We start from the raw sequence: 55,336 nt of genomic DNA on the forward strand, positions 1-55,336 counted from the left end.
GACGACCACAAGCCGCTTGCGTCGCAGTTCGGCAACCACCGCCTGCTCATAGCCGCCGCTCGCCTCGATCCCAACCCGCTTGACCTTGTGGCGTTGCAGCCATTCCAGCAGCTCCGTGTAGCCTTCCGGTGTGTTCTCGACCTGGATCCGCTCGGAACTGCCATCGAGCGCCACATCGAGCTTGTGTTTGCCGGTATCGATCCCGGCACAGATCATGATACGCTTGGCCATCTTCCTCGACCCTCCCTTGTGAATGCGAACCTGAAGTTCGTTCAACCATGCGGGTCCCGATGAAGTGCCGACCGCGATCTTGCTACGAAACGCAGCCCTCAAGGCTTCGGTGGGCATCGATCCGATCGATCGGCGGCCCAGCTCGGGCGGCCACCCGGGCTGGGCCATTCCTCACGGAACGAGGCCATTCTAATCCGGCGCGCTAATACAAGGGTGGGCAAAGGCGCACTTGCGCCGTGCCCACCATCCCTCCACGATCGCACCAGATGTGGTGGGCACGCTTCCGCTTTGCCCACCCTACCGACTACGCGCTGTTCCGGGTTGACCAAGGAATCTCAGATGCATCCCACCGATCTGCCTGCCCAACCCGGCGTCGTTCGTCCTGGCGCGATCGGTCACAGCCGCGCAATCGTCGGCCGCAATTTCGCGTTCATACCGCCTGAGGGCGTCTTGAAGAGCCGACTGCCGGCGTGGACGTCAACGACTGTCCGTTTTCTGGCGGCGCCGACGCTCGGGGCCGACTTTGCCCAGTTCATGCTGGAAATCGAGCCCTCGGGCGGCACGGCTCAGCCGATCTGCGTGGACCTTCAGCATTTCTTCTACGTCGTGACGGGAACCGTCGACATAAGCATTGGCACCGAAGCCCCGACCTCGCTTACAACCGGTGCCTTTGCCTATGTTCCGCCGGGCATGTCATTCGCGATGCGCTGCCATCCCACTGCTCCTGCCCGCGTGATCACGGTCAAAAAACGTTATGAAATGGCTGAGGGCATAGCGGCACCGACGGCCATCATCGGCCAACAACAATCGATGCCGATGACGAACCATACCGGACTGGAGGGGCGCGGCTTCAAGCACCTGCTGCCAATGGGCGACCTCCGGTTCGACTTCGAGATGAATCTGATGTTCTTCCAACCCGGCGTCTGTTTTCCAGCCGTCGAGACCCACATCATGGAGCACGGATTGCTCATGCTGGAGGGGCAAGGTTTGTATTATCTTGGCGATACCTGGCACGAAATCTGGATTGATGACTTCATCTGGATGGGATCGTTCTGCCCGCAGCAATTCTATCCGACAGGTTCGAGCCAGTCGGTCTATCTTTTGTACAAGAACGTCAATCGGGATGTTGTGCTCTGAGGAGTGGCGCGCATCGCCGTCGACCGAGATCGATTGCGCGCGCTAAATGCCACTCTTCGCTGTCGCGTTGGCCGGTAGAGCCGGACTGGCCAGGAGAAAACCGACAGAGTCGTGCAGGAGCTCGTAGGCACGGTCGACAATGTCGTCCAAGGATATCGTCTTGGCGAACATGCGCTGCGCTTCGGCCAGCAACTGATCGCGCGTCGGCATGCTCGACAGACGCAAGTCGGCACGGTGCTGCAACAGACTGAGCGCGTCCCGGACCGACAATTCGGTCTCATGGATCGACGTTCTGATCGCAAGCGCGATGTGTTCAGGATTAAAGCGAGCGGCGAGCTGCTCGGCCGCTTGCCTTATCGCGCGTGATCCCAACCGATGCTCGTTGCGCAGAACCTGCACGGGCGGCGACTTCAGATCCCAGACAATCCCGAGCCAGGACAAGGCAACCAGGGCATAATAAGTGAGATCAATCTCATACCAGCGGAAGCCCTGCCGGGCGCTGGCCTGGTAGGCGTGATGGTTGTTGTGCCACCCCTCACCCATCGTCAGCAGCGCGAGCAGCCAGTTGTTGCGGGAGTCATCACCGGTCACGTACCGCGTGCGTCCGTGAACATGTGCGAGCGAGTTGATGCAGAACGTGGCGTGATACAGCAGCACCGTGCTCCAGAGGAATCCGACCACGAGTCCTGACCACCCGGCAACAAGGAAGCACAGACCCGCGAGCACGACCGCCGGCAAGAGCTCCAGCCTGTGCAGCCACATCAGCTCGGGATACGAGGCCAGATCCGAGACCTTCACCAGGTCAGTCGCATCGTGCTGCCGATAAAAGATCCAGCTGACATGGCTATAGAGGAAGCCTTTGTGCCGGGGGGAATGCACATCCTGCGCAGTATCCGAGTGAAGATGATGATGGCGATGTTTGGCAGCCCACCAGAGAACGCTTTTCTGAGCGCTGCTCTGAGCAAGGAAGGCAAGGATGAATTGGAACACCCGGCCTGTCGCGTATGCCCGATGCGAGAAGTACCGATGATATCCGCCAGTGACCCCGAACATGCGCAACCAATACAGGGCGGCACAAATTGCAACGGCTTGCCACGAGACGCCTGTCCAGACCGCCGCGACGCATCCGGCGTGGATCAATACAAACGGCAGGACCTGCGGATACATGACGTCGTCGTGTTCCTGATCTGATTCCTGGTTTGAATCGATATTGATGGACACGCTCGCGACCTCTGCTGTCTCAATGGGCGGGCCAACCCGCAACCGGTGCAAAAAACCCGCGTCCGGTAAACCAGTCGCGGGTGGATGGATGTCGTTCGGCGGAACTCGACGAGCCGAACATGGCTGTTGTTCGGTCAATCTGCAAGTGGCCATATGTCGCTTCAACCCAAGTGCGGCGCACCGTTTCGCGCTACGCCGCCTCCGGAATACTACGGGCCTACGCCGCCTTCTTGCTGTGCGCGAGCTGTGCGAGCTGGCGCATGATCTCCGTGGTGCCGGCGAGCCGTTCTTCCGGCGTCTCCCAGTCCTGGAAAAACACCACCTTCATGTCGGGCCGCACCTTTGCGGCCTGGCCGTGGCTGCGGATGAAGGTCACCAGGCGGTCGGGATGGGCAAAGGAATTGTCGCGGAAGGTGATGACGGCGCCCTTCGGACCGGCGTCGATCTTCCCGACATTGGCTTGGCGGCAGAACGCCTTGATCGCGGCGACCTTGAACAGATAGCGCACCTCGTCCGGCAGCACGCCAAAACGGTCGCGCATCTCGGCGCCAAAGTTCTCGATCTCCTCCTCGCTGTCGAGATCGGCGAGGCGCCGGTAGAGCGACAGCCGCACCGAGAGGTCGCCGACATAGTCTTCCGGAATGAGCACGGGCATGCCGATCGTGATCGACGGTGACCAGCGGTCGGCGGCCGGCTCAGACACGCCGGCCTTGAGGTTGACGATCGCCTCCTCCAGCATCGATTGGTAGAGCTCGAATCCGACTTCGTTGATGTGGCCAGACTGCTGCTCGCCCAGAATATTACCGGCGCCACGGATATCGAGATCGTGTGAGGCGAGCTGGAAGCCAGCGCCGAGCGTCTCCAGCGATTGCAGCACGGTCAGCCGGCGCTCGGCCTGCGCGGTGATCTTCTGCTGCGCCGGCAGCGTAAACAACGCATAGGCGCGCAGCTTGGAGCGGCCGACGCGGCCGCGCAGCTGATAGAGCTGGGCCAGGCCGAACATGTCGGCGCGATGCACGATCAGCGTGTTGGCGTTGGGAATGTCGAGGCCGGACTCGACGATGGTGGTCGAGAGCAGGACGTCGAACTTGCCGTCGTAGAACGCGGTCATGATGTCCTCGATCACTGCCGGCGGCATCTGGCCGTGCGCGACCGCGACCTTCATCTCCGGCACGTTCTTGTCGAGGAAGTCCTTGACCTCGGCGAGGTCGTCGATGCGCGGCACCACGTAGAACGCCTGGCCGCCGCGATAGCGCTCGCGCAGGAGCGCCTCGCGGATCATCAGCGGATCATGCGGCGCGACGAAGGTGCGCACAGCGAGACGGTCGACCGGAGGCGAGGCAATGATCGAGAGCTCGCGGACGCCGGTGAGCGCCAGTTGCAGCGTACGCGGGATCGGCGTTGCCGACAGCGTCAGCACATGCACCTCGGAGCGAAGTGCCTTCAGCCGTTCCTTGTGGGTGACGCCAAAATGCTGCTCCTCGTCGACGATGACGAGGCCGAGGTCGCGGAACTTGATCGCCTTTCCGAGCAGCGCGTGGGTGCCGACGACAATATCGACCGAGCCGTCGGCGATGCCCTTCTTGACCAGGTTGAGCTCCTTGGCCGGAACCAGGCGCGAGGCCTGCGCCACGTTCACTGGAAAGCCCTTGAAGCGCTCGGTGAAGGTCCTGTGATGCTGGCGCGCCAAGAGCGTGGTCGGCACCACGACGGCGACCTGCTTGCCCTCGAGCGCCACGGCAAACGCCGCGCGCAACGCAACTTCCGTCTTGCCAAAACCGACGTCGCCGCAGATCAACCGGTCCATGGGACGGCCGAATTCGAGGTCCTTCAGCGTGGCTTCGATGGCCCCTAGCTGGTCCTCGGTCTCGTCATAGGGGAAGCGCGCGCAGAATTCATCGTAGAGGCCCGGCTGCACCGGCAGCTTCGGCGCCTCGTGCAAATGGCGCTCGGCGGCGATCTTGATCAGCTCACCCGCGATCTCGCGAATGCGGTTCTTGAGTTTCGCCTTACGGGTCTGCCAGCCTGAGCCGCCCAGACGGTCGAGCTCGACCGTGGTCTGGTCGGAGCCGTAGCGCGACAACAGCTCGATGTTCTCAACGGGGAGGAACAGTTTCGCCTCGGCAGCATAATGCAGCTCGAGACAGTCATGCGGCGCGCCGGCGACGTCGAGCGTCTGGAGGCCGATGAAGCGGCCGATGCCGTGATCGGCGTGGACGACGATGTCGCCGGCCGCCAGGCTCGTGATCTCCGAGATGAAATTGTCGAGCTTGCGGCTGGCCCGGCGCGGCCGCACCAGGCGGTCGCCAAGAATGTCCTGTTCGCTGATGACGGCGATCTCATCGGTCTCGAACCCGCTTTCGAGGCCTAGCACGGCGAGGATGGTCTCGTTGCGCGGGGTTGCCTGCACGGTCCGCCAGCTGTTGACACTGGTGGTGTGCGTCAGCTTGTGATCGCGCAGCATCGAGGTCATGCGGTCGCGCGAGCCCTCGGTCCAGAGCGCGATCACGACTTTCTTGCGCTGGGCCTGCAAGCCCATCACATGGCCGACGACGGACTCGAACACGTTGACGGTGGTGTCGTTACGCTCGGGCGCGAAGTCGCGGCCCTTGCGCGCGCCGGCATCGACGACGCTTGTGCCGTCCGCCGGCACGGAAAACTGCGTCAGCCGCGCCAGAGGCACATCGCCGAGGCGCTTGGCCCACTCGTCCTCGGTCAGATAAAGCCGGTCCGGCGGCAGCGGCTTGTAGATCGCACCGCCGCCCGGATGCTCCATCGCATCGCGACGGGCCTGGTAGTAGTCGACGATCTGCTTGAAGCGCTCGCGCACGGCGTCCTCGGCCTGCGGCTCGATCGCGACGGCTGCCCCTTGCAGATAATCGAACAGCGTGTCCATCCGGTCCTGGAACAGCGGCAGCCAGTGCTCCATGCCGGGATGACGGCGGCCTTCGCTGACGGCCTCGTAGAGCGCATCGTCGCGCTCGGGCGCACCGAACTCGGCGACATAGCCCATGCGGAAGCGGCGGATGGTGTCGGTGACGAGCTGGAATTCCGAGATCGGGACGAGATCGAGCGAGCGCATGTCGAGCATCGTGCGCTGGGTCTCGGCGTCGAAGGAGCGGATCGATTCCAGGCTGTCGCCGAAGAAATCGAAACGCACGGGCTGGTCGAGGCCGGCCGGGAAGAGATCGAGGATACCGCCGCGCACGGCATATTCGCCGGGCTCGCGCACGGTCGAGGAGCGATTGTAGCCGTTATGCTCGAGCCAGGCGATGATGCTGTCCATCGGCACGACATTGCCAGGCGCGACCGACAGCGCCTGCGCCGCAACGAGGTCGCGCGCGGGCACGCGCTGCACCAACGCATTCACCGTGGTCAGCACGATCAGCGGCTTGTCGCTGCCGGTAAGCGAAGCAAGCCGCGCCAGCGTCGCCAGGCGTTGCGCCAAAATGCCGCCATGGGGCGAGACGCGGTCATAAGGCTGGCAGTCCCAGGCCGGGAATGTCAGCACCGGCAAATCGGGCGCGAAGAATTGCAGCGCGCGTTCGAGCTGCTGCATCCGTGCCCCATCCCGGCAGACCACGGCAAGGCTGACGGCCGGCTTCTTCGGCCGCGCCGCGATGGCGCGTGCGAGATCGGAGATGACGAGACCCTCGGCGCCCTCGGCGACATTGGCGAGCGTCAGCGCGCGGCCGGGCGAGAGCAGCTCGGCCGGCGACTTCAAACCCGGTTTCATAGATTGCCGTCCGTAATCGGGAACGCCTTGATGCGAACAAACAGCGCGCCGGTGGCATCAGCTGGCAGCACCTTGTCGCCGATGATGGCGGCATAGAGATCGGGATCAGACTCTTCGAGCAGGCGTTCCAGCTCATCGAGCTCGGCGTCGGACAATTTGCCGATCTCGGCGTCGGCAAAGCGGCCGAGGATCAGATCCATCTCGCGCGTGCCGCGGTGCCAGCAGCGGAACAGAATCCGCTTGCGGCGGTCGTCCAGCCCGTCACTTGATCGTGTCGTTCCCGTCATGTCTCGATTCCAGTCAAACGCCAAAAGCCCGGACGTGCCGGGCCGGCGTGATATAGCCACTCGGACCGCCGGTGTCAGCTCTTTGTTGCGGCAATTCAGGCCCTCCATGACCGCACCTTCGCTCCGCGAGACGAAAAAAGACGTGGATGCCCGGCATAAAGCCGGGCATGACCAGCCGAAACGGTCCTAGATTCACCTGATGCGCCCCAGCCTGCTCAATCCGCTGTTTGCTCCCGTGACCAGCCTGCCCGGCGTCGGTCCGAAGCAGGACAAGCTGTTGCAGTACCTGCTCAGCCGCAATGAGACGCCGCGGCTGGTCGACCTGCTGCTGCATTTGCCGAGCCAGGTCATCGACCGCCGGGCGCGGCCGAAGATTCGCGACGCCGTGCAGGGAACCATGGTGACGCTGGAGGTCACCGTCGACCGCCACCGCCCGCCCCCGCCGCGCAACGCGCGCGCGCCGTATCTGGTCTATGCCAGCGACGACACCGGCGATGTCGTGCTGACGTTCTTTCGCGCCAAACCCGGCTATGTCGAAAAGCTGCTGCCGATGAGCGAGAAGCGCTACGTCTCCGGCACGCTCCAGATGTATGACGGCATCCCGCAGATCGTGCATCCCGACCGCGTGCTGGACGAGGAGGCGATCTCAAAGCTCTCCGGCATCGATCCCGTCTATCCGCTGACGGAAGGGCTGGCGATCGGCTCGCTCCGCCGCGCGGTCGCGCAGGCGCTGCAAAAGCTGCCGGCGCTGCCTGAATGGATCAGCCCGGACGTGCTGCGCCGCTGCAATTTTCCGCCGGTCGCCGAGGCGCTGCATCGCGTGCATCAGCCGGTCGAGCTCACCGACATCCTGCCCGAAAAGCAGTTCTGGTCGCGCCTCGCCTTCGACGAATTGCTCGCCGGGCAGCTCGCGCTCGCCTTGATCCGCGCGCAATTGCGTCGCCCGGCCGGCGTGCGCAACGCCGGCGATGGGCATTTGCGCAGCAAGATCATCGACGCCCTGCCCTACGCGCTGACGTCCTCCCAGCGCGACGCGGCCGCGGCGATCGCCAACGATCTGCAACAACCGGTGCGGATGCTGCGCCTGCTTCAGGGCGACGTCGGCTCCGGCAAGACGGTGGTGGCACTGCTCGCGGCAGCCGCCGTCACTGAAGTCGGCAAGCAGGCCGCGCTGATGGCGCCGACCGAGATTCTGGCGCGCCAGCACATCAAGACCATCACGCCGCTGGCCGAGCGCGCCGGTATGCAGGTCGCGATCCTCACCGGCCGCGAAAAAGGCAAGGAGCGGCGCGAGATCATCGAGCGGCTCGCCGCGGGCGATATTGATCTCCTGGTCGGCACCCACGCGCTGATCCAGGACGACGTGATCTTTAGCGATCTCGCGCTCGCCATCGTCGACGAGCAGCACCGATTTGGCGTGCGTGAAAGGCTCGCGCTGACCTCGAAGGGCGAAGCTGTCGACGTACTGGTGCTGAGCGCAACGCCAATTCCACGTACGCTGGTGCTGACCTATTTCGGCGACATGGACATCAGCGAATTGCGCGAAAAGCCGGCCGGTCGCCAGCCGATCGAAACCCGCACCATATCAATGAGCCGTCTCGGCGAGGTCACGGACAGCATCGGCCGTGCGCTCGAATCCGGCAAACTGGTCTACTGGATCTGCCCGCTGGTCGAGGAATCCGAGGCTGAAGGCACCGAACACCTCACCAATGCAACGAAACGTTTCGAGAGCCTGCAAAGGCGTTTCGGCGACCGTGTCGGCCTCGTCCACGGCCAGATGAAGGGCACTGAGAAAGATCGCGTGATGGGCCAGTTCGCTGCCCACGAGATCGGGCTCCTGGTCGCGACCACCGTGGTCGAGGTCGGCGTCGATGTGCCGGCGGCGACCATCATGGTGATCGAGAACGCCGAGCGGTTCGGCCTTGCGCAGCTGCACCAGTTGCGCGGCCGTATCGGACGCGGCTCAGAGGCTTCGACCTGCCTCCTCCTCTACAGCGAGCCGCTTGGCGAGATGTCGAAGGCCCGGCTGAAAGTAATCCGCGAGACCACCGACGGTTTCCGTATCGCCGAGGAGGATTTGAAGCTGCGCGGCGAAGGCGACGTGCTCGGCGTGCGCCAGAGCGGCCTGCCCGGCTACCGCATCGCGCGTTCGGAAGTCCACGGCCAGCTCATCACGCAGGCCCGTGACGAGGCGCTGCGCATCATGAAGGACGATCCGAAGCTGAAGGGCGAGCGCGGCGAAGCGCTGCGCTGCCTGCTGTATCTCTACGAGCGGGACGAGGCGATCCCGCTGATCGGAGCGGGTTAGCTCGCCGCTCTTCGACGCCCAACTTCGTAGGCCGCGACATGCGCGCGAGCCAGATCCAGCAACGGCGTGTCGATGCCGAGCGAACGGGCCCGATTGGCCATATCGCCGAGGATGTGCTCGGCCTCGGTCATCGAGCCGCGCTCGATATCACGTAGCATCGAGGCCTTGAGTGGCGAGTCCAGTGTGGTGAACAGCTTTCGATCGAACTCGACGAACGCGGCACGTGGCTCAAACCCTGACGCCGTCGCGACGGCGCAGCATTCCGCAAACAGTCGGAAAATAGACTGCTCGCCGTTAGGCACGGCCAGGATGTCGCCGACGCTCGCGCGCATCAGGCATGTGATGCCGGCGAGCGTACTGAGCTGAACGAACTTCTCCCACATGTCTTGCATGATCGCTTCGCTGGCGCGCACGTTGATGCCGGGGACCTTGAGCAGTTTCTCCAGCGCGAGCGCACGCTCGCTCAACGGCCCCTTGATCTCGCCGAACACAATCGTCTGATTGGCCATGAACTGAACCACACGACCATCCCCGTCGAGCCCGGCGCTGACGTTCGCCAATCCGCCGAGGACGCGCGCCGCGCCGAACCTCGCGGTCAGAGCGTCGACATGTTTCAACCCGTTGAGTATCGGCAGAACCATGGTGTTGGCGCCGACAGCGGGAGCGAACTGGCTCATCGCGTCGTCGAGTGAGTAGGCTTTCACGCCGACGAGCACGACGTCATACGGCTCCTTGAGATCGCTTGCCTGAATGATCTTTGGCTGCAAGGCAAAATCGCCATGCGGGCTCACGACTTGCAATCCGTTGCGCCGCAATTGCTCGGCCCGCTTCGCGCGAACCAGGAAAGTCACGTCGCCACCTGCCCGCACCACGCAAGCGCCGTAGTATCCTCCAAGCGCGCCCGCGCCGATCACCAACACTCTCATACGAACTCCCATTGCATACGGCGTTCATAGAGCCATCCCGCCTCGCGAACGGCAAGTTGAAATCCAAACTTTCACTGCGGCTGATTTCGTGAAACCCTCGCGCCATGCGCCGGATCATCGTCGTAGGCAGCCAGGGAAGCGGAAAGACCAACCTCTCCCGAAATCTCGGGCGAAAGCTTGAGCTGCCGGTGGTGCATCTCGACGTACTTTACTGGCAGCCGGGCTGGAAGGCGTCCGACACAGCAAGCTTTCGCGTGCGCGTCGCTGACGCCATCGCGGGCGACGAATGGATCGTCGACGGCAGCTTCTCGGGGCTGGCCTTCGATCTCACACTCGCGCGCGCAGAGACTTTGGTCGTCATCGACCGCCCGCGCTGGCTTTGCCAGTGGCGCATTCTCTGGCGCTCGGCCTTCGATCGCGACACGACGCGGCCCGACCTGCCGAAGGGATGTCCGGAGCAATTCGACTGGAAATTGATGCGGGAAGCCTGGCGCTATGACACCGAACGTGCGCCCGTGATCGAGACTGAACGCATCCAGTATGGCGCCCATGTCCCGGTCGTGCGCTTGAGAAGCGACCGGGATATCATGGATTTTCTGGGGGCTCTCACTCCAGGTCAGGGCCCGTCTTTGCCGGCTGTGGCGCAGCGTCGCGATCCATGACCGCGCGGCATCCTGGGCTGAGCTCCGATTTGTGCTGCACCATGCACGCGGTAATGCGGGAGATGTTCGGAATCTCGGAGCTGCAAAGACGGAAGGCATCGCTGGTACACATCTGCTGGGCTTCCGCAGTATAGGCATGGCCGCTGGTCGGCAAGGCAAAGGTGGAAGCGGCAATCGCGATGGCGAAACTGATCTGGCGAAATGAATGAGACATGATCAACCCCCTTGTTGATGAGAGGACGTTAGCCGGGGCCGATTTCCAGGAGTCTTCGCGGCCAGCGCGAATTGGCTTCGCCCGCTGCACGGAACGGCTTCGTGGACGCCGGACGCGCTTCGTCCCACGCGACGCACGAAGTCAGCTCACGGTTCGCGATCCCAAGGCGCAAGCTAAGGGGCAGCTAGCCTGACATATCCGGCGGCAAGGGCCGGATAGCTAGGCTTTCTTCGCGATTCTCGCAGCGAACGCCTTCAGCAGCGTGGCATCCGCGGCCTCGCCCTTGGCATCCCCCGCGAGATGCTCGAACCATTTCGCAAAACCCTCGTAGATCTGACTGGCCGGATGGTCCGGCCCGAGGAAGCCGGAGATCTCGCGCATCTCCGCGACCCAGCGATAGGCCTTCGGGATCATGTCGGGCAGCGCGACTTCGAGCCGCGCCAAAATCGCGGGCTGGCTCAGCGCGAGCTCGTCACGGAGCGCATCCGCAGCACCCGCATTCGTCGCCGCGACCACCATGGCCGAGCTGATTCCGGCAAGACCCTTCACAATGCCGGCGTAGGACATTTTGAGCGCCGACGCCGCGCCGACCGGGCCCGCGACGATCCGCACATCGAGCCCGAGATCTTTCAGCACGGCGACGTCCTTGGCGTGCTCGCCGGACATGTAGAACGCCGGGCTCTTGCCGCCGGGCTGCGGCGGGAAGCCGATAATGCCGGCATCGACAAAGGGTGCCTGCGCCGAGCCGATGATCTCCTCGATCCGGAGCACGGTATCGACATTGACGGCGTTGCAGTCGACCACGACCGGCTTCTTCTCGCGCCGGACGATCAGCGCCGCCAGCCGCTCAGCCAATGCGACCGCCTCGCCCGGTGGCACAATCGAGAGGATGATGTCGGCGTCCGCGATCGCGGCGTCCTCGGCGCCGACCATGCCGGCATCGGCTGCCCGCTTCAGCGTCGCCTCGCTCCGCCCCTTCAACGACGTCAGCACGCGCGCGCCGTTCTCGCTGAGGCGGCGGGCCACCGCGCTGCCCATGGCGCCGGGTGCGAGGATCGCAATGGTTTTGGACATCGGGCACTCCAGTTCGAATTCCGAGCGATGGGCTCAATTCAACTGGAACAATAGCAGAGGACGCGAGTCCTTGCGTGAACGCGGCCATCCCGCCGGGGAATGGCCCTACTCCACCTTCGCAGGCTCGGGCCGGAGCGTGGAGGCGTTGGCAATGCGCGCGGCGTTCGCCATGCCCGCGAGCGCGGCGGCCTTTTTCGGGTCGGGCGCCGAGCCCGGCTGCACCACGCCAGCCGACATGATCAGGGTCGCGGCATCTTCGGTGCTCATGTCGACTTCGATGATCTTGCTCTTGGGCACGTAGAAGAAGAAGCCGGTGGTCGGGTTCGGCGAGCACGGCAGAAACACCGAGACATGCTCCTCCTGTCCCGGCAGGCTGCGCGCGACGTCTTCGTTCGGCGACTGCGAGATCAGCACGATCGACCACATGCCCGGCGACGGAAACTCGACCAGGCCGACTTTCCGGAAGCTCGAGCCCTTGCCCGAGAACAGCGTCTCGAACACCTGCTTCAGGCCGCGGTAGATGGCGCGCACCGCCGGAATCCGGCCGACAAAAGTCTCGCCGAGATCGACCAGGGTGCGGCCGATCAGATTGGCGGTCAGGAAGCCCAGCAGCGTCAGGGCGAAAACCGCGACAATCAGTCCCCAGCCGGGAACGACGTACGGCATATAGGTTTCGGGCCGATACGCCAGCGGTATGAACGGCCGCACTACGCCGTCGACCCAGGTGACGAACCACCAGACCAGATAAAGGGTGATCGCAATCGGCCCCGTCACGATGAGGCCGGTGAGGAAATAGTTGCGGAAGCGGCCCATCAGGCCGGTATGCGGTTCCGGGGCGGGATCAGGCAGAGGCGCAGGCGCGTCGTCGCGGGCGGTCATTCGGGTTCCAGGTCGGTCACTGCATTCAAGCTAGGGGCTTGTAGCAGGTTTTGGAAGACCACCTAGCGTCCCGGCCCGATCCCGTCTGCCTATTCCACCGTCACCGATTTGGCGAGATTGCGCGGCTGGTCGACGTCGGTGCCCATCACCACCGCTGTATGGTAGGCGAGCAGTTGCACGGGGACGGCATAGACCATCGGCGTGAAGGCGGCCGCCATGTCGGGCATGACGATGGTGACGAGGGACTCCACCGTCGCCTCCTCCGCGCCTTTGGCGTCGGTCATCAGGATGATGTTGCCGCCGCGGGCGGCGACCTCCTGCATGTTGGACACGGTCTTCTCGAACACCCGGTCGTAGGGCGCGATAACGACGACCGGCATGGTCTCGTCGATCAGCGCGATCGGCCCGTGCTTGAGCTCGCCGGCGGCATAACCCTCGGCGTGGATGTAAGAGATTTCCTTCAGCTTCAGCGCGCCTTCGAGCGCCAGCGGATAGCTGGTGCCGCGGCCGAGATAGAGCACGTCGCGGGACTTGGCGATCCTGTGCGCTAGCTTTTCGATCTGGGGCTCGGTGGTGAGCGCATCCGCCATCAGGCGCGGGATCTCGACGAGGCCGTGAACCAGCTTGGTCTCGTCCTCCTCGGACAATTCGCCGCGGGCCCTGCCGGCCGCAATGGCGAGGTTTGCCAGTACCATGAGCTGGCAGGTGAAGGCCTTGGTCGAGGCGACGCCGATCTCGGGCCCGGCCAGCGTTTGCAGCACGGTCTCGCTCTCGCGCGCGATGGTCGAGGTCGGCACGTTGACGACGGCAACCGTGTGCACGCCCTCGGCCTTGGCATAGCGCAGTGCGGCCAGCGTGTCGGCGGTCTCGCCGGATTGCGAGATGAAGATGGCGAGATCGCCCTTGCGCAACGGCGCTTCGCGGTAGCGGAATTCGGAGGCGACATCGACCTCGACCGGCACGCGCGCAAAACGCTCGAACCAGTATTTCGCGACGATGCCGGCATAGCTCGCGGTGCCGCACGCCGTGATGTTGATGCGCTGGATATCCTTGAAGTCGAACGGCAGCTTGACCGGCAGCGAGACGCGCTCGGTCGCCATGTCGACGTAGCGCGCCAGCGTATGGCCGACCACTTCCGGCTGCTCGTGGATCTCCTTCGCCATGAAGTGACGGTAATTGGCCTTGTCGACCAGCGAGGTCGAGGCGGCATGCTTGATCTTGTCGCGCTGGACGCCGTGGCCGTCCTTGTCGAAGATGGTGGCGCTGTTGTGGGTCAGCACGACCCAGTCGCCGTCCTCGAGATAGCTGATCGTGTCGGTGAACGGGCCGAGCGCGATGGCGTCGGAGCCGAGATACATCTCGCCGTCACCATAGCCGATCGCGAGCGGCGGACCGTTGCGGGCGCCGATCATCAGATCGTCGTCGCCCGCGAAAATGAAGCCGAGCGCGAAGGCGCCGCGCAGCCGCGCCAGCGTCAGCTTCACCGCTTCCACCGGCTTGTTGCCGCGCGTCAGCAGATCGTCGACGAGGTGCAGCACGATCTCGGTGTCGGTCTGGGTGTGGAACACCGTGCCCTTCTTCTCGAGCTCTTCGCGCAACTCGCGGAAATTCTCGATGATGCCGTTGTGGACGACAGCGACGCGCTCGGTCGCATGCGGATGGGCATTGTTGACGGTCGGCTTGCCGTGGGTGGCCCAGCGGGTGTGACCGATGCCGGTGGTGCCTTTCAACGGCTCGGCTTCCAGCCGCTTCTCCAGATTCTTCAGCTTGCCCTCGGCGCGGCGGCGCTCGATGAGCCTGCCTTCGAGCGTGGCGACGCCCGCGGAGTCGTAGCCGCGATATTCAAGACGTTTGAGCGAATTCACCAATTGCTCTGCAACCGGCTCGCGCCCGAGAATGCCGACAATCCCGCACATGCGGATCAATATCCCCCAAATCGTCGAAAAATCGCCTAAACGACACGCTCGGTTCTTAGCGAAATTCCTAAGGAACCAGATACTCAATAATTATGACGGATTGCGACAGCATCGGATGATGGCACACCTTCACCTGCGTCGATGTGGCCGGCCTTTAACCGCGCACATTAACTCGTTGTCAACAAGTTTGGCCAACCATTCCCGCCCGGGAGATCAAGGCCATGAAAGCCACGTCCGACCGCAAAGGTCTGCCACCCAAATATCTGCTCGCCAGCGAGACCGCGGGCACGCACCTCGCGCATTGGCCGCCGCCCCACCGCGGCAAGGAAAGCAAGCCGGTCTTGGTCTTCACGAAGCTTGCCGAAGGCGAGCCAGCGAAGCGTGCAAGGCCGCGTGGCTGGCGCCTGACGCGCGCGATCTTCTCCGAATTCGCCGACGACGAGTAACGCCGCTCACTTCTCCGGCTTCTTTTCCGCTTTCTTGCCGCTGGTCTTCATCTCGCGGTAGCGCGCCGCGCCGCCTTCCCTGATGGTCTGCTCGCTACGCTCCAGCGCCATCGCATCATCGGGCACATCGCGCGTGATCACCGAGCCAGAGCCGATATAGGCGCCGTTGCCGATCTTCACCGGTGCGACCAGCGAGGAGTTGGTGCCGACGAAGGCGCCCTGCCCAATCACCGTCTTGTGCTTCTTGAAGCCGTCGTAGTTGCAGGTGATGGTGCCGGCGCCGATGTTGGAATTGGCGCCGATGTTGGCGTCACCGATGTAGGAGAGATGGTTGACCTTGACGCCGGCCTCCAGGATCGCGGCCTTGGTCTCCACGAAATTGCCGATGCGCGCGCCATCGCCGAGCGAGGTGCCGGGCCGCAGCCGCGCATAGGGGCCGATCGAGACGTTCTTGCCGAGGGTGGTCTGCACGATATGCGAGAAGGAATGGATCACCGTGCCGTCGCCGATCGCGACGCCCGGTCCGATCACCACGAACGGCTCGATGGTGACGTCCTTGCCGAACACGGTGTCGGCGGCGAGGAAGACGGTTTCAGGTGCGATCAGCGTGACGCCGGCTTCCATCGCCGCCTTGCGCAGCCGCGCCTGCATCACGGCTTCGGCTTCTGCAAGCTGCGCCTTGGTGTTGATGCCGCGCACTTCGTCCTCGCTGGTCTCGATCACCACGGACTCCCATCCCTGTTCGCGGACGATTCCGACCGCATCCGTCAGATAATATTCGCCCTTCGAATTCGTATTGCCGATCTTGTCCAAGATCGCGAGCGCGCGGCGTCCGTCGATCGCCATCACGCCGGCATTGCACAGATCAATCTTGCGCTCTTCAGCGCTGGCATCGGCCTGCTCGCGGATCGCGACCAAGCGGTCGCCCTCGACGATGAAGCGGCCGTAGCCGGTGGGATCGGCTGCGCGAAAGCCGAGCGCGGCGATGGCAGCGCCTTTGGCAAGCGGCGCGCGCAGCCGCGCAAAGGTCTCGGCCGAGATCAGCGGTGTATCGCCAAACGCGATCAGGAGATCATCCACGCCACGCGCGATCACCTCGCGCGCCGCCAGCACCGCATGCGCGGTGCCGAGCCGTTCGGCCTGCACGAAGGTGAGCGCGTCGGGGCGGATGCGCTTGGCTTCATCCGCGACCGCCTGATGGTCGGGACCGATCACGACCGCGAGCGAGGTGCCGGTTCCCTTCGGTGCGGCGCCGAGCACATGGGCGAGCAGGCTCTGGCTCGCGACGGGATGCAGCACCTTTGGCAGGCTCGATCGCATGCGCGTGCCTTCGCCGGCGGCGAGCACGATCGTGAGGCTTGAGCGGGCGGTCATCCAAATCCTGTCAGATACGGCCGAATCGGTTGGCGGCGGCAGGCCGATGCCGTCATGAGCTACCCGCCTTGCTACCCCCGCAAACGCCCGGAATTCAAGTGCGGCACATTTTTACTGCTAATGTTCCCTGATTGATTCGGGGAAGCCGGACAGGGGCTGGGCACTTAAACGTTCATGGCAAAGGATTCCGACCCACTGGCGGATGCCTTCGGCGCCAAGGAGACAGGCGGGCTGTTCTCCGGACTTTTGGCCGAGGAAGGAACGTTCGACCGGCGCATGATGTGGCGGCTGGGCACGTGGGGCGTGGCGGCCGTCGGCGCCGTCGTGCTGTCCGTGTTGGCCAATCAGGCCCAGCTCGGCTGGCGGCGCGACCAGGTCGCCTCGGTCGATCTGTCGCGCCAGGCCGACCGGCTCCAGTTGCTGACGAAGGAAAGCCAGAACGAAGCCCGTCGCCTGGCCTCCGCCATCGAGACGCTGAACACCGATCGCGACCGGCTCTATTCGCGTGTCACCGTGCTGGAGCAAGGGCTGGAGTCCGTCACCGGCGCCATCGCCAAGCAGACGACCACATCGCCGCAGGCGCCCGCGTCGAAGCCGCAGGACGCGCCGGTCGCGGCGGCGCAGCCCGCAGCGCCAGCACCGGATGTCGCGCCGGTCGCCTCCACGGCAGCATCGTTGGTCGACAAGCCGCGCGCAGGTAGCGCGAAGGAGCCAAAAGACACTTCGAAAGAAGCCGCGAAGGACCAGCCGAGCCTGCCGCCGCAGACCGCCGCTGCCGCCTCGCTGGTACCGCAGTCGCCGGCGACGACATCGGCACTGCCAAGCCTGCCGCTCGTGCCATCCAAGTCGATGATGGCGCCGCCCGATCCGGCCGCATCGAAATTGATTCAACCAGAGACGATTGAGAAGGCCGCCGAGAAAAAGCCCGAGCCGGCGCCCGCGCCCACCGAAGTTGCCGCCGCAGTCGCCAAGCCGCCGGAAGCAACTGAAGCCGAGTCTCCCGCGATCGCCGTCCAGCAGACGCGATTTGCAATCGACCTCGGCGGCGCGAACTCGATCGACGGCTTGCGTGCGTTGTGGCGCGGACTGAGCAAATCCAATCCCGAGATCGCAGCGCTGCGGCCGATCATCATTATCAAGGAAGGCAACACCGGCCTCGGCATGCAGCTCCGCTTAGGTGCCGGTCCCCTCGTCAATGCCGCCGCCGCGGCAAAACTCTGCGCGGGCCTGAGCGAGAGCGACCGCCACTGCGAGACCACCGTGTTCGACGGCCAGCGCCTGTCGATGCGCGGCCAGGACAAGCAGGACAAGGGATCGGACAAGGCTTCCGAGAAGAGTCAGGACGCCGTCCCGCAAGCCGAGACCGCGCCTGCTCCCGCACCCGCCGCCAAGCCGGATAAGCACCGCCGCAGCTACTCCTCCAAGCGCTCCAAGCGCGAGGAGCCCGCGCCTGCGCCAGCGGCGCAACCGGCGGCTGCGGCAGCGAAGCCGGAAACAGCGTCCGCGGGATCGACGCTGTCATCGTTCTTCAGGCGGTAGAGGATCGGAGCTCGTGGTTGATCACGGGCATGACTTGCCTGAGCGACTCCGCCCGACTGTCATCACCTGGATTTTTGGCTAAACGGCCGCCATCAACTGGCTAATCTTGATTGCCGCACAGACGATCATGCCCCAAAGCGCGAAATTGATCTGCAACGCCTCAGTCATTGCCATCCCCGCTCGTTTCCTGGCAGTCGCGTTCTTGAACGACGTGATCTGCTGCTAATTGGATCAGCAATCACGCCTGCGATTCACGTCAAATGTTAGGCGTCGCCGACGGTCTGGCAAATCCGTATCGCTACGGTGGGGACACTTCGGTCTTCGCAACCTCCCGCTCTGTTGTCGCGGTGGGTAGAAAAATCCTCCTCCCCTGTTGCCCCATCCCCCCTTCCCGACCATATTGCGCCCATGAAGAAAAAGCCGTTTCGCCTCACGCCCTATCAGGTGCAATTCCTGCTCGTCGTCGGTTTCGTCACCGTCGGCTGGGCGCTCTATGTGCGCTATCTCGCGATCGAGTTCTCGCAAGTCGCGCTCGCCTGCGATGCCGGCTTGCAGACCATGATCTGCAAGGCGCGCTCGGTGTCGACGTCGCTGTTCAAGAATTCGGTGTTCGGCATCGTCGCGCTGGTCATCGCGACGCTGAACCTGATGCGGCCTTCGATCGTGCTGCTCACGCTCGGCGTGATCGCAGCCGGCCTCGGCATCGTGCTTTACAACATCGTGCTGGCGGGGCTGGCGATCGGGCTGCTCATCCTTGGCTTTGCTCGGCCCGCGCCCGCCACAGCGTGAGCGCGAACAACAGGTAGATCGCGCAAGTCCACATCGCCTGCCAGTTCTCGCGACCTTCGTTCAGAAGCATGTAGGCCGCACACAGCGCCAGCACGCCAGCGAACACCGCTTCCGCGATCGGGCGTACGCCGATCGGCGGTCGGTTCAGCATCAGCAGTGCGAACGGCACCACCGCCATCGTCAACGAGGCGTAGGGGAAGTCGCGGTAGCGCGGATCGAACACGAAGCCGAGCGCGGTTTCGGCCGCGATCACGGCGGTCACCGCCAGCGTCAGGCCGAGCACGGCGGTGAGCTTCGACCATTTCCGCTCCTCGCGCGGGCCGAGAATATCGAGGAAGGTCGGCAGGCTGCGGCCGATGACGAGCGCCTGCGCGCAGAAGATCGGCGAGAGGATGCCGGCCAGAAGCAGCGTGCCCCATTGCAGCCAGCCGCCCCAGCCGTAGCTCTCATAGAACATCTTGTCGGCGCCGATCCCGAGCAGGATGCCCGCCGATGTCGCCGAGATGCCGACGCCGAGCCAGGCTGAGAAGCGCGGCGTCCAGGGTCTGCGCCGCAGCGTGATGCCGGCGACCGCGAACACCAGCACGCTCAGGCCCATGCCGGCGCCCATGTACCATTTCCACAACGGGAAATTGCTGATCGGCTCGCCCGGCGGATATTTCAGTTGCCGCCGCACGGAATCGAACAGGCCCCAATAGCCGCCGACGGTGCCTTCGAGCCGCCGCTTCCACGGCTGGTCATAGGCCTCGATCAAATTGACGCGGAATTTCTGCGCTTTTGCGATGCCGAGGATCTCCGAGACCACGCGGGCCTGGTTGGTGCGCGAGGGCAGCGCGCCGTCGCGCATGCGGCCTTCGCTCGGCCAGCCGGTCTCGCCGATCAGGATCTCCTTGCCGGGAAACGCGACCGCCATACGCTCGCGGATTGACTCGACATGGGCGGCGGCGAATTTCGCGCGCACCGGCATGTCTTCCCAATAAGGCAGGATGTGAATCGTGACGAAGTCGACGGCGTCATAGACCTCGCGGTTCTTCAGCCAGTATTCCCAGACATCGGCATAGGTGACGGGCACGGTGACCTGCGCCTTCACCGAGCGGATGATGGCGGTGAGGTCCGACGTCGTCATCTCCCCGCGCAGCAGCACCTCGTTGCCGACGACGAGCGCGGAGATGGTGCCGGGGAAGTCCTTGGTGAGGCGGACGGCGGTCGCAACTTGCGCCAAATTCTTGGCGCGGTTGCTGCCAAGCCAGATGCCCTGGATCACCTTCAGCCCGCCGATCTTCGCCGCAACCGCCGGCACCTGGTCGAGCCCGTTCTCGATCGAATAGGTGCGGACGCAGTCGGTGATCTCCTTGAGCTGGCGCAGATCCTGCTCGAGCTGGTCGGCCTCGATATGGGTCCATTCGTTCAGCGGCGTCTGGTCGCCGCGGAACGGTGCGTAGGAGACGCATTGAACCTTGTCATTGGGATCGATGGGCGCGCGCGCGAGCGTGATCGGCGTGGCCAGCCACCACCACACGGCCGCAATCGCACAGAGGGAGACGAGCAGGAGCGCCAGTGGCGTACGAAGTGAAATCGGTTCCGTCCTCCGCGAAGGGTCCGTCGATTACCTGCTCGCACGCCATCTGCCAAGGGGGGACGCAGGTGGGCTGCGCCCTCTCCCCCGGCGAATTGGCCTGCGGCCGTTCGACCAAGCCATAGGATCGTGACTTTGCTGGACAACAATCCAAATAAAGGCCATGGAATTTTGCGGGACTTTTCCGCCGCATTGGAGACCCATTTGGACGCCATCACCGACGCGTCCGCGATGTCCTCCGCGCGGGCGGTCAGCTGAGATATTGGGGAATTCATGCGGCGACGGGTGTTCGAGTTACGAAATGCGGCCCTGCGGCAGTTCGCCGCCACCTTGGCCGTGTCCGGCCTTGTCCTCCTGGCCGGCCTCGGTGCCGCCTCCGCCCAGAGCGGCTCACCCGCCCCGGACCAGGGCAAGGCCGCGACCCAGCCCGCCGACGCCGCCAAGGACGCGGCCCAGAACCAGCGCCGCACCGATGAGTTCGCGGAAGCAGCCCAAGTCATCAACGGCCCGGCGGGCAATCCCGAATGCGTCTGGCTCGGCCGGCGCGTGGTCCGGCTGATGTGGCGGGATGACCTCGATACCGCGTTCCGCCACCTCGACCTCTATGACCGCTTCGGCTGCCCCGGCGGCCACATCCAGGCGGCGTTCCGCTGCCTGACCCGCTTCGGCGCCCAGATCGATCCCAAGGTCGCCGAGACCCTGGACAGCCGTGTGCACGCTTGCTGGATCAACCCGGCCTCCCAGCCGCAGCAGGCATCGGCGGCGGGGTCGCAGCCGGCGGCACCGACCACCGGCAATTCGCAAAGCCCCCAGCCGGCCGCAAGCCCCTCGCCTGCGGCAAGTCCGTCGCCCGCGCCCCAGAAATAGCTGCGAACGTTTCAGCCGCCGTTCAGGAACGATCGGCGATAGCAATTGTTGGCACAGCCGCGCTCCCAAAAAGGCCATGCCCTTATCCGGACATGAGGCCATGACAGTTGTGAAACCGCGCGGCAGAGGTATGCTCCACTTGCCGCGGACTCGGTCGGATCTCGGGGTCGGATCCGCTTCCCTGCCACCCCAGCCCCTTTTGGTTTAGCCGCGATGCGCGTTGTCGCCGCCGTTCTGTTGCTCGTGTCCGTGCTTCACGCCGGCATCTGGGGAGTCCTGCGCGACAGGGAACCCGCGCCCGACTTCAGGGGCCTGTTGCCGAGCCTGTCCTATACGCCGTTCGAACCGGGACATGTTGTCGACGACAACGTCGACCCCGACAAGATTCGTGCCGATCTGAAAAAGCTCTCGACCCTCACGCGCGCCATCCGATCTTACTCCGCGACGGAAGGCAACGAGCTGGTGCCGCCGATCGCCGCCGAGTTCGGGCTCAAAGTCACGGTCGGCGCCTGGATCGGCAAGGACCCGGACCGCAACGAGCGGGAGATCAAGGCCGCCATCGAGCTCGCCCGCAAGAACAGCAACGTCAACGGCGTCGTCGTCGGCAACGAGGTGATCTACCGCGGCGAGCAGAAGGTCGAAGACCTGATCGAGATGATCAAGCGGGTGAAGAGCGCGGTCCGCGTGCCTGTCACCACCGGCGAGATCTGGAACATCTGGCGCGACAATCCGGACCTCGCTTCCAACGTCGATTTCATCGCCGCGCACGTGCTGCCTTATTGGGAAAATTTCCGCTCGGACCAGGCGGTCGACCAGGCCGTCGACCGCTATAACCTCCTGCGCAACCTGTTCCCCGGCAAGCGCATCGTGATCGCCGAGTTCGGCTGGCCGAGCGCGGGCTACAATTTGCGCAACGCCGACCCCGGTCCGTTCCAGCAGGCGCTGACCTTGCGCAATTTCGTCAGCCGCGCCGAAGGCCTCGGCATGGAGTACAACATCGTCGAGGCGATCGATCAGCCCTGGAAATATTTCGAAGGCGGCGTCGGGCCCTATTGGGGCATCCTCAACGCCAGCCGCGAGCCGAAATTCGCCTGGACCGGCCCGGTCGAGAATCCCGACTATTGGAAGCTGATGACGATCGCGCTGCTGGTCGGCGTCCTGCTGTCGCTGCCGATCCTGCGGCTGGAGCATCCGACCGCGCGTCAGGCGTTCCTGCTGTCGGCAACCGCCAATGGCGTCGGCGCCTGGGCCGCGACCGTGTTCGCGTTCTGGAACGGGCACTATTTCATCTTCGGCTCGGCCTTCGCGCTGACGCTCGGCATGATCCTCCTTGTTCCCCTTGTGCTGATCGCGATGGCGCGGATCGACGAGGTCGCAGCCGTGGCCTTCGGCCGGCCGCCGCAGCGGCTCCTCACCAAGGGCAAGCCGGTCGCCGACGTGCCGGAGAATTACTACCCAAAAGTCTCGATCCACATCCCCGCTTATTTCGAGCCGGTCGAGATGCTCAAGCAGACGCTCGATGCGCTGTCGCGGCTCGACTATCCGAACTACGAATGCGTCGTCATCATCAACAACACGCCGGATCCGGCCTTTTGGCAGCCGATCCAGGACCATTGCCGCACGCTCGGTGAACGCTTCAAGTTCATCAACGCCGAGAAGGTGAAGGGTTTCAAGGCGGGCGCGCTGCGCATCGCCATGGACCGCACGGCAGTGGATGCCGAGATCATCGGCATTCTCGATGCCGACTATGTCGTCGATCCCGACTGGCTCAAGGACCTGGTGCCGGCCTTCGCCGATCCGCGCGTTGGCCTCGTGCAGGCGCCGCAGGAGCATCGCGACGGCGATTTGTCGATCATGCACTACATCATGAACGGCGAGTACGCCGGCTTCTTTGACATCGGCATGGTCCAGCGCAACGAGGTCAGCGCCATCATCGTGCACGGCACGATGTGCCTGATCCGCCGCGCTGCGATGGACATGGCCGGCGGCTGGTCGAGCGACACGATCTGCGAGGACTCGGATCTCGGTCTCGCGATCCAGGAGCTCGGCTGGGTCACCCACTACACCAACCACCGCTACGGACAGGGCCTCTTGCCCGACACCTACGAGGCCTTCAAGAAGCAGCGTCATCGCTGGGCCTATGGTGGCCTCCAGATCGTCAAGAAGCACTGGCGGCACTTCCTGCCCGGACGGAGCCGGCTGACGCCCGACCAGAAGCGCGAATATGGTTTGGGCTGGCTGAACTGGCTCGGCGCCGAAAGCCTCGGCGTGGTCGTGGCACTGCTGAACCTGATCTGGGTGCCGATCGTCGCCTTTGCCGACATCGCCATCCCCGACAAGATCTTGACGCTGCCGATCATCGCCGCCTTCATCGTGTCGCTGGCGCACTTCCTGTCGATGTACCGCCTGCGTGTCGCGATCAAACCCGGCCAGATGCTGGGCGCCATGATCGCGGCGATGAGCGTGCAGTGGACGGTGTCGCGCGCGGTGGCACAGGGCCTCATCACCGAGCACATTGCGTTCGCGCGCACCTCCAAGGGCGGCCTGTCGCGGATGTCGATCGAGTTCCAGGCGTTCTGGGAAGCCGTGATCGGCGCCCTGCTCCTGATCGGCGCCGGCGTGCTGATTGCCTCTAATAGCTTTAGGCAGATCACCGAGATCTACATCTTCGCCGGCGTGCTCGTGCTGCAAAGCCTGCCGTTCCTGGCCGCGGTCGCAATCGCCATCCTCGAGCTCAGCCGCATCAACTCGTTCCAGTTCTGGCGTGACAGCGCGATCCGCACGGCCGAGCTGATCGGCCTGCGCCCCGTCGCCCTGCCGACGCCCGCCGGCACCGCGCAGCCGGTGCCGAGCGAGGTGCGGCAGGAGGCGAACTGATCCTCGGTGCCTCGAAGGCTTGCTCCGGGCGCCACGGACCCGCGCCTCCAAGGGGCGTCGCTCTTCGGCGTGGATGACGAGCGACCAATCAGGTTGAAAATCCCGGGCTAAGCGACGGAAACGTCGTGCAAATCCCCGCCTCTGCCGCGATCTTCGGCAGCCGCGTGCGCTATTGACCTCAGCGCCCCATCCCCCTACACAGCGCGGGCCGAAAGCATGATCCGGAAACAGCCTCACCGGCTTTCCCCGCAACGCTTAGTCAAACGTGGCGGCAAGACATGCTTCTCCAAATGACCGACGACGATGGCGATCGATTTTTAGAACCATCAGCGGCCATGGGAGCGCGTAGCTCAGCCGGTAGAGCACGTGACTTTTAATCACGGGGTCCTGGGTTCGAGCCCCAGCGCGCTCACCACCCAATGTCGATAACTCGCGCCAGATTGCGAAGACGCGGAGAGAGCCATGCGTTGGCAAAATCGATTGCCGCCCCCGGGCGAGCGCAGCGTTAATTCGCCTTCGGCTGGCGCAACTGTTCCCCAACTCAAACGTTGAGCATTATCGTCGCCCGATCCGTGGCAGTTGCCGGCGATGAGAACGCCGGTCGCGCTCCCGCCCATGATAGGGAGCAGCGCATGCGAGTTCGCACCAAGCAATCATCGACGCTCGGAGATCGCCTCAAGAAAGAGGCGCGGAATTTGCGCAAGCAAGCTGAAGGCATGCCGCCCAGCATTCGCCGCGACGAGCTTCTGAGGAAGGCTGAGCAAACAGATACCGCTGCTCACATGAATGAGTGGCTATCGTCGCCGGGATTTCAGTCGCCGAAATAGGCTGTGAAACCAAACCACCCCTCGTTCCGCACGAGCGTCGCCAAGCGTCGGTTTGAGCTTGATCGCGTGATGCGTCCACCAACGAACCTTTTGGCTGGCTGTCCAGACTAAGAAGAAGCCGGGATTTTGTTAGTTCCCTCCCGGGGCTGGACCGGCGCCGTCTGCGAGTTGATTTCAAGCGGGCGGCGTTGTGTTGTCCACACCGACGATGGCGCGTCTGGCCAGGAACCACAACGCAGCTCAGAGATTGAGATAGTGGTCTGTGGCGCGATACTAGTTTCGCGCCATCCACCCGGAACGGCCCATCGTCGGACGCGCGTTCGGAGATGGGCCGGTTCTCGTTTAGGGCCGGGTTTGCCTTTGTTAACTTTTCCGGCATGAGCAGAATTGACCATATGTCCGGTGCCGGACATGCGAAACTCGGCCGGTCACCGCACGGTCCTTGGCTTTTATCGGTGATGAGAACGCCACCGGCGCTCGCGCCCCTTCCCCGGATGGAATGGAGCAGCGCCATACAGCGACGCCGTTTCGAGCAAGCCGCATCCCTTGAAGAACGTCTTGCCGAACAAACGCAGCGCCTTCGCGAGGAAGCCAATTCGCTTCCGCCAGGTATCGCGCGTGAGCAAGTAATCCGCAAAACCCGGCAAGCCGAGACCGGCGCACATATCAGCGAATGGCTAAGTTCGCCGGGATTGCAGTCTCCGAAGTGAACTTTGAAGCAGCGACCGCCCTGTACGGTCCCGACGACATTGCGGTGACAGTGCATCTCACTATCCGGAATGCAGCCGGCATCGATTGACATGAAGCCCCGCGCAGCGTGGACCTGCGGGCGAGCTAGCACGGACACAGTCCCAAGCGTTTTGCTTGACTTGACGTGCCTTCAGCTTTCCGGGGCTGAAACTGTAGCCGGCACAGTTAGGGGCGCTCCTCCAACCGAAATGGGCCCTATAGATTTCGATTGCCGAACCAGCCGTTTGCGCATCGCGGCAGACAGTCCATACCGAGCATGCGCTCTTCGAATGGAGGACGTGACGTCCGACATCATTGCACCTTGCAGCGCATCGATTTTCGCGATGAGCGTCGAAAGCTGCGGCGATATCTTCTTCACGTCGACCCGTTCGTCCGTGATGCTCTGTCGCAAAGAGAGGAGGATCGTTGAATCCTGCTGCCGCAGAGCCGCATTTTGCTGCAACGAGGAATTGATCTCCTGCAGCGAGGCGACCTGATGCTGCTGGGCCGATTGAATATCCTTCAAGGCAGCGACAACCGGATCCGGTTTTGGCGCGGAAGCTTCCCGCCGCGGAAGCAGTTCAGCTAAATTGCTGACATTCTGCGACAGAAAATCAGACGGCAAGGTATAGATGGCCGCCGAGCCATTGATGGCCAAGGCGCACACCGACAGTGCCAGGATCGATTTCCTGCTGGACCGCTTGCTCGGTGCTGGAGCTTCCGGGGCTGCGGGTTCGGATGCCGCGGCTGCGAGTGCCAGTGCTGCGGGGTCGAATTGTTCGACCAGGCCATGCATTTCAGATATCGTGGTCACCTGCATTGACCTCACGTGAGGGAGCAAGAGGAAGCCGTCGCCGGAACGTCCTCGCGACGCCTCCTCTACGCAGCACCCATCTACACAACTGCCTAGAATTGTGGGGTTTTCGGATTAATTCCACGTTAGCGACGTGACCGCCTGGCATGCCCAGCCACCCCGGCTGATTACGGGGCTATGCGATGGAATTGCCCGCGCGGCGTGTCCCGGCTCTCACCGAAGCAAAGTGTTGTGCTCCCCTGAGGAATGGGGCAGCCTGCTTCAAAGCGCGACAAAAGCCGCAGACAACTCACGCGAAAAGTGTAGGATTCGACAAAACGGGAGGAGCGGCATGTTTGAAATCAACGGTTTCGACACGGCAGGCATCGTGAGCCTCAAGCGGCCGTCACTCGCCGCTGCCCTCAAGAAAGCCAAAGAGCTTATCCAGGACGGGTGCTGGGACGTTCAGATCGTTGATCCAAATGGTCGCGTATATACCTCGTTTGAGGAACAGGCCGCTTAGCCACCCCGCCTCCCTCATCTCCTTCGGTTGTTAGCCGCCCCGGCCGACATTGGACGAGGCGTTGTTCAGCCATCGCTGCGTTGCATCATCACTCCACCCGGGGACCGCGAAACGCGCCCGCGAATTCACATCCGCGCTCGGACGTTCCACCACCGGTTGGCGGGCACGAGAGTGACGCACCATTGCAGCGTTTGCAGAGGTGCACAGGACGATCAGGAAACTCACCGCCAAAACAGACCGCATCGCATCAGCTCCAATCGCGCAGCCGCTCGCTGTTATCTGATGCGCCGATTGTTCCGGCACAATCTGTAGCGGGTTCACAGCTACGAGATGGAAGCGAAAGCAGCGCTGTCGCGGTGCCATCAGCTAGCCCTGAGTGCCGCACCGTTGCCAATCAACCGGTTTGGGAGCACGCTCTCCTCAGGCGCGCAGACGCCGCAGGGAGAGAGACATGAAGGAACCGGGCCTGGATGGTCGCCATCGGGACAAGGATGGCGCGATCGGCAAGAAGCACGGCAACACGCTGGTCGGTACTTTGCGCAAGATCTACGGCAAGGGCTTTGCGGCCGGTTATCCCGATGCGACCCAGCTCAGTGAGGTCCTGCATCAGTTGAACGAGACGTCGCTGAGCCAGTTGCGTCGCGATCACGACACCGGGCATTTGGGGCACAAGATCGACCACGCCCCGAAGTGATGGACCTCACTCGGCAAACGTCATGTCTTGCACAGCCTTGGCACCGTGCTGCGCGCGGTTAGCGCGCTGCGGTGCATGAGGCGGAAGCAGATACCGGCAATCTCTCCACCCCAGTTCCGGTTTGAGCGTTCCGACGCTCCGCGCTAGGATGAGCCTTTTACGGAGGCTCATTTTGAAATACCTCATTTTCATCACCGCCATTGCGCTGGCTGCAACGGCTCCCGCCCGGTCACAGGCCCTCGTCGATCCCACCAAGGTCGCTCCCGAATATCGTGAGGCGGCCGAAAAACGCCGCGCCGAGCAGATGCGTCAGCGCGAATGCGCCCTGAAGGCGGATCTCGACAAGGTGCTGCCCAGGGATCGCACCGACTATCTCAACCATTGTCTGAACGCGCTGGCTGCCAAGCAATAGCGCCTGATTGGGCTGTTTTGACGAACTGAGCCTGCCGCCTGTCGCGGCGGGCTGATCGCGCAATCCGCGAGTGCCGCCGAGAAAACACGCGATCACGTCGTAACCAGCCTTCAACCTTTCTTCAGACCTTCGGGCTCACCCTGCCGGCTGATTTCCAATCATCATTGATTGCCCACCCATGAGCTTCGTCCAGGTCCAGTGCACGCGCTGCAAGACGATGTTTCGCGATCGCGCGGGGCGGTTGCAGGATGGCTATTCCCGACAGTGCCCCAGTTGCGAAGTCGTGTTGTTTTTCGCCGAGGACTCGCAACATCCCTTCATCAAGCGCGCGATGCGAAGCGCGCGAAAAGCGCGCAAGGAACAGCACGAGGCCGACGCGATCAGGCGTGCTGCCCCGCCGGAACCGCGTATGGCTCCCCGGTCGCGGTCGTCCAGCGCACGGGCACGGGTGCAGGAGCGATCGGAGTAGCGCTTAGGACGTCGCCTCTATCCAGATCCCGGCATCGGAATGCGTGCGGATGTGGCCGACCAGGAAATCCGAGAACACCCTGATCTTGGCCGGCAGCCGGACGCGGTTCTGATAGGCCACGTTCATCGTGAGCAGCGGCAGCTCCCAATCCATCAGCACCGGCACGAGCTTCCCGGCCGCGATGTCGCCTTGCACGATGTAAAGCGGCTGGATCAGGATGCCGAGGCCCGCAAGCGCCGCGCCGCGGATGACCTGGCCGTCATTGCTGTCCAGCGTCGGCGCGATGCGCACGGTCTGCGCAATATTGCCTTGCTGAAGCCGCAGCGAATAAGGGTCGTTGGCAAGGTTGTAGATCAGCATGTCATGACGCGCGAGATCGGCGGGATGCTCGGGCTGGCCGTGTGTGGCGATATAGGAAGGTGCTGCCGCCAGCACCCGGCGCATCTGTCCGATGCGACGGATGATGATGTTGGAATCCGGCTCCTGCTCCCTGGTGCGGATCGCGACGTCGATGCCGGCTTCGATAAAGTCCAGATAGCGGTTGGCAGCGATGATCTGAACGTCGAGCTTAGGGTAGAGCTTGCGAAACGCCGGCAGCATCGGCGCCATGTAGATCATCGCAAAGGACAGCGAGCTCGTGACGCGCAGCATGCCCTTGGGCGACAGCGCTCGGTCGCTGACCGCATCTTCGGCTTCGGCGAGCTCGTTCAGGAGCGTGCTGCATCGCTGCAACAACTCCTGCCCTGCCTCGGTCAGCCATTGCCGGCGTGTGTTGCGCTCGATCAGCCGGACCGCGAGCCGCTCCTCCAGCGCACTCAGGTGCCGGCTCGCCGCCGCGTTCGACATCCGCAGGATGTCGGCAGCCTTGGAGAGGCTGCCGAGTTCGGCCGTCCTGGCGAAAACCTCGAGCTGGAGAAGCCGGTCCATTCTTCCTCATACTGGAAAAGAGACTTACGAAATTTGACCTTTATTTCCGATTTCTGCAATGCAAAATGGGCCCAACAAGCAAGATGCAGGCGAGGAAATCTGGGAAATGTCGGGCCCGATCAAGCACATCGTGATGTGGCGGCTGCGCGGGGAGACATCCGCGGAGCGCTCCGCGGCCCGCACCAAGGTCAAAACCCTGTTTGAGGGCCTCAAAGGCCGGATCGACGGCCTTACCCATATCGAGGTCGGCGTCGATGTCAGCGATGTCGATTATGCCTGCGACGTTGTGCTGGTCTCCGAGTTTACCGACAGTGCGGCCCTGAAGGCCTACGCCACCCATCCGGAACACCTGCGGGTGCGGGAAGAGCTCGGCGACTTGCGGATCGGTCGGTTCCAGGTCGATTATCCCATGAAAGAGACCGGCGCATGATCGGTTCGTTCACCTTTGAAAATCTGCCCTGCCGCGTCGTGTTCGGCAGCGGAACGCTTGCCTCGGCCAAGGCCGAGATCGAGCGCCTCGGCGGCAAGCGCGCACTGGTGCTGACCACGCCGCAGCAGGAGGCGCAGGGCACCAAGCTTGGCTCCGCGCTCGGCCCGCTTTATGCCGGCATCTTTGCAGGCGCCACGATGCACACGCCCGTCGAGGTGACCGAGCGGGCGCTTGCAGCGATGAAAGCCTGCGATGCCGATTGCGTGGTGGCGCTCGGCGGCGGGTCGACCACCGGCTTGGGCAAGGCACTCGCCCTGCGCACCGGAATCAACCAGCTCTGTATTCCTACCACCTATGCCGGCTCGGAGATGACCCCGATCCTCGGTCAGACCGAAAACGGCCTGAAGACCACGGTGCGCGACACAGCCGTTCTGCCGGAGACCGTAATCTACGACGTCGATCTGACCCTGACGCTACCGGTGGGGCTTGCCGCCACCTCCGGCATCAACGCCATCGCACATGCGGTGGAAGCGCTCTACGCGCGCGACACCAATCCCGTCACCTCCCTGATGGCCGAGGAAGGCATCCGCGCGCTGGCGCATGCCCTGCCCGCCATTGCGGCCAAACCCGACGATCGCGCCGCCCGCAGCGATGCGCTCTATGGGGCCTGGCTGTGCGGCGTATGCCTCGGCACCGTCGGCATGGCGCTGCATCACAAGCTCTGCCACACCCTCGGCGGCACCTTCGACCTGCCGCATGCCGAGACCCACACCATCGTCCTGCCGCATGCACTGGCCTACAATGCGCCCGCGGTGCCCGAGGCGATGGCGCGGATCTCGCGCGCGATCGGAGAGGCCGATGCGGCGCAAGGTCTCTACGATCTCGCCAGGCGGCTCAACGCAAAGCTGGCGCTCCGCGACATCGGCATGCCCGAGAGCGGCATCGACAAGGCGGCCGACCTCGCAGTCACCAACGCCTACTGGAATCCGCGCCCGCTCGAGCGTAGCGCCATCCGGGACCTGATCGCGCGCGCCTGGGCCGGCGAGCCGCCGGTCGCAACCAAAGCTGTGGCCTGATTGAGATGCAGCGCACCCTGATCAGATCCGCAACAATCATCAGCATGGACGCTTCGATCGGCGATCTCCGTGCCGGTGACGTGCTGGTCGAGAATGGACGGATCGCCGACGTCCGCCCCGGCATCGACGCCTCTGATGCCGAGATCGTCGACGGCCGGGGGCGCATCGTCATCCCCGGGCTCATCAACGCGCACATGCACACCTGGCAAACGGCGTTGCGCGGCTATGCTGCGAACTGGACGCTGCTCGAATATTTCCGCCGCATGCACGCGGGGCTCGCGACACTGTTCGGGCCCGACGACATCTACATCGCCACGCTCGCCGGCGCGCTGAACCAGATCAATTGCGGCGCAACCACGCTGGTCGACTGGTGCCACAACAACCCGACACCGGCGCATACCGACGCGGCCGTGCGCGGCCTGATCGAGAGCGGCATCCGCGCCGCCTTCTTCCACGGCTCGCCCAAGCCCGAGCCGAAGCCGGGCGAGCCGCACTTCTCGGAGGTGCCCCACCCGCGCCGCGAGGTCGAACGCCTGCTGGCGGGTCCCCTGGCGGACCGCAATGGCCTCGTCACGCTTGGGCTCGCGATCCTTGGTCCGCACTATTCGACACTTGAGGTGTCGATGCATGATTTCCGACTGGCGCGGGAGCTTGGCCTGATCGCCTCGATGCATCAAGGCGGCGGTCCGGCGAAGACTCCCGGCGGCTGGGAAAAGCTGATCGAAGCGGGCTTGGTCGGCCCCCACGTCAACATCGTCCACGGCAACGACCTGCCTGACGAACTCCTGCAACGGCTGATCGATCTCGGCGCATCGTTTTCGGTGACGCCGGAGAACGAGATGATCCAGGGTCACGGCTTTCCGATCACCGGTCGGCTACTGAAACGCGGCGTCCGGCCCACCATCGGCATCGATCTGGAATCCGTGCTGGCCGGCGATCTCTTCTCCGCCGCGCGCGTCGCTTTGTCGATGCAGCGCGCGCTCGACAACGCCGAGTCACGCAAGAGCCAGGGCACCATTCCGGCGACGACAACGATCCCGGCACGCGAGGCCCTGCGCTGGATCACCACCGAAGGCGCGCGCATGCTCGGCCGCGAGAGCCAGATCGGCTCACTGACGCCGGGGAAGCTTGCCGATCTCGTGGTCATCAACGCCGACGATCTCAACCTCTTTCCGGTCCACGATCCCGTCGCCACCGTGGTGATGCAGACGAGCCTCGCCAATATCGAGTCGGTGATGATCGGAGGCTGCTGGAAGAAGCGGAACGGAAAACTACTGGTCGACGGGCTGGCGCAGAAAAAAGAGCTGCTCGCCCGATCCGGCCAGCGGCTGGTGCAGGACATCGAACGACAAGGCCACGCCGCCAGATAGCGGCCAACGGACAACAAAAATGACTGACACAACCAAACACATCGCCTTCATCGGTATCGGCAAGATGGGCCTGCCGATGTCGCAGCTCGTCGCCAAGGCCGGCTACAGCGTCACCGCTTTCGATCAGAGCGCAGCGCGTCTCAACGAGGCCCGCGAACACGGGATTGCGGTTGCGAGCTCGCCGGCCGACGCAGTCAATGGCCGCCCGGTGGTCATCACATCGCTCCCCGACGATGCAGCGTTGCGCGCCGTGATGCTCGGACCGACTGGCCTCGTCAGTGCGATGGCGCCAAAATCGGTCCTGATCGAGACCAGCACGGTCAGCGCCGAGGCCTCGGCCGAAGTCGACGCCGCCGCGCAGGCCCGCGGGATCGCCTATCTGCGGGCGCCGGTCTCCGGCAACGCCAGCATCGTCCATACGGGCGCACTGAGCTGCTTCGTTTCCGGGCCCAAGGACGCCTTTGAAAACGCCAAGCCGCTGTTCGCGAGTTTTACCCGCGCGCAGACTTATCTCGGCCCCAGCGAGGAGGCGCGCTACGCAAAGCTCGCGGTCAATCTCATGATCGCTGTCTCGGCCGCGATGATGGCCGAAAGCCTGGCGCTGGCGCGCAAGGGCGGCATCGGCTGGCAGGATATCTTGAAGGTACTGGACGAGAGCGCGGTCGCCTCCCCCATGGTGAAGTACAAGACCGCGCCGCTGCGCACCCGCGACTTCGTCTCGTCCTTCTCCTGCAAGCAGATGGCCAAGGACCTCGATCTCATCCTCGGCGCCGGCCACGCCGTCGGCGTGCCGTTGCAGCTCGCAGCCCAGGTACGCGAGACCTATGGCGCGCTGGTCGCGCAAGGCGACGGTGAGACCGACTTCATCGCGACCGTCAAGCATCTCGAACGGTTGTCCGGCCTTGGCGAGCCCAAACTCTGATCGACGGAGGCACACTTGCGTAACTTCAACGAAAACACGATCACCGACGCAGTGCTTGAGCGCATCACTGGGGCGACCGATCCGCGTATCAAGCAAGTCAGCGAGGCGCTGGTGCGTCACCTCCACGCCTTCGTGCGCGAGGTTCGTCCGACCCAGAAGGAATGGGAGTTAGGCATCGACTTCCTGACCCGGACCGGCCACATGTGCGACGACAAGCGTCAGGAATTCATCCTGTTGTCGGATACGCTCGGCGTCTCCATGCTGGTCGATGCGATCAATCATCCGGTGCCGGAAGGCGCCACTGAGACGACGGTGCTCGGCCCGTTCTTCGTCCAGGCCGCGCCCGAGAAGCAGAACGGCGACGATATCTCCGGCGCCATGGAAGGCGATCCCATGATCGTCACGGGCTCGGTCTCGACCGTCGATGGCCGGCCGCTCGCAGGCGCCGTGGTCGACGTCTGGCATTCCGACAATGACGGCTATTACGACGTGCAGCAGCTCGACGAGATCGGCGATCTCGCGATGCGCGCGCGCTTCCATACCGACGCCAACGGCCGCTTCCATTTCTGGTCGATCAAGCCTGCCGCCTATCCGATCCCGCATGACGGCCCGGTCGGCGACATGCTGGAAGCACAGGGGCGTCATCCCTGGCGCCCCGCTCATGTGCACTTCATGATCTCGGCGCCGGGCTTCGAGCAGCTGGTGACGCATGTGTTTGTGGCCGGCGACAAATATCTCGACTCCGACGTGGTGTTCGGCGTCAAGGACAGCCTGATCCATGATTTCGAGCGCTGCCCGGCCGGCCGTGCGCCGGATGGTCGCATGGTGGATAGCGCCTACTTCCATCTCAACTATGATTTCGGCCTGAAGCAGGTCGCAAGCAACGCAAAAGCGGCGTAAGCCGGAGAGAGACCGAACGGACTGACAACAGTCCGCACAAGGACGGAAGACGGGGAGAGACGATGGGACCGCGGGTCAGCATAGCCGCATTGGCTGAACGCCTCACAGGCGTGATCGGTCCGCGCACGAGCGTCGCACGCGGCGTGCTCGATCAGCATGGCCAGAGCGAGTCCTACTATCGCGCCCTGCCCCCGGACATCGTCGTGTATCCCGAGTCGACACAAGAGGTCGCTGAGATCGTCAAGCTCTGCGTCGGCGCGGCCATGCCGATCGTGCCGTTTGGCGCCGGCACCTCGCTCGAGGGCAACGCATCCTCGGTCGAAGGCGGCGTCTGCATCGACTTCGCGCGCATGAACAAGGTGCTGACGGTTTACGACAGCGACATGAACGTCGTGGTTCAGCCCGGCATCACCCGCAAGCAGCTCAATGCCGAGCTGCGCGGCACCGGACTTTTCTTCCCGATCGATCCCGGCGCCGACGCCTCGATCGGCGGCATGACGTCCACGCGCGCGTCCGGCACCATGGCGGTGCGCTATGGCACCATGAAGGACAACGTCACGACGCTCGAAGTGGTGCTGGCGGACGGTCGGGTGATCCGCACCGCCAGGCGCGCCCGCAAATCGGCCGCGGGCTACGATTTGACGCGGCTGTTTGTCGGCGCGGAAGGCACGCTCGGGATCATCACCGAGGTCACGCTGAAACTGCATCCGCTGCCCCAGGCGATCTCGGCGGCGGTGTGCAGCTTCGACACTCTGCACCACGCCGTGGATACCGCGATCGAAATCATCCAGGCCGCCATTCCGGTGGCGCGCGTGGAGCTCCTCGACGACGTCATGATGCGCGGCATCAATGCCTACGCAAAACTCGGCTATCGCGAGGCGCCGACGCTGTTCTTCGAATTCCACGGCTCGGAGAGCGCCGTCGCCGAGCAGGCTGAGCTGGCGCAGTCCATCGCGGCCGAGCATGGCGGCCGCGGCTTCAAATGGGCCAAGGCGCCGGAGGACCGCAGCCGGCTCTGGCATGCCCGCGACAACACGCTCTATGCCGGCCTCGGCCTGCGGCCCGGCGCGCGCGCCGTCATCACCGATGTCTGCGTGCCGATCTCGCGGCTGGCCGAATGCCTGACCGACACCCGCCGCGACGCCGACGAGCACGGCTTCACCGCGCCCATCGTCGGCCATGTCGGCGACGGCAATTTCCACATGCTGATCCTGGTTGATCCCGTCAAGCCTGAAGAGATTGACGGTGCCAAGGCGCTTCAGGCCCGCATGGTCGCCCGCGCCATTGCGATGGACGGCACCTGCACCGGCGAACACGGCATCGGGCTCGGCAAGATCGACTATCTCGCCGATGAGCTCGGCGAAGCCGTCGACGTCATGCGCTCGATCAAGACGGCGCTCGATCCTGACGGATTGATGAATCCCGGCAAGATCTTTGCGGGAGCGCGGCCATGAGCACAGCGTTGCAGATGGCTCCCGCGCCCAACGAGGTGACCGCGACGCCGCTACTGGAGCTGCGCGGCATCAGCAAGGAATTTCCCGGCGTCAAGGCGCTGGATGACGTCTCCTTCGCGCTCTACCCGGGCGAAGTGCACATGTTGCTCGGCGAGAACGGCGCCGGCAAATCCAGCCTGATGAAGGTCCTGTGCGGTGCCTATAAGGCCGACGCCGGCGAGTTCTTCCATAAGGGCGAGAAGGTCACGATCACGTCCACCGCGGACGCGCAGAAACTCGGCATTGCCGTGATCTTCCAGGAATTCTCGCTGGTCCCCTATCTCGACATCGCGCAGAACATCTTCCTCGGACGCGAGCCGAAGGGCCGCATCCCCGGCACCATCGACCGCCGCAAGATCCTGGCCGATGCCAAGCGCCTGCTGGACATGATCGGCTTCGACATCGATCCCTCCGTCATCGTCAACACGCTCGGCGTCGCCCAGCAGCAGATGGTGGAGATCGCCAAGGCCATCAGCCAGAACGCGCGCATCCTGGTCATGGACGAGCCGACCGCCGCGCTCTCCGACCGCGAGACCGAGCTGCTGTTCGCACTGATCGCGCGGCTGAAGGCCGACGGAGTCTCCATCGTCTATATCTCGCACCGCATGGCCGAAGTGTTTTCGCTCGGCGACCGCATCACGGTCTTGCGCGATGGCCGCCGCATCGACGGCGTTCGCCCCGCCGACGTCACGCCGGACCAGCTCGTCCGCATGATGGTCGGCCGCACCGTCGACATGACCTATCCGCGCAATTTCGCTGACAAGCCCGGCGAGCTGCTGCTCCAGGTCAAGGGCCTGACCTCGTCGAGCGGAATCTCCGATATCAACATCGAGGTGCGCCGCGGCGAGATCGTCGGCCTCTGTGGCCTGGTCGGATCCGGCCGCAGCGAAGTGGCGCGCGCCATCTTCGGCGCGGACCCTACGACCTCGGGCGAGATCATCTTCGATGGCAAGCCGATCTCGGGCGAGCCTGACGTCGCCGCCCGCCGCGGCATCGCCTTGATCCCCGAAAGCCGCAAGAGCGAGGGTCTCGCGCTGCTCCGCTCGGTCGGCGACAATCTCGTGGTGTCGGCGCTACGCAAGCTGTTTCCGAGCGGGCTGTTCGATCCGCGCAGCGGCCAGCGCACTGCCGACGGCCTGATCCGGCAGCTTCGCATCGCCACGCCAAGCGCGCGCCAGACCGTAGGGCTGTTGTCCGGCGGCAACCAGCAGAAGGTCGTGATCGGCAAATGGCTGGCTGCCGGCGCCAAGCTTTTCATCTTCGACGAGCCGACACGCGGCATCGACGTCGGCGCCAAATCGGAAATTTTTGCGTTGATCGACCGGCTGGTCGCCGAAGGCGCCGCAGCCCTGATGATCTCCTCCGAGCAGGTCGAGATCTGCCATGTCTGCGACCGCGCCTATGTGATGCGCGAGGGCCGCGTCGCCGGGCACCTGGCACGCAATGAGCTGACCGAGGAGAACATCGTGCGATTGGGGATGCATCATGCGTGAGGCCGCGGTCGTTTCACAACCCAATCCGTTCCAGCGCATTCCCGGCGTCGCCATCGTGCTGGTCGCATTGATCGTGCTGTTCGGCGCGATTGCGCCGGGCTTTCTTTCGGCGGCTAATCTTTCCAACGTGCTGGTGCAGTCGACCATCCTGACCATGCTGGCGCTGCCGATGACGCTTATCATCATGACCGAGGGGCTCGACCTCTCGATGGGCGCGGTGCTGACGCTGACCTCGCTCTGCGTCGCCATCGTCTCGCTCGCGACCCAATCGATGCTACTCGGGCTGTGCGCCGGCATCGCCGTCGGCGCCGCCTTCGGCACGATCAACGGCTGGCTGGTCGCAATTTTGGGCATACCGCCCTTCGTCGCGACGCTCGGCACCCTCGGTATGGCGCAAGGCCTGTCGCTGATCGTCTCCGATGGCCAGAGCGTAGTCGGCATTCCCCACACCGTCCGCGATATCTATTCCGCCACCCTGCTCGGCATTCCCGTGCCGATCGTGATGGCGCTCGTGACCTATGCCGCCTTTCATGGCCTGCTCTATCACACCCGCTTCGGCAGCTACGTGTTCGCGCTCGGCGGCAATCGCGAGGCACTCAGATATGCCGGCCTCTCGCCCAACCGGCTGCTGATCGCGGTCTACGCCATCGGCGGCACCATGGCGGGCATCGCCGGCCTGTTGATGACCGCCCGCATGAATTCCGGGCATCCGACCGCAGGCCTCGGGCTCGAATTCGATGCGATTGCCGCAGTCGCGGTCGGCGGCACCTCGTTCGAACGCGGCAATGGCTGGCTGCTCGGCACTTTGCTCGGCGTCATCGCCGTCGGCGTGCTGCGCAACGGGCTCAATTTGATCTCGATGCCCTCCTCGGTGCAGGTCGCAAGCGTCGGCGTCCTCGTCATCGTTGCCCTCTTCCTCGACGGCCTGCGGAGCCGGGCATGACCGACATCACCAAGGACGCCCTGTCGCCGCCGCGCTCCTTCCTGTCCCAGGACGCCATTCAGCTGTTTTACCGCCTGCTCGCCGTATTCCTGATCTGCGCCGCGCTGGCGATGCTGAACGACTCGTTCCTCAGCCTCGGCAACATCCTCAACGTGCTGCGGCAAGCGAGCCTGACCTTCTTCATCGCCTCCGGCCTGACGCTGGTGGTGCTCACCGCCGGCCTTGATCTCTCCGTCGGCGCCAATGTCGCGCTGTCGGCTTGCGTCGCCGGAACCGTGATCCACACCACCGGATCGCCAACGCTTGGGATCCTGACGGGGCTTGCCTGCGGCGGCATCGTCGGGCTGCTCAACGGCGTCATGGTGACGGCGCTGCGCATCCCCTCCTTCATCGCCACCTACGGCATGCTCTGGGTGCTGAATGGCCTGACCTATTGGTACATGGCGGGCGAAACCCTCCATGGCTTCCCGGCCGGCTTCCGCCAGATCGGCAGCGGCTATCTGTTCGGCCTGCCGATCCCGGTCTATCTGCTGCTGGTGTTCCTCGGCATTGGAACGCTGTTTGCCCAGCGCACGATCTGGGGCCAGGAGATCTATGCGATCGGCGCCAATCCGGTCGCCGCGCGCCTCTCCGGCATCCCGGTCGCGCGGCGCCTGCTGCTCGTCTACGCCGTCTCCGGCACCATGGCGGGGCTTGCCTCGATCATCTTCCTGTCGCGGCTCAATTCCGCGGAGGCCGACATCGGCGAGAGCCTGACCTTGCCGGCAATCGCGGCCGTGCTGATCGGGGGCACCTCGCTGTTCGGCGGTGTCGGCACCGTGTTCGGCACTTTCATCGGCGCACTGATCCTGACGCTGGTGCTGAATGGCATGAACCTGTTGTCGGTCAGCGCCAACTGGCAACCGCTCGTCACCGGCATCATCGTCATTCTCGCGGTCTGGCTCGACATGAAGACCCGACGCCGGACGTAAGGAATTTTCAAGCAATCCAACAAACCAAAATGAGGGATGGAGATCACATGAAACAAAAAATGGGCTATATTGCACTGCCGCTGCTGATGGCCGCCGCATTCACCACGCAAGCCCGCGCGGACGGCGAGACCATCGCCGTGTTCACGAAAAATCAGACCAACCCGTTCTTCCAGACGGTTCGGGTCGGCGCTGACAACATGGCCAAGACGCTCAACGCCAAGACGCTGCAATACATCCCAACCAAGCCCGACTCCATTCCGGAGCAGCTCAGCCAGATCGAAGACGTCGTGGTGAAGAAGCCGAGCGCGATCGTCTTCACGCCCGTCGACTACAAGGCGATGGTGCCCGGGGTCGAGAAAATCAACGACGCAAAAATCCCCGTCGTCAACATCACCGACCGCTCCGCCGGCGGCAAATTCCTCTCCTTCATCGGCGCCGACGATTACAGCCTGGGGCTCGAGACCGCGCGCTTCCTGCTCAAGACCTTGGGCGGCAAAGGCAACATCGTCATCATCGAGGGCGTCAAGGGCTCGCTCACCAATGTCGACCGTGTCCGCGGCTTCAACGACGCGCTGAAGGAGAACGCGGGCGCCAAGCTGCTGGCCTCGCAGCCAGGCAACTATCAGCGGCTCCAGGCACTTCAGGTCATGGAAAACCTGATGCAGTCGAATTCGCAGATCGACGGCGTGCTCGCCGCCAACGACGCCATGGCGGTCGGCGCGATCGAGGCGCTCGACGGCGCCAACCGGAAAGCCCAGGTGATCGGCATCAACGGCACCAAGGAAGCCATCGACGCCATCAAATCCGGCAAGCTGCTCGCGAGCGGCGACTACAACGGCTTTGCGCAAGGCTGCCTCGGCACCATGATGGCAATCCGCGCCCTGCGCGAACAGCCCGTGATCGCCGAGATCGTGCTGAAGCCGACCGTCATCACCAAAGACAATTACCAGCCCTTCGACCAGCCGCTCGAGCAGCGCACCTGCCCGACCTTCGAGGAAGCCAGCAAGCTCGGCGCGAAGTAGACGCGCCAGTCCTGATCAAGCATCGGGACGGCTGAAACGACAGCCGTCCCCAAAAAATCCCGGAGACATCATGCTGTTTGCCATCCATGCTCTCGACCGCACCGGTGCACTGCCGACGCGGCTTGCCAATTACGATGCCCACAAGGCGTTCCTCGGCGATCCCTCGCGCTTCGGCATCAAGATCGTCATGTCGGGACCGCTGGTGGCCGATGACGGCGCAACGATGATCGGCAGCCTGTTTCTGATCGAAGCGCCCGGCCGCGCCGAGGTCGAGGCCTTCAACCGCGCCGACCCCTTCGCGGCGGCCGGCATCTGGGAGATGGTCACGATCACGGGGTTCTTGCGCCGGCAGGGCTGACGCACGGGACCGACGCGAAAAACCCCAGTGCTTGGAGACACTGGGGCGTTTCAACGAAAATGAATTGGTAAGGCAATGACGCCTTCGTAGCAGCTCGCTCAGAGACAGTATGTGAACTGGTTCACATACTCGCAGTGGCAGCACAGGACTATTTGTCACACCCAGGGCGGTATTGAGCTTAGCTCCGCCGCCGCGGCTTCCTCGGAAACAGGCGATCGCGGATGTAGCGCGAGGTCGCGGTCAGGCGGATGCCGCGAGGCTTCTGCCAGGCAGCGCGGTCGATTTCCTTCTTGTCGCCGATCGCAAGCCTGCCTTTGGCGCCCTTGGCAATGAAGATGGCGTCGCTCATCTTCCGGCCGGAACGCTTGTTCCTGGCCGTCACTTCCTTCCAGAGGCTGATCCTGCCGAGCTTCAGCTTGGGCAATTCCTCCTTGATCTCGCGGCGCAGGCAGTCCTTGTCGGACTCGCGCGCGCGCTTGCGGCCGCCCGGGAACATCCACAGGCCGTCCGATCGCCGCCTGACCAACAGAACCTTGCCGCGCTTCGCGGCAACCAGCTTGGAAGACTTCGCCATTGCTGCCGTAATCGAGAACAGAATCGGGCCATGGTAACTTGTCTATTTCATTAGACAAGTTCGAGGCCGCTCCGGTTACCGTCGCTGCCCGCAATTGTCCACACGCGTGCGAGGTGCGGCAGATGTCACTCAAGCCCCTCAGGGCCTGCAGCGCTAACGAACCTCGTCGGCTGGCGGCAGTGCATTCCGCTTCACCGCCTCCGTCCGGTCCTCCGTCCGGATCCACGCCGCCGCCATCTCCCACGCCACCGACAGGATGATCGGTCCGATGAACAGGCCGACGATACCATGGGCGAGCGTGCCGCCGATCACACCGACAAAGATCACGATCGTCGGCGTGTTGAGACCGCGTCCCATCACGAGCGGCTTCAACATGGTGTCGAGGAAACCGACAACGACAAGGAACACGGTGAGCACCAGCGCCGTGGTGACGTCCTTGGCGGTCCAGATCCAGATGATCACCGGCAGCAGCACCAGGAACGCGCCGATCTGCACGATCGACAGCAACAGCACGATGAAGGCGAGCAGGCCGGCGCTCGGCACGGCCGCAAGCTTGAAGCCGATGCCGGCAAGCAGCGCCTGCACGATGGCGACGCCGATCACGCCCTGCGCCACCGCGCGGATGGTGGCGCCGCCGAGCTCGAGAAAATGCTCGCCCTGCTCGGGCACGATGCGCGTCAGGAAGGCGCGCCCGGCCGCAACCAGCCGGGGCCCGTGCGGAAACAGGAAGCCGGCGACAAACACCGAGACCAGAAACTGGAGTGTTCCGAGGCTGGCATCGCCTGCGAGCGACAACAGCGGTCCCGCCAGCGGCTGAAGATAGGGCGCGACCTCGCGCAGCACCGCGCGGATGTTGTTGTAGGCCTGATCCCACAGCTCGAACAACGTCGGACCGATCAACGGCCATGACTTGATCGCCTCCGGCGCCGCCTGAAGCGCGAGGTCACCTGTGCTCAGCTGATGGGCCAGCTCCCTGCCCCCGTCCACGGCACTCACGCCGAGCCATGTCGCCGGGCCGAGGACGATGCCGAGCGTGATCAGGGTCAGGATGGCGGCCGCGGTCTTGGGCCGGCCGCCGAGGATTTTGGCGACCCAGCTGAAAGCCGGATAGAACGCCACCGCAAGCACGGCGCTCCAGGCCAGGATCGGCACGAACGGCCGGATGATGAGGAATGTCCAGATGATCAGCAGCGCCAACAGGCCGAGCCGGATCACAAGCTGTATGACGTCCTCGCCCGTCAGGAGCTGACGCAGACTTTTCACAGGCACGGCTTTCCTTGCGGCATCGACGCGGGTTCCGGCACTTGCGCGGGGTAGCGTTATTGCCAGCAACGAGCCGGGCGTCAAGACGACCGGGACTATGGCCGGTCCCCGGGGGCCGGCCGCGTCGAGATAGAGCCGCTATGCGAAGCCGGCCCGGGCGCCGGCCTAGAAGTGATAGTTCACACCCACCGTGCCGGTCTGGATGTTCAGCTTCACATTCGCCGGCGTCGCCACCAGATTGCCTGTCGTCACCGGCAGTTCGTTGATCGCGCTGAAGCCCATATAGTTGTACTCGGCCTTCACCGACCAGTTCGGCATGAACATCCATTCGACACCGCCGCCGGCAAGCCAGCCGGTACGGTTGAACGCGCCTGCGGCGGAGCCTGCAAACGCGCCCGCAAGGCCATTATTGGCGTAGTATTTGTCGCGGGTGAAGGCCGCGCCGCCTTTGGCGTAGAGCAGCACATAGTCGAAGGCGACGCCGAAGCGGCCAGCCACCGTGGCGATGTAGTCGTTCTTCAGCGAGAAGGTGAAGCCGGCGCCGCCGCCGAACGGACTGTTGCTGTTGAGCGTGACACTGGACCAGGCGCCCGTGCCCTCAAGGCCCACCACGAAATTGCTGATCTGGTAGTTCCCGCCGATCTGGCCGCCGACCACGCCGCCGCTGGCGGTCACCGAACTCCAGCCGGCCGCCGGGTTGGTCGGGTCCATGCCGCTCCACTTGCTCCAAGCGCCGCCGCCATGGGCACCGATATAGAAGCCGGTCCAGGTGAAGATCGGCGCCGGCGCAATCGGCGCCTTCACCACCGGCGCGGGCTCAATGATGTCGGCCGCAAAGGCCGGCGTTGCCAGCGACAACAGCGCAGCCGTCAAAATCAGTTTCTTCCCCATGACACACCCCCTTTACACGCCTCCCGACCGAGGCGATGGCGATGAAATCTAGCTGTCCGATCAAGGGCGCGCTTGGACCGACCGGCGGTGTGATTTGGACTGACGGGCGCTCCGCGTGCCGGGAAAACCTTGCAAGGCCGGCGACCGGAGCCGGGGTTTGGCTAACGGCGATTAACCGGATTTCCGACGGCCGGTTTACGTCGATGCAAAGGCTCGCACCTACGCTTTGTCTCAAGGTCACAAAAAACAATTGTGGTGCAATGGCCAACAGCATCTGGACGATCGAAGAATTCACCTGCCCCGGTTGCAGCATGAACTACACCGCGACACGGGAGGAGCACGCCGAGCCGCACGCCGGCAGCTTCAAATGCAGTATCTGTAGCGGCGAGGTGCACAGCTGGTCCGGCAAGCATCATTTCTTCGGCTGGCAGGCGGTGAAGACAAAGCCGGCCGTGTTTGGACGACGCTGGGCGGGCGTGGGGTGGTAGGCTGAGGCGACCCAAGTGGCGCAAGAGGAAATTAAGATCAAGGGAGTTCTGAAACTCTTCAGTTCCCAACCAGCAACGTCTCAGCGCAATGCGCCTCCGCTGCCCCGCCAAGCCATGCGCAGTCGCGAAGAGCTCGCCCCGCTTGCAGTGCAGATCTCAGCGAATACCGATCTCATGACGAGATTTCGGAAGACGATGGGGTGCGGTGTTGATGAGCGCGCGCGAGAGATGATAGATGAAGTCAGGAGTTACGCCTGCACGATCGATCCTGAGGTGACCTGCGTCGAAGGCGCCCGGCTGGTCCTCTTGCTTATGGCTATCGTCGAGAACGATCGCACGTAGCCGCGTAGATCGTAGCCCGGGTGAGCGAAGCTATACCCTGGACAATGGTTGCTGGAAGACCCGGATGTCGCTTCGCTCATCCGGGCTACGAATTGTCTTTGACGCCGGTAGTTCGTCGGGCAAACCGCTTCGCGCAAAATTCCCACCGCGCCTGTCAATCCTCCCCTGCAAATATATTCTACTTTACCGAAATTCGGATTTATCGTACAGACAAAACACCCTGGCCCGAGACAAGGGGCGGATCGCGATCGTCACGAACCGCGGGCCGGGAGCGATGGACGCGACGGCGTCGGGCGCGAGGAGCTTTGCAGGGCGGGATTTCCCGTGAGCAATGCCCTCGCGCGGACGACACGACGCTGACAGCGTCTTCGCATGGCTTCGGGCGTGAGCACACGCCAGCTCTCGGAGTCCCAGCGAAGGCGTGCGCGGACGGCGAAGTCGTGTGGTCCTGACGCCCGGAGTCTGTGCGTCAAGTCTTGTGGTGATGTGTGGCGCCCGACCGGGCGCGCGCATCAGCCATCCGCAAGGCGACGGGGGCAATAGTGCATCGCTCCCCGGGGAGAGCGCGAAGTAAGCCGTAAACCATTGCTCAGGGAAGGCCGGGCGATTGGCTGACCTGTGGTCCAACCCGTGTGCATTTTTTCCAGCGCACGGATCTCGGGTGCCAGCCGGCGCCCGGCCTTCCCTGCGCCCTTGTTTCGATGAGGGCGATGCGAGGAAGCAAAGCTCGGGTGGACACGCCGCGAGAAGGCGTAAGTGCGTCTGCGATTTGAGAGAATGAGCGACATAGCGCCCCACACTCCGTCATTGCGAGCGGAGCGAAGCAATCCAGACTGCCGCCGCGGAGGGATTCTGGATTGCTTCGCCCCGCTCGCAATGACGAGCTCGCTGAAGCAGCGGCGCCCAACACCCTCCCGGCGCATGCAAACCCAACTCCCGATCAATGCCATCTGCGAAAACCGCGACTTCTGCTATGCCGCGACACCGGATAAACTCCCCCTCCCCGCAACTGAAGCCGACATGCCAATGACCGCTCCTTTCGTTTCCCAGATCGCCCTCTATCGCAATTGGCTCGCCGCGCATCGCGGCCTCACCTTCGCGAATTACGAGGACATGCGGCAATGGTCGGTGCGCGATCTCGACGGATTCTGGCGCAGCATCTGGGACTATTACGATCTGCAATCGCCGAGGCCGTTTGCGGCCGTCATCACCGAGCGCAAGATGCCCGGCGCGGTCTGGTTTCCCGGCGCGCAGGTCAACTACGCACGCCAAGTGTTTCGGCATGTTGAGGCGGCCGAGGCCGTGGGCCTGCCCGCGATCGTCAGCGGCGGCGAGGACGGGAAACTGACCGAGACGAGCTGGCCGGAGCTGCGGCGCAAGGCCGCCGCGCTCGCGCTGCATCTGAAGGACAAGGGCATCAAGCCCGGCGACCGCGTCGCGGCCTATCTGCCCAACATCCCCGAGACCATCATCGCATTCCTGGCGGCTGCCAGCATCGGCGCAGTCTGGAGCGTCTGCGCGCCCGACATGGCCGCGCCAGCCGTGATCGACCGTTTCAAGCAGATCGAACCAAAGGTGCTGATCGCTTGCGACGCCGTCACCTATGCCGGCCGGCAGCATGATCGGCGCGACGTTCTCAAGGAGCTCCGGCGGTCGTTGCCGACGGTCGAGCATGTCATTCTGCACAGCGACTGTGGCGCGGTCGCAGCGCCGGACGCCCTGCTCTCCGATATTGTCGCAACGACAGGTGCCGCGATCGACGCGTTCGAGCCGATCTGGCTGCCGTTCGATCATCCGCTCTGGATCGTCTATTCCAGCGGCACCACGGGCCTGCCCAAGCCGATCGTGCACGGCCATGGCGGCATCGTCATCGTCGTGCTGGCGTTGCTCGGCCTGCACAACGACCTCGGCTGCTCCTATCATCCAAACTCATTCGGCGAACGCTATCACTGGTACAGCTCGACCGGCTGGATCATGTGGAATTCGCAGGTCGGCGGCCTGCTCAGCGGCACCACCTGCTGCATCTTCGACGGCAGTCCGGGCGGTGCAAAGGACAAGCCGGACTGGACCACGTCGTGGCGCTTCGTGGCCCAATCGAAATCGACCTTCTTCGGCGCCGGCGCGGCGTTCTTCGCCAATTGCGCCAAGGCCGAAGTGGATCTCACTACCGCCGGCGATCTTGCGCAGCTGCGATGCCTCGGTTCGACCGGCTCCCCGCTCAGCGCCGACACACAGGCCTGGTTCAATGAGCGCTTCGCTGGCTTGTCGAAGACCAACGGCAGCAAGGCGCAGGCCGACATCTGGTGGGCGAACATCTCCGGCGGCACCGATTTCGCCGGCGCCTTCATCGGCGGCAACCGCGAACTCCCGCAGACGCCGGGCGCGATGCAGTGCCGGCTGCTGGGAGCCGCCGTCGAAGCCTTCAGCGAACAGGGCCGCGCTGTCATCGACGAGGTCGGCGAGCTCGTCTGCACCGAGCCGATGCCGTCGATGCCGCTCTATTTCTGGAACGACAAGGGCGAGGTGCGCTATCGCGCCAGCTATTTCGAGACCTATCCGGACAATTTCGACGGCAGCGGCCGCGGGCCGGTGTGGCGGCACGGCGACTGGCTCAAGGTCAATCCGGACGGCTCCTGCGTGATCTATGGCCGCAGCGATGCGACGATCAACCGGCACGGCCTGCGCATGGGCACGAGCGAGCTCTATTCGGCGATCGAAGCCTTGCCGGAGGTGCTCGATAGCCTCGTCGTCGACCTCGAATATCTCGGCCGCGACAGCTACATGCCGCTGTTCGTCGTGTTGCGCGATGGCGTCGCGTTCGATGGCGCGATGAAAGCGAAGATCAACAAGGCGATCGAGGCCGGTCTGTCACGCCGCTTCCTGCCGAACGAGATATTTGCCGTTGCCGAGATCCCGCGCACATTGTCCGGCAAGAAGCAGGAGCTGCCGATCAAGAAACTCCTGCTCGGCCAGCCCGTGGAGAAGGTCATCAACAAGGAGGCGATGGCCAATCCCGCCTGCCTCGACTGGTATCTCGCCTTCGCGCGCGACTATCTCGCCAGAACTGCGGCGTGAAAGACCGCGGCGTGAACTAGCCGCCGCCGAAATTGGACGGGTCGAGATTCCTGTTCTCCGACGGCGGGATCGGCGGGCGGCCGGGAAACTTGTACCAGCCGGGCGGCACGGGCGCGTCCTCGGCCGGACGGACGACGACGGGATGACGTGGGTGGGCGCGACCAGCCGGCGCGGCGGCTGCCGGCGCACACGCTGAAATCAAGAGGACCAAGACCAGAATAGACCGCATCGCAGGAGCTCCAGACGTCCACCTGCCCTCTCATATGGTTCGGGAACTGGCCTCGCCTACGCGCCTGCGGCGTCACATTCGGTCACATCAATGGCATCACGGGCGCCGCGGGGCGTCCGAGATTCAACCCAATTGCACCATCGGCATTTGCACTCCGTTCACCGATCGCCGCTAGATCGGAAAGGACCTCGATCAGCAAGTGCCAGAGATGCCCGACCTCAACGCCGTCCTCACCAGGCTGAACGACCGCCTGCTCCGCCTCGAGGGCGAGCTGTTCGTGCTGCGCTCGCTGGCGCGCGCGACACTGACGGCCGGCGACGATCACGCCACGCGGATGCGCAAGCTGGTCGAGGCTGCCAAGATCGCGCTCGAGGACGAAGCCAAGCGTCAGCTCGACAAGCCGACCCGCAAATATGTCGATGCGGCAACCGCGCTGGTGGAGGAGCTCCTGGTCGAACCAACCCCGGCGCGGCCACTGTTCACCGTCATCGACGGCGGCAAGCGCGACTGAGCCCGTCAGAGAGGTCGGGTCGCTGCGAGATCGGCCGCATCCGCCTTCAGCCGGCTCAGCCCTGCCTCGATGATCGCGATCTCCTCATCGATCTGGCCGATCGGCAGGCTGAAATCATAACCGGATTTGCTCTTCAGATCGACCGCGAGGCGCTGTCTGTGCATCATCAGCTGGTCAAGGCCACGGCGGTTCTTCAACCGCACATAGGTGTCGACGATCTGCTCAATCGCGCTCGGCATGAAATCGGTCCCGGCAAAAAGGCCCGCGCAGCGCGCCCGCGCCGGCAGGACGTTTTTGGTGTCGCGGTACGCAATACTAATCCGCGACGGATTCGTCGATACGACAGCCAGGTTGAGAACGTATTACCGTCAGATGATTTCTCGACACGCGGCACGAAAAAGCCGCTGGCGAGTAGGCCAGCGGCCAAAGCCGGGTTCGAAAACGGATGCGGAATCAAATGTCACCAGCCCCGGTAGGGCTGAATTCTAACGGCGAGGCGGATTCCGTCTGTCCAAAATGAACCACAGGAACCGGCGCCTCGACGATTTGCCGTCGGTGGTGCCCTGCGGCAACGCTAGCCCGTCACGCAAAAATACGTCCGCGGCAGCCTGCGGTAGGCGCTGTAGCGGTAATACGGCCTGTAGGCGTAGCCGCGGTAGAGCGCCGGCGGCTCCTCGCCGTAATAGGCGTCGTGATAGAAATTGGTGACGGGCCCCTGGGTGCAGCGATAATTGTCCCAGGTCGGACCGATAAAGGGCGCCACCCCGACCTCGGGCGGCACCGCCGGGTACGGCGGCCCGCCGGCATGAGCGGGCGCTGTCGCGATCAATCCGGCGAGAAGGATCAGCCACACGCTTCGCATTCGCCCGCTCCGAGCTGGTGGAATACACGCATGGAAGCACCGGAGCGGGCGGCTGCGCAACCGCGGAGTTCATTGCCCCTTGGGCCCCGCGCATTGTTGATAACCGGCGCAAACGCGCCGCGGGTGGTGACAGGGCGGCCTGACGTGTTATCGGGGAACGACGCAGTTGCGAGACGGATCAGACAGCCATGCGCATTACCCTCGTCGGCTCCCGCCATTTCGGCGTGACCACCCTGAACATGCTCCGGGAGCATGGCGTCTCGATCGTGCGGGTCGTTGTGACCGACGCCGAGGATCGCCTGGCCACGACCGCGAAGGCGGCCGGCATTGAGGTGGCGGTCCAGGCCGATCCGAAGCTGGTGGTCGCCTCCGAGATCGCCCCTGACACCGACCTGATCATCACGGCGCATAGCCACGCCCGGATCGGCAAGGACGCGCTGGCTGCCGCGAAGCTCGGCGGGATCGGCTATCACCCTTCGCTGCTGCCCCGTCACCGCGGCAAGGCCGCCGTGGAATGGACCATCAAGGAAGGCGATCCGATCGCCGGTGGCACGATCTATCATCTGGCCGACCGCATGGACGCCGGCGCCATCGCCGCGCAGGACTGGTGCTTCGTCAGGAAGGGCGAGACGGCGCGGGAATTGTGGGAGCGTGCGCTGGCTCCGCTCGGCCTCAAATTGCTGGCCGATGTGATCGATTATGCCAGGGTCCACAAGGCACTGCCGGCCAAGATCCAGGACGAGCAGTTTGCGACCTCGGCGCCGAGTCTGTCCTGAGACTTTGCCCTGAGTCGCTCCGACGTTTACCCTTAACGTGAAGCGGCATTGATTTTGCTTCGAAAATTGGACCCGGAAACACAAATAAACCATTGTTTCCACAGGAACAATTCGATTTGGCATCGCACCAAATTTCCGTCACATTTCGTCTGAATAAGGGGCATCAATTCAGACATATTCAAGGACGGAATTCATGCGTTTTGGTCGCATTGCGGCGTTCTGTGCCGCTTCAGTTTTGATTGCTGCCCCCGCTTTCGCCCAGACCCCCTATGACGGCAACTGGCAGGTCACCATCGTCACCAAGAGCGGCACCTGCGAGCCGACCGCGAGCTCCTTGCTGACGGTTGCCGATGGCAAGATCACCGCGCCCGGCGCTAACGTTTCCGGCACCATCGGCAGCGGGGGACTTGTGAAAGTTTCGATCAATGGTGCATATGCCAACGGTCAACTCAGCGGCAACGCCGGATCGGGGAAGTGGAATGGAGCATCTGCAGGCATACCGTGCAGCGGGCGGTGGGAAGCATCGCGCCAATAAGCAATTCGGAACCAGCGTCCTCAACCGGCGGCTGCTGATGGCGGCCGCCGTTTTGTTTGTGGCATCTATCGCCAACTCTGAAAGCAAGGCCCAGTCCGGCCCCTTCGCGCCGATGGCAGGAAGCTGGAGCGGCGGCGGCACCGTGACGCTGGATGACGGCTCGACCGAGCGGATCCGCTGCCGGGCCAAATACACCCCGATCGGCCCCACCATGGAGATGTCGCTGACCTGCGCCAGCGACGCCTACAAGTTCAACCTCGGGGCCAATGTCCGGGCAGAAGGCAGCGCCATCACCGGCAGCTGGAGCGAGGCCAGCCGCAACATCTCTGGCTCCTTGCAGGGCCGCGGCAATGGCGGAAATTTCGAGGTGGTCGCCTCGACCGCCGGCTTCAACGCCAACATCGGGCTGAAGACGAGCGGCAGCAAGCAAACCGTCACGATCCGCGCGGACAGCCAGTTCCGCGGCGCCAACATTTCGCTGTCGAAATAAGACGACTGCACGGTGACACGACAATCGATCCGGCGTCCGCGCCGGATCGATTTTTTTATGTGCCCGGAACGAACGCCGTCACCTCGATCTCGACCTTGGCGCGGTCGTCCACGAGACCACCGATGTAGAGCAGCGTCGAGGGCGGAAAATTGCGCCCGAGCGTCTCCTTCCAGGCCGCGCCGATGCCGGCGCCCGCGGCCTCATACTCGCTGCGGCTGGTCAGATACCAGGTCAGGCGGACGATGTGCTCGGGACCGGCACCAGCCTCCGCGAGAAGCTTGATGATCCGCTTCAACGCGGTGGCAATTTGGGCTGCCATGTCAGGCGCGTAATTGCCGGTCTCGTCGCCGCCGGTCTGCCCGGCCAGCACGACCCAGCGGCCCGGCCCCTCTACCGCCACGCCATGTGAAAAGCCACGCGGTTTCGACCATTCGGCCGGCTGCAAGATACGCATGAGCGGATACCTCCCGATTTTCTCGTTGTTGGCCGAAGCCTTAGCACGCCGGCCCGCAACGCTGCACCCGCAGATTTGGCCGTTGCAAACCGCATTGATGTCGCCGATACCGGCCCTCCCTCAGGATTCAGATCTCCCGCCCCCTGCCCGATGAGCACGACACCGTCCAAAACGATGGCAGCATTCTGGATGGCCGGCTGGCTGTCGCTGACGCTGGTCATGGCGGTCGCTGGACGCGAGGCCGTGCGCGAGATGAACGTCTTCCAGGTGATGGAGGTGCGCTCGCTGCTCGGCCTCTGCATGCTCTATCCGATGATCCGGCGCGCCGGCGGCTTCGGAACCCTCAAGACCACCCGCCTGCCCCAGCACATCGCGCGCAACCTGATCCACTACGTCTCGCAACTCGGCTGGTTCTTTGCGCTGACGCTGATCCCGATCGGCCAGGTGGTGGCGATCGAGTTCACGATGCCGATCTGGACCGCGATCCTCGCCGCCAGCTTCCTGTCCGAGCGCATGACATCGTGGAAGATCGCCGCGATCGTGCTCGGCCTTGTCGGCGTGATCGTCATCGTGCGGCCCGCGACCGGTGAGATCAATCAGGGCCAGTTGATCGCACTCGGCGCGGCGATCGGCTTCGGCGTATCCATGGCCCTGGTCAAATCACTCACCCGCACCGAGAGCGCGCTGGCGGTTCTGTTCTGGATGCTGGTTGTGCAGTCGGTCGCAGGCTTTCTGCCGACGCTCTATGTCTGGGCCTGGCCACCCACTTATGTCTGGGGCTGGGTGGCCGTGATCTCGGTCTGCGGCACTTTCGCGCATTATTGCCTCGCCAGCGCGATGCGCTACGCCGACGCGACCGTCGTGGTTCCCATGGACTTCTTGCGGGTCCCACTGACCGCCACAGTCGGCTGGCTGCTGTATTCCGAGCGGCTCGACACCTGGACCGTGCTCGGCGCAGCGCTGATCCTGTTCGGCAACCTCCTGAATTTGAAGCCGGCCGTGCCGGTTCCCGCCCGCGCGCAGTGAACCGCGCGCTGCTTTCGCGCGACAAAACAGAGTGGTCGAGCGTGATTTGGATCACGTTGGAGGGGCATTCCATCGTGCACACTCGGCTACAAAGCAGCAGGTTGGGCGAACCGTCGTTTTGCTGGCGCGAGGTCGGACGTTTTCGTGTAAGTTCGCTGCCAATTTGTTGCCGTCCATTATTCGATTCTGTTGGGGATTACAGATGCGCACTCTTACCATCCTCGTCTCATTGATGTGCATGGCGCTGTCGGTCAGCGCCGCAAAGGCCGACCGCCGCGTCGCCTTCGTCGTCGGTAACGGCGCCTACAAGAACGTCGCGCAATTGCCGAACCCGCCGATCGACGCCAAGGCGATGGCGGCGACGCTGCGCAATGTCGGCTTCGAGGTGATCGAAGGCTCCAACCTCACCCGCGACCAGATGACGGAAAAGCTGCTGGACTTCGGCCGCAAGGCGCAGGGCTCCGATGTCGCGGTGTTCTATTATGCCGGCCACGGCATCGCCGTCGGCGGCAGCAACTATCTCTTGCCGGTTGACGCCGACATCAAATCGGAGATGGACGTCAAGCTGGGCGCCGCCATCAATATCGACCTGACGCTCGACCAGACCATGGGCGACGCCAAGGTCAAGCTGGTCTTCCTCGACGCCTGCCGCGACAATCCCTTCGCCGCCAAGATCAAGTCGAACTCGGCGACCCGCAGCGTCAACGTGCAGAGCGGTCTCGCCGAGATGAAGTCGGGCGAAGGCACGCTGATTGCGTTCGCCACCGGCCCGGGACAGACCGCGCTCGACGGCCAGGAGGGCAACAACAGCCCGTTTACCCGCGCGCTGATCGACAACATCACCAAGCCCGGTATCGAGATCCAGCAGGCGATGACGTCTGTGCGGGCCCAGGTCAATGAAGAGACCCACAAGGGCCAGCTTCCCTGGGGCCACACCAACCTGATCGGCGCCGTCTATCTCAACCCGGCGCAGCAGACCCAGCAGGTCGCCAACGCCGCACCGACCACGTCGAGCAGCACGCCGACGGCTGCCGCCGCCAGCAGCTCCGACGGTGTCGAGCTCGAATACTGGCGCTCGGTGAAGGAGACCAACAAGCCGGAAGAGCTTAACGCCTACCTCTCGGCCTATCCGAACGGCCAGTTCAAGGCGCTTGCCTTGGCGCGTATTGCCGCGATCCAGAATGGACCGTCGACCACAACCCGCAACCTCAATGCCGGCGTCGACCCCGCGACCTTCACCGATGACGCCAGCCAGCTCACCGAGGACCAGATCGGCCTCGACAAGGGTCAGCGCCGCGACGTGCAGCGCCGCCTGAACGGCCTCGGCTTCGACACCAAGGTCACCGGCGCATTCACCGACGACACCCGCACCGTGCTGAAGCGTTGGCAGGCCGCCCGCGGTTATCCGTCGACGGGCTTCCTCAACAGGCTCCAGCACAAGGCCCTGCTCTCCGAGATCGTCGCCTCGACCTCGCCGAGCGCCAGCGACGACAGCGCGAAGCCGGCCCGGCGCGCCAGCGCGCCATCCAGTGGTGGCGGTGGCGGTGGCGGCGGTCATCGTGGCGGCGGCGATCCCGGCGCGGCCTTCATGGGCGGAGTCGTCGGCGGAATGATGGGCGGCATGTTCCGCCGCTGAGCCCGCAAAGCCTAACTCCCAATCAAAAAGCCCGGCTCGCGCCGGGCTTTTTCGCGCTAGTAATCCTGGGTGAACCAGGGCACGAGCGTTCGGATCCGTGGCATTGCCTGCGTCGTAATGCTCGTTCGCGCCATCTCGGCGATGCGCGGCGCCAGGGACGAGAGATCTCCACGGCGGGTCACCAGCAGCAGCTCACGAAAAAATCCCGGGCCCGGCAGAGGGAGAGCACTGACTTGAGCAGCATGAGCGAGCCCCTGCAACAGACACAGCGGCGTCGTGATCGCCACGCCCATGCCGGTAGCCACCATGGCGACCAAGCTGTCCGAGGTGTCAAATTCAAAGGCCCGTGGCGGGCGAATGCCCAAGCGGCTCAGATGGCGCTCGATCTGAGCGCCGACGTAAGAGCGCTCGCTATGCCGGACCAGGCGATGCCGGGCGAGGATGTCCCGCAAATCGAGGCCGGCAAATTCGGCTTCCAATCCGCGTGGCACCACGAGCAGATAAGGCTCGCGGTAGAATGGGAAACGCTCGACATCGTACAGATCCTCCATCGCATCGCATGTGATCGCCGCATCGATCATGCGACGCACCAACGCCTCCGCATGCGAATGAGCAAGACCCGACCACGCAGACAGGCTTAGCGCGATCGACCCCGTCATGAGCTCCTTGACGAGGTGTGCGCCGACCGTGCCAGCATAGGAATCGACGAGGCCGAGTCTCAGGTCAACGCGTTCAGACTGTTCGGCCGCGGCCCGGAGCGTGCTCAGCAGCGCATCAAAGTTACGGTTTAGATCGAGAACGCGGCCTGCAAGGATGCGCCCCGCCCGGGTCGGCACCAGCGGCCTCCGGCTACGGTCGAAGAATGCGACGCCGACCGAGGCTTCGGCACGTCGCACCGCCTGAGACACCGCGGATTGCGTCATCCCGAATTGGCGCGACGCTTCGAGCATACTGCCCGAGTCCGCGACGGCGGCGACAATCTGCAAGCTTCGCAGGTCTGGAATGGAAGACGTCATGTCATGAATTAAGCAGAACTTATACTGGTGTGCAAATTTGCTTAATTACATGAATTATCCTTGTCTCAGAGCTGATTTGAAAGGCAAGCTCAGCGTCATCTTAATAATTGAGCAGCTTCACGTCATGAGCGAACGAGCGGACATTGTGGTGATCGGCCTCGGTGCCATGGGCAGCGCGGCTCTCTACCAATTGGCCAAGCGAGGGGTAAAGGCGGTCGGCATCGATCGGTTTGCGCCTCCCCACGTGATGGGGTCCAGCCACGGTGAAACCCGCATCACACGGCAGGCCGTCGGTGAGGGCCGCGATTACGTTCCCCTGGTCCTGGATACGCATCGGATCTGGCGCGAACTCGAAGCCGAGACCTCTGACCAGCTCCTGAACCCCTGTGGCCTCGTCGTCATGGCGCCCGGCGTTGGCGAGACGTCGCACCACGGCAAGCCGGATTTCGTCGCACGTTCGATTGGGGCAGCGCGTGACTTCGGCATCGCGCATGAAGTGATCGACGGGCGCGAGGTGGCGCATCGCTTTCCGCAGTTCTTGAACCTTCAGGGCAACGAGAAGACCTATTACGAGCCCGGCGGCGGATACGTTTTTCCGGAGCGCTGCGTCACGGCGCAACTGACGCGCGCGAAGCAGCTCGGTGCGGTGATCCGCACGGGCGTCGAGGTCCTCTCGATCGCGCAGACAGGGTCCGTCGTTCGGGTGGAGACGTCCTCAGGTCACTTCGAAGCGGACCAGGTGGTCGTATCGGCAGGC

54 protein-coding genes and 1 tRNA gene (1 of these 55 cut by a window edge) are annotated in these 55,336 nt (G+C 63.9%); 35 read left to right on the forward strand and 20 right to left on the reverse strand.

Annotated features, from left to right (window positions below; all coding sequences use genetic code 11):
* The coding region (locus tag UB31_RS33620; protein ID WP_045011530.1) for an IS110 family transposase at positions 1-231 on the reverse strand (231 nt) is incomplete at its 3' end.
* 339 nt (positions 232-570) lie between these two features.
* Between UB31_RS33620 and allE the strand changes: the two genes are divergently transcribed.
* Positions 571-1,368: a (S)-ureidoglycine aminohydrolase gene (allE, locus tag UB31_RS33625; RefSeq protein ID WP_045013949.1), complete on the forward strand. Its 798-nt coding sequence runs from the start codon at positions 571-573 to the stop codon at positions 1,366-1,368.
* Between the two features lie 42 nt (positions 1,369-1,410).
* Here the strand turns inward: allE and UB31_RS33630 are convergent, their stop codons facing one another.
* The 3 genes from UB31_RS33630 to UB31_RS33640 form a co-directional block, all read right to left on the reverse strand.
* Entirely contained in the window at positions 1,411-2,535 is a 1,125-nt protein-coding gene (locus UB31_RS33630) for an acyl-CoA desaturase (protein ID WP_045014174.1), read from the reverse strand.
* Positions 2,536-2,806: 271 nt separating this feature from the next.
* The gene (gene mfd / locus UB31_RS33635) at positions 2,807-6,325 is read right to left on the reverse strand and encodes a transcription-repair coupling factor (protein ID WP_045013950.1); all 3,519 of its coding nucleotides are present in this window, start codon (positions 6,323-6,325) and stop codon (positions 2,807-2,809) included.
* Positions 6,322-6,612, reverse strand: coding sequence for an FAD assembly factor SdhE (locus UB31_RS33640; RefSeq protein WP_045013951.1), 291 nt, complete (start codon positions 6,610-6,612; stop codon positions 6,322-6,324). Before UB31_RS33640 ends, mfd begins: the two co-directional genes overlap by 4 nt.
* A 199-nt stretch (positions 6,613-6,811) precedes the next feature.
* On the opposite strand from UB31_RS33640, the gene recG reads away from it, so the two are divergent.
* A complete protein-coding gene (recG, locus tag UB31_RS33645; protein WP_045013952.1) occupies positions 6,812-8,920 on the forward strand; it encodes an ATP-dependent DNA helicase RecG in 2,109 nt (702 codons plus the stop codon).
* Here the strand turns inward: recG and panE are convergent.
* Positions 8,917-9,846, reverse strand: coding sequence for a 2-dehydropantoate 2-reductase (gene panE / locus UB31_RS33650; protein ID WP_045013953.1), 930 nt, complete (start codon positions 9,844-9,846; stop codon positions 8,917-8,919). The two genes, recG and panE, sit on opposite strands and share 4 nt — an antisense overlap.
* A 104-nt stretch (positions 9,847-9,950) precedes the next feature.
* Here panE and UB31_RS33655 point away from each other — a divergent pair, with 104 nt between their 5' ends.
* Positions 9,951-10,508: a P-loop NTPase family protein gene (locus UB31_RS33655; RefSeq protein ID WP_045013954.1), complete on the forward strand. Its 558-nt coding sequence runs from the start codon at positions 9,951-9,953 to the stop codon at positions 10,506-10,508.
* Positions 10,509-10,941: 433 nt separating this feature from the next.
* On the opposite strand, the gene UB31_RS33660 is transcribed toward UB31_RS33655, so the two are convergent.
* The 3 genes from UB31_RS33660 to glmS form a co-directional block, all read right to left on the reverse strand.
* Entirely contained in the window at positions 10,942-11,796 is an 855-nt protein-coding gene (locus UB31_RS33660) for an NAD(P)-dependent oxidoreductase (RefSeq protein WP_045007435.1), read from the reverse strand.
* Between the two features lie 105 nt (positions 11,797-11,901).
* A complete protein-coding gene (locus UB31_RS33665) occupies positions 11,902-12,675 on the reverse strand; it encodes a DUF502 domain-containing protein (protein WP_045007436.1) in 774 nt (257 codons plus the stop codon).
* Positions 12,676-12,764: 89 nt separating this feature from the next.
* Complete coding sequence (gene glmS / locus UB31_RS33670; protein WP_045013955.1) at positions 12,765-14,591, reverse strand: glutamine--fructose-6-phosphate transaminase (isomerizing); 1,827 nt, start codon at positions 14,589-14,591, stop codon at positions 12,765-12,767.
* A gap of 221 nt (positions 14,592-14,812) precedes the next feature.
* Between glmS and UB31_RS33675 the strand changes: the two genes are divergently transcribed.
* Positions 14,813-15,037: a hypothetical protein gene (locus tag UB31_RS33675; RefSeq protein WP_045007438.1), complete on the forward strand. Its 225-nt coding sequence runs from the start codon at positions 14,813-14,815 to the stop codon at positions 15,035-15,037.
* A 6-nt stretch (positions 15,038-15,043) separates the two neighbouring features.
* Here UB31_RS33675 and glmU read toward each other — a convergent pair whose 3' ends face one another.
* Complete coding sequence (glmU, locus tag UB31_RS33680; RefSeq protein WP_045013956.1) at positions 15,044-16,411, reverse strand: bifunctional UDP-N-acetylglucosamine diphosphorylase/glucosamine-1-phosphate N-acetyltransferase GlmU; 1,368 nt, start codon at positions 16,409-16,411, stop codon at positions 15,044-15,046.
* A gap of 174 nt (positions 16,412-16,585) precedes the next feature.
* On the opposite strand from glmU, the gene UB31_RS33685 reads away from it, so the two are divergent.
* Together UB31_RS33685 and UB31_RS33690 are read left to right on the forward strand one after the other, a co-directional pair.
* Positions 16,586-17,950 carry a hypothetical protein gene (locus UB31_RS33685; RefSeq protein WP_045013957.1) on the forward strand — a complete coding sequence of 455 codons (1,365 nt, stop codon included), beginning with the start codon at positions 16,586-16,588 and terminating at the stop codon, positions 17,948-17,950.
* Positions 17,951-18,358: 408 nt separating this feature from the next.
* Entirely contained in the window at positions 18,359-18,739 is a 381-nt protein-coding gene (locus UB31_RS33690) for a hypothetical protein (protein WP_045013958.1), read from the forward strand.
* Here UB31_RS33690 and UB31_RS33695 read toward each other — a convergent pair.
* Complete coding sequence (locus tag UB31_RS33695) at positions 18,699-20,258, reverse strand: glycoside hydrolase family 17 protein (protein ID WP_045013959.1); 1,560 nt, start codon at positions 20,256-20,258, stop codon at positions 18,699-18,701. The genes UB31_RS33690 and UB31_RS33695 overlap by 41 nt on opposite strands.
* 330 nt (positions 20,259-20,588) lie before the next feature.
* Here UB31_RS33695 and UB31_RS33700 point away from each other — a divergent pair, with 330 nt between their 5' ends.
* From UB31_RS33700 to UB31_RS42965, 5 genes are all read left to right on the forward strand, one after another.
* Positions 20,589-21,182, forward strand: coding sequence for a hypothetical protein (locus tag UB31_RS33700; RefSeq protein WP_045007443.1), 594 nt, complete (start codon positions 20,589-20,591; stop codon positions 21,180-21,182).
* A gap of 213 nt (positions 21,183-21,395) precedes the next feature.
* Positions 21,396-24,059 (forward strand): glycosyltransferase, encoded by a 2,664-nt coding sequence (locus tag UB31_RS33705; RefSeq protein ID WP_045013960.1) that lies wholly within the window; start codon positions 21,396-21,398, stop codon positions 24,057-24,059.
* A gap of 339 nt (positions 24,060-24,398) precedes the next feature.
* Positions 24,399-24,474, forward strand: a tRNA-Lys gene (locus UB31_RS33710).
* Between the two features lie 217 nt (positions 24,475-24,691).
* On the forward strand, positions 24,692-24,886 hold the full coding sequence (locus UB31_RS40875) for a hypothetical protein (protein WP_082078727.1): 195 nt from the start codon (positions 24,692-24,694) through the stop codon (positions 24,884-24,886).
* A gap of 326 nt (positions 24,887-25,212) precedes the next feature.
* Positions 25,213-25,596, forward strand: a complete 384-nt coding sequence (locus UB31_RS42965) for a hypothetical protein (RefSeq protein ID WP_349643879.1) — start codon at positions 25,213-25,215, stop codon at positions 25,594-25,596.
* A 170-nt stretch (positions 25,597-25,766) separates the two neighbouring features.
* Here the strand turns inward: UB31_RS42965 and UB31_RS33720 are convergent, their stop codons facing one another.
* Positions 25,767-26,435, reverse strand: a complete 669-nt coding sequence (locus UB31_RS33720; RefSeq protein ID WP_045013962.1) for a hypothetical protein — start codon at positions 26,433-26,435, stop codon at positions 25,767-25,769.
* Positions 26,436-26,760: 325 nt separating this feature from the next.
* On the opposite strand from UB31_RS33720, the gene UB31_RS42320 reads away from it, so the two are divergent.
* From UB31_RS42320 to UB31_RS33730, 3 genes are all read left to right on the forward strand, one after another.
* Positions 26,761-26,931, forward strand: a complete 171-nt coding sequence (locus UB31_RS42320; protein WP_197090883.1) for a hypothetical protein — start codon at positions 26,761-26,763, stop codon at positions 26,929-26,931.
* Between the two features lie 451 nt (positions 26,932-27,382).
* On the forward strand, positions 27,383-27,625 hold the full coding sequence (locus UB31_RS33725; protein WP_045007446.1) for a hypothetical protein: 243 nt from the start codon (positions 27,383-27,385) through the stop codon (positions 27,623-27,625).
* Between the two features lie 172 nt (positions 27,626-27,797).
* Positions 27,798-28,037 carry a hypothetical protein gene (locus tag UB31_RS33730; RefSeq protein WP_045007447.1) on the forward strand — a complete coding sequence of 80 codons (240 nt, stop codon included), beginning with the start codon at positions 27,798-27,800 and terminating at the stop codon, positions 28,035-28,037.
* Between the two features lie 472 nt (positions 28,038-28,509).
* Here UB31_RS33730 and UB31_RS33740 read toward each other — a convergent pair whose 3' ends face one another.
* Positions 28,510-29,433 carry a LysR family transcriptional regulator gene (locus UB31_RS33740; RefSeq protein ID WP_045013964.1) on the reverse strand — a complete coding sequence of 308 codons (924 nt, stop codon included), beginning with the start codon at positions 29,431-29,433 and terminating at the stop codon, positions 28,510-28,512.
* A gap of 106 nt (positions 29,434-29,539) precedes the next feature.
* On the opposite strand from UB31_RS33740, the gene UB31_RS33745 reads away from it, so the two are divergent.
* The 11 genes from UB31_RS33745 to UB31_RS33795 all read left to right on the forward strand — a co-directional run bounded on the left by UB31_RS33745 (position 29,540) and on the right by UB31_RS33795 (position 40,411).
* Positions 29,540-29,863 (forward strand): Dabb family protein, encoded by a 324-nt coding sequence (locus UB31_RS33745; protein ID WP_045007450.1) that lies wholly within the window; start codon positions 29,540-29,542, stop codon positions 29,861-29,863.
* Complete coding sequence (locus tag UB31_RS33750; RefSeq protein WP_045013965.1) at positions 29,860-30,939, forward strand: maleylacetate reductase; 1,080 nt, start codon at positions 29,860-29,862, stop codon at positions 30,937-30,939. The genes UB31_RS33745 and UB31_RS33750 overlap by 4 nt, the downstream gene beginning before the upstream one ends.
* Positions 30,940-30,944: 5 nt before the next feature.
* Positions 30,945-32,309, forward strand: coding sequence for an amidohydrolase family protein (locus UB31_RS33755; protein ID WP_045013966.1), 1,365 nt, complete (start codon positions 30,945-30,947; stop codon positions 32,307-32,309).
* 19 nt (positions 32,310-32,328) lie between these two features.
* Positions 32,329-33,231 carry an NAD(P)-dependent oxidoreductase gene (locus UB31_RS33760; protein ID WP_045013967.1) on the forward strand — a complete coding sequence of 301 codons (903 nt, stop codon included), beginning with the start codon at positions 32,329-32,331 and terminating at the stop codon, positions 33,229-33,231.
* Between the two features lie 15 nt (positions 33,232-33,246).
* On the forward strand, positions 33,247-34,131 hold the full coding sequence (locus tag UB31_RS33765) for an intradiol ring-cleavage dioxygenase (protein WP_045013968.1): 885 nt from the start codon (positions 33,247-33,249) through the stop codon (positions 34,129-34,131).
* A 62-nt stretch (positions 34,132-34,193) separates the two neighbouring features.
* Positions 34,194-35,585 carry an FAD-linked oxidase C-terminal domain-containing protein gene (locus UB31_RS33770; protein WP_045013969.1) on the forward strand — a complete coding sequence of 464 codons (1,392 nt, stop codon included), beginning with the start codon at positions 34,194-34,196 and terminating at the stop codon, positions 35,583-35,585.
* Positions 35,582-37,117 carry a sugar ABC transporter ATP-binding protein gene (locus UB31_RS33775; protein WP_045013970.1) on the forward strand — a complete coding sequence of 512 codons (1,536 nt, stop codon included), beginning with the start codon at positions 35,582-35,584 and terminating at the stop codon, positions 37,115-37,117. Before UB31_RS33770 ends, UB31_RS33775 begins: the two co-directional genes overlap by 4 nt.
* On the forward strand, positions 37,110-38,060 hold the full coding sequence (locus UB31_RS33780) for an ABC transporter permease (RefSeq protein ID WP_045013971.1): 951 nt from the start codon (positions 37,110-37,112) through the stop codon (positions 38,058-38,060). Before UB31_RS33775 ends, UB31_RS33780 begins: the two co-directional genes overlap by 8 nt.
* Positions 38,057-39,031, forward strand: coding sequence for an ABC transporter permease (locus tag UB31_RS33785; RefSeq protein ID WP_045013972.1), 975 nt, complete (start codon positions 38,057-38,059; stop codon positions 39,029-39,031). The genes UB31_RS33780 and UB31_RS33785 overlap by 4 nt, the downstream gene beginning before the upstream one ends.
* 47 nt (positions 39,032-39,078) lie before the next feature.
* Positions 39,079-40,053 (forward strand): sugar ABC transporter substrate-binding protein, encoded by a 975-nt coding sequence (locus UB31_RS33790; protein ID WP_045013973.1) that lies wholly within the window; start codon positions 39,079-39,081, stop codon positions 40,051-40,053.
* A gap of 70 nt (positions 40,054-40,123) precedes the next feature.
* The gene (locus UB31_RS33795) at positions 40,124-40,411 is read left to right on the forward strand and encodes a YciI family protein (protein ID WP_045013974.1); all 288 of its coding nucleotides are present in this window, start codon (positions 40,124-40,126) and stop codon (positions 40,409-40,411) included.
* Positions 40,412-40,589: 178 nt separating this feature from the next.
* On the opposite strand, the gene UB31_RS33800 is transcribed toward UB31_RS33795, so the two are convergent.
* The 3 genes from UB31_RS33800 to UB31_RS33810 all read right to left on the reverse strand — a co-directional run bounded on the left by UB31_RS33800 (position 40,590) and on the right by UB31_RS33810 (position 43,139).
* Positions 40,590-40,985, reverse strand: coding sequence for an NUDIX hydrolase (locus tag UB31_RS33800; RefSeq protein WP_045007461.1), 396 nt, complete (start codon positions 40,983-40,985; stop codon positions 40,590-40,592).
* Positions 40,986-41,138: 153 nt separating this feature from the next.
* On the reverse strand, positions 41,139-42,254 hold the full coding sequence (locus UB31_RS33805; RefSeq protein ID WP_045013975.1) for an AI-2E family transporter: 1,116 nt from the start codon (positions 42,252-42,254) through the stop codon (positions 41,139-41,141).
* 159 nt (positions 42,255-42,413) lie between these two features.
* Positions 42,414-43,139: an outer membrane protein gene (locus UB31_RS33810; RefSeq protein WP_045013976.1), complete on the reverse strand. Its 726-nt coding sequence runs from the start codon at positions 43,137-43,139 to the stop codon at positions 42,414-42,416.
* 260 nt (positions 43,140-43,399) lie between these two features.
* Between UB31_RS33810 and UB31_RS33815 the strand changes: the two genes are divergently transcribed.
* From UB31_RS33815 to UB31_RS33825, 3 genes are all read left to right on the forward strand, one after another.
* Positions 43,400-43,627 carry a hypothetical protein gene (locus UB31_RS33815; protein WP_045013977.1) on the forward strand — a complete coding sequence of 76 codons (228 nt, stop codon included), beginning with the start codon at positions 43,400-43,402 and terminating at the stop codon, positions 43,625-43,627.
* Between the two features lie 15 nt (positions 43,628-43,642).
* The gene (locus UB31_RS33820; RefSeq protein ID WP_156175670.1) at positions 43,643-43,969 is read left to right on the forward strand and encodes a hypothetical protein; all 327 of its coding nucleotides are present in this window, start codon (positions 43,643-43,645) and stop codon (positions 43,967-43,969) included.
* 1,026 nt (positions 43,970-44,995) lie between these two features.
* Positions 44,996-47,044: an acetoacetate--CoA ligase gene (locus UB31_RS33825; RefSeq protein WP_045014175.1), complete on the forward strand. Its 2,049-nt coding sequence runs from the start codon at positions 44,996-44,998 to the stop codon at positions 47,042-47,044.
* A 16-nt stretch (positions 47,045-47,060) separates the two neighbouring features.
* Here the strand turns inward: UB31_RS33825 and UB31_RS33830 are convergent, their stop codons facing one another.
* Positions 47,061-47,273: a hypothetical protein gene (locus UB31_RS33830; RefSeq protein WP_045007464.1), complete on the reverse strand. Its 213-nt coding sequence runs from the start codon at positions 47,271-47,273 to the stop codon at positions 47,061-47,063.
* Between the two features lie 208 nt (positions 47,274-47,481).
* Here UB31_RS33830 and UB31_RS33835 point away from each other — a divergent pair, with 208 nt between their 5' ends.
* Positions 47,482-47,784: a hypothetical protein gene (locus tag UB31_RS33835; RefSeq protein WP_045007465.1), complete on the forward strand. Its 303-nt coding sequence runs from the start codon at positions 47,482-47,484 to the stop codon at positions 47,782-47,784.
* Between the two features lie 5 nt (positions 47,785-47,789).
* On the opposite strand, the gene UB31_RS33840 is transcribed toward UB31_RS33835, so the two are convergent.
* A complete protein-coding gene (locus tag UB31_RS33840) occupies positions 47,790-48,023 on the reverse strand; it encodes a hypothetical protein (RefSeq protein ID WP_045013979.1) in 234 nt (77 codons plus the stop codon).
* A 335-nt stretch (positions 48,024-48,358) separates the two neighbouring features.
* Positions 48,359-48,646, reverse strand: coding sequence for a hypothetical protein (locus tag UB31_RS33845; RefSeq protein WP_045013980.1), 288 nt, complete (start codon positions 48,644-48,646; stop codon positions 48,359-48,361).
* A gap of 188 nt (positions 48,647-48,834) precedes the next feature.
* Between UB31_RS33845 and UB31_RS33850 the strand changes: the two genes are divergently transcribed.
* From UB31_RS33850 to UB31_RS33855, 3 genes are all read left to right on the forward strand, one after another.
* Entirely contained in the window at positions 48,835-49,422 is a 588-nt protein-coding gene (locus UB31_RS33850) for a formyltransferase family protein (RefSeq protein WP_045013981.1), read from the forward strand.
* 193 nt (positions 49,423-49,615) lie between these two features.
* Positions 49,616-49,957, forward strand: a complete 342-nt coding sequence (locus UB31_RS40895) for a hypothetical protein (protein WP_082078718.1) — start codon at positions 49,616-49,618, stop codon at positions 49,955-49,957.
* Complete coding sequence (locus UB31_RS33855; protein WP_045007469.1) at positions 49,902-50,447, forward strand: hypothetical protein; 546 nt, start codon at positions 49,902-49,904, stop codon at positions 50,445-50,447. Before UB31_RS40895 ends, UB31_RS33855 begins: the two co-directional genes overlap by 56 nt.
* 55 nt (positions 50,448-50,502) lie before the next feature.
* Here UB31_RS33855 and UB31_RS33860 read toward each other — a convergent pair whose 3' ends face one another.
* Positions 50,503-50,901: a RidA family protein gene (locus tag UB31_RS33860; protein WP_045007470.1), complete on the reverse strand. Its 399-nt coding sequence runs from the start codon at positions 50,899-50,901 to the stop codon at positions 50,503-50,505.
* 150 nt (positions 50,902-51,051) lie between these two features.
* On the opposite strand from UB31_RS33860, the gene UB31_RS33865 reads away from it, so the two are divergent.
* Positions 51,052-51,927, forward strand: coding sequence for a DMT family transporter (locus tag UB31_RS33865; RefSeq protein ID WP_045007471.1), 876 nt, complete (start codon positions 51,052-51,054; stop codon positions 51,925-51,927).
* Between the two features lie 202 nt (positions 51,928-52,129).
* Positions 52,130-53,563, forward strand: coding sequence for a caspase family protein (locus tag UB31_RS33870; RefSeq protein ID WP_045013982.1), 1,434 nt, complete (start codon positions 52,130-52,132; stop codon positions 53,561-53,563).
* 56 nt (positions 53,564-53,619) lie between these two features.
* On the opposite strand, the gene UB31_RS33875 is transcribed toward UB31_RS33870, so the two are convergent.
* Positions 53,620-54,579: a LysR family transcriptional regulator gene (locus UB31_RS33875; RefSeq protein ID WP_045013983.1), complete on the reverse strand. Its 960-nt coding sequence runs from the start codon at positions 54,577-54,579 to the stop codon at positions 53,620-53,622.
* Positions 54,580-54,703: 124 nt separating this feature from the next.
* On the opposite strand from UB31_RS33875, the gene solA reads away from it, so the two are divergent.
* Positions 54,704-55,336 carry the 5' portion of an N-methyl-L-tryptophan oxidase gene (gene solA / locus UB31_RS33880; protein ID WP_045014176.1) on the forward strand. Its footprint extends 537 nt past the window's final position, so only the first 633 of its 1,170 coding nucleotides appear in the window; the start codon lies at positions 54,704-54,706; its stop codon lies off the right edge, out of view.

Source organism: Bradyrhizobium sp. LTSP849, assembly GCF_000938255.1.
Classification (GTDB): domain Bacteria; phylum Pseudomonadota; class Alphaproteobacteria; order Rhizobiales; family Xanthobacteraceae; genus Bradyrhizobium.

Excerpts from the sequence above, each read along its gene's own strand:
- allE (WP_045013949.1), top strand. The coding sequence starts at position 571 with ATGCATCCCACCGATCTGCCTGCCCAACCCGGCGTCGTTCGTCCTGGC.
- UB31_RS33630 (WP_045014174.1), bottom strand. The coding sequence starts at position 2,535 with ATGTATCCGCAGGTCCTGCCGTTTGTATTGATCCACGCCGGATGCGTC.
- mfd (WP_045013950.1), bottom strand. The coding sequence starts at position 6,325 with ATGAAACCGGGTTTGAAGTCGCCGGCCGAGCTGCTCTCGCCCGGCCGC.
- UB31_RS33640 (WP_045013951.1), bottom strand. The coding sequence starts at position 6,612 with ATGACGGGAACGACACGATCAAGTGACGGGCTGGACGACCGCCGCAAG.
- recG (WP_045013952.1), top strand. The coding sequence starts at position 6,812 with ATGCGCCCCAGCCTGCTCAATCCGCTGTTTGCTCCCGTGACCAGCCTG.
- panE (WP_045013953.1), bottom strand. The coding sequence starts at position 9,846 with ATGAGAGTGTTGGTGATCGGCGCGGGCGCGCTTGGAGGATACTACGGC.
- UB31_RS33655 (WP_045013954.1), top strand. The coding sequence starts at position 9,951 with ATGCGCCGGATCATCGTCGTAGGCAGCCAGGGAAGCGGAAAGACCAAC.
- UB31_RS33660 (WP_045007435.1), bottom strand. The coding sequence starts at position 11,796 with ATGTCCAAAACCATTGCGATCCTCGCACCCGGCGCCATGGGCAGCGCG.
- UB31_RS33665 (WP_045007436.1), bottom strand. The coding sequence starts at position 12,675 with ATGACCGCCCGCGACGACGCGCCTGCGCCTCTGCCTGATCCCGCCCCG.
- glmS (WP_045013955.1), bottom strand. The coding sequence starts at position 14,591 with ATGTGCGGGATTGTCGGCATTCTCGGGCGCGAGCCGGTTGCAGAGCAA.
- UB31_RS33675 (WP_045007438.1), top strand. The coding sequence starts at position 14,813 with ATGAAAGCCACGTCCGACCGCAAAGGTCTGCCACCCAAATATCTGCTC.
- glmU (WP_045013956.1), bottom strand. The coding sequence starts at position 16,411 with ATGACCGCCCGCTCAAGCCTCACGATCGTGCTCGCCGCCGGCGAAGGC.
- UB31_RS33685 (WP_045013957.1), top strand. The coding sequence starts at position 16,586 with ATGGCAAAGGATTCCGACCCACTGGCGGATGCCTTCGGCGCCAAGGAG.
- UB31_RS33690 (WP_045013958.1), top strand. The coding sequence starts at position 18,359 with ATGAAGAAAAAGCCGTTTCGCCTCACGCCCTATCAGGTGCAATTCCTG.
- UB31_RS33700 (WP_045007443.1), top strand. The coding sequence starts at position 20,589 with ATGCGGCGACGGGTGTTCGAGTTACGAAATGCGGCCCTGCGGCAGTTC.
- UB31_RS33705 (WP_045013960.1), top strand. The coding sequence starts at position 21,396 with ATGCGCGTTGTCGCCGCCGTTCTGTTGCTCGTGTCCGTGCTTCACGCC.
- UB31_RS40875 (WP_082078727.1), top strand. The coding sequence starts at position 24,692 with ATGCGAGTTCGCACCAAGCAATCATCGACGCTCGGAGATCGCCTCAAG.
- UB31_RS42965 (WP_349643879.1), top strand. The coding sequence starts at position 25,213 with ATGGGCCGGTTCTCGTTTAGGGCCGGGTTTGCCTTTGTTAACTTTTCC.
- UB31_RS33720 (WP_045013962.1), bottom strand. The coding sequence starts at position 26,435 with ATGCAGGTGACCACGATATCTGAAATGCATGGCCTGGTCGAACAATTC.
- UB31_RS42320 (WP_197090883.1), top strand. The coding sequence starts at position 26,761 with ATGTTTGAAATCAACGGTTTCGACACGGCAGGCATCGTGAGCCTCAAG.
- UB31_RS33725 (WP_045007446.1), top strand. The coding sequence starts at position 27,383 with ATGAAGGAACCGGGCCTGGATGGTCGCCATCGGGACAAGGATGGCGCG.
- UB31_RS33740 (WP_045013964.1), bottom strand. The coding sequence starts at position 29,433 with ATGGACCGGCTTCTCCAGCTCGAGGTTTTCGCCAGGACGGCCGAACTC.
- UB31_RS33745 (WP_045007450.1), top strand. The coding sequence starts at position 29,540 with ATGTCGGGCCCGATCAAGCACATCGTGATGTGGCGGCTGCGCGGGGAG.
- UB31_RS33750 (WP_045013965.1), top strand. The coding sequence starts at position 29,860 with ATGATCGGTTCGTTCACCTTTGAAAATCTGCCCTGCCGCGTCGTGTTC.
- UB31_RS33755 (WP_045013966.1), top strand. The coding sequence starts at position 30,945 with ATGCAGCGCACCCTGATCAGATCCGCAACAATCATCAGCATGGACGCT.
- UB31_RS33760 (WP_045013967.1), top strand. The coding sequence starts at position 32,329 with ATGACTGACACAACCAAACACATCGCCTTCATCGGTATCGGCAAGATG.
- UB31_RS33770 (WP_045013969.1), top strand. The coding sequence starts at position 34,194 with ATGGGACCGCGGGTCAGCATAGCCGCATTGGCTGAACGCCTCACAGGC.
- UB31_RS33775 (WP_045013970.1), top strand. The coding sequence starts at position 35,582 with ATGAGCACAGCGTTGCAGATGGCTCCCGCGCCCAACGAGGTGACCGCG.
- UB31_RS33780 (WP_045013971.1), top strand. The coding sequence starts at position 37,110 with ATGCGTGAGGCCGCGGTCGTTTCACAACCCAATCCGTTCCAGCGCATT.
- UB31_RS33785 (WP_045013972.1), top strand. The coding sequence starts at position 38,057 with ATGACCGACATCACCAAGGACGCCCTGTCGCCGCCGCGCTCCTTCCTG.
- UB31_RS33790 (WP_045013973.1), top strand. The coding sequence starts at position 39,079 with ATGAAACAAAAAATGGGCTATATTGCACTGCCGCTGCTGATGGCCGCC.
- UB31_RS33795 (WP_045013974.1), top strand. The coding sequence starts at position 40,124 with ATGCTGTTTGCCATCCATGCTCTCGACCGCACCGGTGCACTGCCGACG.
- UB31_RS33800 (WP_045007461.1), bottom strand. The coding sequence starts at position 40,985 with ATGGCGAAGTCTTCCAAGCTGGTTGCCGCGAAGCGCGGCAAGGTTCTG.
- UB31_RS33810 (WP_045013976.1), bottom strand. The coding sequence starts at position 43,139 with ATGGGGAAGAAACTGATTTTGACGGCTGCGCTGTTGTCGCTGGCAACG.
- UB31_RS33815 (WP_045013977.1), top strand. The coding sequence starts at position 43,400 with ATGGCCAACAGCATCTGGACGATCGAAGAATTCACCTGCCCCGGTTGC.
- UB31_RS33825 (WP_045014175.1), top strand. The coding sequence starts at position 44,996 with ATGACCGCTCCTTTCGTTTCCCAGATCGCCCTCTATCGCAATTGGCTC.
- UB31_RS33830 (WP_045007464.1), bottom strand. The coding sequence starts at position 47,273 with ATGCGGTCTATTCTGGTCTTGGTCCTCTTGATTTCAGCGTGTGCGCCG.
- UB31_RS33835 (WP_045007465.1), top strand. The coding sequence starts at position 47,482 with ATGCCCGACCTCAACGCCGTCCTCACCAGGCTGAACGACCGCCTGCTC.
- UB31_RS33840 (WP_045013979.1), bottom strand. The coding sequence starts at position 48,023 with ATGCCGAGCGCGATTGAGCAGATCGTCGACACCTATGTGCGGTTGAAG.
- UB31_RS33845 (WP_045013980.1), bottom strand. The coding sequence starts at position 48,646 with ATGCGAAGCGTGTGGCTGATCCTTCTCGCCGGATTGATCGCGACAGCG.
- UB31_RS33850 (WP_045013981.1), top strand. The coding sequence starts at position 48,835 with ATGCGCATTACCCTCGTCGGCTCCCGCCATTTCGGCGTGACCACCCTG.
- UB31_RS40895 (WP_082078718.1), top strand. The coding sequence starts at position 49,616 with ATGCGTTTTGGTCGCATTGCGGCGTTCTGTGCCGCTTCAGTTTTGATT.
- UB31_RS33855 (WP_045007469.1), top strand. The coding sequence starts at position 49,902 with ATGGAGCATCTGCAGGCATACCGTGCAGCGGGCGGTGGGAAGCATCGC.
- UB31_RS33860 (WP_045007470.1), bottom strand. The coding sequence starts at position 50,901 with ATGCGTATCTTGCAGCCGGCCGAATGGTCGAAACCGCGTGGCTTTTCA.
- UB31_RS33865 (WP_045007471.1), top strand. The coding sequence starts at position 51,052 with ATGAGCACGACACCGTCCAAAACGATGGCAGCATTCTGGATGGCCGGC.
- UB31_RS33870 (WP_045013982.1), top strand. The coding sequence starts at position 52,130 with ATGCGCACTCTTACCATCCTCGTCTCATTGATGTGCATGGCGCTGTCG.
- UB31_RS33875 (WP_045013983.1), bottom strand. The coding sequence starts at position 54,579 with ATGACGTCTTCCATTCCAGACCTGCGAAGCTTGCAGATTGTCGCCGCC.